We start from the raw sequence: 56799 nt of genomic DNA on the forward strand, positions 1-56799 counted from the left end.
CGAACCGGCCCACCGGGATGGGCCCGCCGAACTCATCGGCCATCGCCGTGATCACACACGGGATCTCTTCACCACGGGCGGCCCACGCGGTGGCGTAGGTGGAGTGCGTATGGACAACCCCACCGACCTCGGGCATGTTCCGGTACACGTAAGCGTGCGCGGCAGTGTCCGACGACGGCGACCCGTCCGACCCGGGCGTCTCCGGGATCACGACCCCGTCCAGATCACAGAGAATCATGTTCTCCGGCGCCAAGTCGGCGTAGTCCACACCGGACGGCTTGATCACAAACAGATCAGCGCCAGGCACCCGGCCCGAGACATTGCCGCCGGTCCAAACGACCAGGCCGTTGTTGGTCAGCACACCGTGCAGACGGGCGATATCTTCGCGCACACTCGCGATTGCCACCTCGAGCTCGGGTCCAAAGGAACTCATTAATGATTCCACTCTCTTTGTGTTGCGCTTCATGGCTTTCAGCCGGTGCAGGACGGGAGGTGGATCGATGCCCGCGGCTAAATGTTAGCGCACTATCAGCTGCGGATGTTAGCGCACTATCAAGATTCCCGGCCGGGCCATGCACCGCTCATGTTCACAAATAAGCCAGATTAGTGCGTAAATTTGGCGCGGTATCCGTGTGATTGAGTGATGTGGAAAAATGCCCGTAATAGTGCGCTCTCGCGCGGCCGGGTAGAGTATTCTTGACCAATGTCGACTACTCCTGTGCTTCCGGTGAGCGAGAGCCTGCGGCCGGCGAACCGCAGCGTGCGCATGATCGACGTGGCCAGGCTCGCCGGAGTGTCCCAGCAGACCGTGTCGCGGGTCGTGAACGGCCACAACAACGTCGGACCCGACGTGCGGGAGCGGGTCGAGCGGGCGATCACTCAGTTGCGGTACAACCGGAATTCGGCGGCGCGCGCACTGGCGACGAATCGCTCGATGAACCTCGGGGTGCTCAGCTATTCCCTGCCGGTGCACGGGTCGACCATGGTGCTGTTCGGTGTCGCCGAGGAGGCGCGCCGCAACGGTTACGCCACCAGCCTCGTCAGCATCTCCGACGTCGATTCGGACGGTATCCGGGCGGCCGTGGACACCCTGCTGGGCGACTCCGTGGATGGGATCGTCGTGCTGGCGCCGATGTCCGCCGCGGCCCCGGTGCTCAACGGTTTGGACGTGGACGTGCCCATCGTTCGTTTCGAACAGGGCGCGCCGGCCAGCTCACACGCCGTGACGATGGATGACGGACACGGGGCGCGGCTGGCCACCCGGCACCTGCTCGACCTCGGGCACGAAACCGTGTGGCACGTGGCGGGGCCGCGGGGCTGGATGGCCTCGGATGCTCGCCGCGCCGGCTGGCTGGCCGAGCTGGCCGCCGCCCAGCGCCCGGTGAACCCCGAGTTCTCCACGGCAGACTGGACAGTCGAATCCGGCTACCGTGCCGGACTGCTCATCGCCGACGACCCGTCCATCACCGCGGTTCTCGCCGCCAACGACTCCATGGCCCTCGGCATCATGAAGGGCCTGACCGAACGGGGCCTGTCGGTGCCCGGTGATGTGAGCGTCGTGGGCTTCGATGACATGAGCGAGGCAAGGTATTTCCAGCCCGGACTCACCACCATCCGGCTCGACTTCGATGGGGTCGGCCGGCTCGCGGTTGACCGCCTGCTGCAGCTGATGGGAAGCGAGGCCGGGGAGATGATTCCCGCGATCGCACCCGAGCTGATCGTGCGTGACAGCACCACGGCGCCGCGGGCCCGCGGCTGACGTCACCCTTCCATCGACAACGGGAGTTGCTACCGGCCGTTCCACTGCGAGGGCCGGCTGAATCCAGCCGGCAGCGCCGTCGCGTCGTCCCCACGCGCGCTGTTGACCTGCATCTGGGTCAGGTAGATCGCGTCACGGAGGTCGGCGCCGGAAAGATCCGCGTCGCGCATGTCCACGCCGAGAAGGTCGCAACGGCCCAGGCGCGCGGAACGCAGATCCGCGCCGATCATCAGGGAACCCCGAAGGGTCATGCCACGGAGGTCAGCCCCTGCCAGTGCGGCGCCCATGAGGTCACTACCGGGGCCGAGGCTGCGCCCGCCACGGGGAGGCTTCGTGCGGGAGCCCCTGGCTCCACGGGCGATGTCGCTCGCTTCGATGAGGAGCGGGCGGGCGCGATCGAATTCGGCGTCGACATCAAGGCCGGTGAGGGCATCGGGCTGCTGGTTGCTGAGCGCCAGTACCCGTTCGAACATGGCCAGGAGCGGGGCACCTGCTTTCGCGCTCTCGACGAGAGTGATGGCCTGATCGAGATACCAGAGAAGCTCGTGAAGACGGCGGACAATCGGGAACGTGCTGAACATGGCGTCGCGGGTAGCTGGATCGTCTCGCCACGACCGTCCCGCAAACGTCTGCCGCGACACCTTCTGACCCGCGCCGAAGCAGTCGAACACCGTGCAGCCCTTGAATCCGCGATGCCGCAGCTCCGAGTGCACCCGGCACGCGTCGCGTTCGTCCAGGTTGACGCATGGTTCGCCGGCCGGTTTGTCGATGGGGAAGTCCGCTGACGTGGCGAAAGCCAATGCCACGCAGCAGAGTCCGAAGCAATTGGCGCAGTCTGCCCCGAGGTCCTCGCGGCGACCGAGTTCGACTCGCGTGCGTTCAGCCATTTCCAGAGCCTGCTGCCGTCATACCGTGCCGAGCTCACCTAAGGCGGCCTGAAGGGTGCGGTCGACCCCGCGAGTCAGCATTCTTTGATAGGTCTCGTCGCCGGTGGCGGCCGCCGAGCGGATGACCTCCAGCTGTGTGAGCACGCGCCGACGGACGAGCTCGAGGACATCGTTTGTCGTGCCGTTCCAACCGTAGGCACGGAGAAACGCCTCCAAGCGAGTCCGGCGTTCGCCGAACGCAGTGAATCCTTCGTCCACAACGAGCTGACGCGCGTGGAGCGGCACCCAGGAGAAAGCGACCCAGGCGAGGTCCTCGGCACACGTGGTCGGGCCGGCCATGTCCCAGTCCACGAAACCCACCAGCCCGTCCTCATTCCAGACCGCATTGTAGGGCGCCGCATCGTTGTGGCCAATGATCAAGCCCGGTTTCCACGCCTTGTCCTCGCGCCACCCCGGTGGATGCCAGATGCTGCAAAAGGGCGTTCACGGCCGGTGTCCACCGGCCGGGAGTCCGACGAATCGTTCCATCGATCAGATGGGCGCCGCCGTCAAATCCGCCATCCAATTTTCCGCTCACGCGGCAAGCCTCCCATGACGACGCACTCTCCCGCAGCCGCCTTTTCCAGTTGGCGCTCGTGTCGCGTGCACACTGGTGCACGCAGGGCCCGGCCTGCTTGTGGCACGCCACCCGGATGCCTAGGCTCGGCACTGTGATGACATCTCGTGGGTCCTCCGGTCCCGCCATCGAGGCGATAGATCTGGTCAAGTGGTTCGGCAAAACCGTGGCGCTCGATGGGGTGAGCTTCACGGTTCCGCGTGGCAGCGTCTTCGGGGTGATCGGGCCGAACGGGGCAGGTAAGACCACGATCATGCGGGCACTGCTCGACCTGATCCGGCTCGCCTCCGGCCACGCGACGCTGCTGGGCACCGACTCCCGCAACGCCGGCCCCGAGCTGCGTCGCCGCATCGGCTTCCTGCCCGGCGAACTGATCCTGGAGGGTCGCGTCACCGGCCGGCGCCTGCTGCGCCACTACGCCAACATCTCCGGACCGGTGCACAGCGGCCGGGTCGACGACCTGGCCGGCCGGCTTGGGCTGGACCTGGATCGCACCGTGCGCACCCTCTCCAAGGGCAACAAGCAGAAACTCGGCATCGTGCAGGCGTTCATGCACCAGCCGGACCTGCTGGTGCTCGACGAACCGACAAGCGGCCTCGACCCGCTCATGCAGCAGGAGTTCCTGGCCCTGGTGAGCGAGGCCCGGGATGCCGGCCAGACTGTGTTCCTCTCCTCGCACGTGATCAGCGAGATCCAGCAGGCCGCCGACGAGGTCGCGATCCTGCGCGATGGCCGCATCATCACGGTGGCGGGGGTCGAGTCCCTGAGGGACACGGCGATCCGCCACATCCGGGTAAGCGCCAACGGTCTGAGCGCCGCGGAGCTGAACAGCCGGTTGGTTCCCCTGATCGGCATGGGCGAACTGGACTGCCGTGCGACCGCGACCGGCGCCGAGGCCACGGCCGTCTTCAGCGGCGCGATCTCGCCGTTCGTACAGGCGATCTCCACCCTCAGCCTCACCGACCTGGTGGTGGAGGAACCGGAACTCGAGGAATCGGTCCTGCGCCTCTACTCGCAACCGAAGGCGCGGCGATGACCGCGGCAGCGGCCCGGCCCGCCGCAGACCAGTCCGAGCTGGTGCGGCGCACCATGCTCCCGATCTTCACCAAGTCGCTCATCGACGGATGGCGCTCACTCGTGGGCTGGTCCGTCGGGTTCACTGCGGCGCTCAGCCTCTACCTTCCGATTTTTCCGAGCATGAGCGGCAACTCGCAAATGCAGGACCTCATCGACAGCCTGCCGACCGAGCTGACCCGCACCCTCAACTACCAACAGATCGACACCGGTGCCGGCTACACCCAATCCACCTTCTTCGGCCTGATGGGCTTCCTGCTCATCAGCATTGCCGCCATCAGCTGGGGAGCGGCAGCGATCGGTGGCGACGAGGAGTCAGGCCAGTTGGAGCTCACCCTCGCGCATGCCGTCACCCGGGTGGAGGTGGCCGCGCAACGATTTGCCGCGCTGGTTGTCAAGATTCTGGCGCTGGCGCTCGTGGCGTTCGCGGTGATCCTGTTCTGGAACGGCCCGGCCGAACTCGACATCGACCTGGCCAACCTGGCCGTGACCTGTCTGCTTTTCGGTGGCCTCGCGCTCGTATGCGGCAGCACAGCCCTGCTCTGCGGAGCCATTACCGGTCGCCGGATCTGGGGTATCGGCGGCGGCGCGGCCGTTGCCGTGGTCGGCTACGTGTTCAATGCGATCGCCAACCAGAGCGCCGACCTGGAGTGGCTGCACTGGCTTTCGCCCTACTACGCGGCGTTCGGTGACAATCCGCTGGCCAACGGCACGGATGCCTGGACTCTGGTGGGGTTCTACCTGGCCGCCCTGGTGCTGGGCGGGCTGGCCGCGCTCGCCCTGCGGCAGCGCGACGTGGGAGTCTAACGGCGCTGGCGACGCCGCTGTGAGTTCGCTGATTGTGCACTCCCGCGATATCGCCGCGCCGGGCCCGCGAGGTTTACTGGATCGATGGCTCAGACCGTCGCAGACCAGCTCATCGCCCAACTCGTCGACGCCGGGGTGCGCCGCATCTACGGCATCGTCGGGGACAGCCTCAACCCCGTCGTCGACGCCGTGCGCCGCACCGGCGGAGCCGCGAAGGGCGGCATCGACTGGGTGCACGTGCGCAATGAGGAGGCCGCGGCCTTCGCGGCCGGAGCCGAAGCCCAGCTCACCGGGCGCCTCGCCGTGTGCGCGGGCAGCTGCGGGCCGGGGAACCTGCACCTGATCAACGGGCTCTTCGACGCGCATCGCAGCGGAGCGCCGGTGCTGGCCATCGCCAGCCACATCCCTACCGGTCAGATCGGCAGCGGCTTCTTCCAGGAAACCCACCCCGACCGGCTCTTCACCGAGTGCTCGCATTACCGGGAACTGGTCTCCTCCGCCGAGCAGTCGCCGAAGGTGGTCAACGCGGCCATGCGGCACGCGGTGGCACTGGGTGGCGTCTCGGTGGTCACCCTGCCCGGCGATGTCGCCGAACTCGACGCCGAGGGCGCCATTCCGCGTTTTGTGCTGCCGGGGCGACCGACCGTGGTTCCCGCAGCGGATGACGTGCGCGCCCTGGCCGATGCGATCAACCGGGCCGGGACCGTCGCGATCTTCGCCGGGGCCGGTGTCGCCGGCGCCCACGACGCGGTGATCGCCTTCGCCGACCGCGTCGCCGCGCCGGTCGGGCACAGTCTGCGCGGCAAGGAGTGGATCCAGTACGACAACCCATTCGACGTGGGGATGACCGGGCTGCTCGGCTACGGGGCCGCGCACGCCGGCATCCACGACGCCGACCTGGTGCTGTTGCTCGGCACCGACTTCCCCTACGAGCAGTTCCTGCCCGACGGCGACAAGGTGATCATCGCCCAGGTCGACACCGACCCGTCCCACCTGGGCCGCCGGGCCAGCGTCACGCATCCGGTACACGGCGACGTGGCGGCCACGCTCACGGCCCTCACCGACCTGGTGACGAAGAAGACCAATCGGACCTTCCTCGAGCGCACCCTGAAGAAGCACGACAAACTGCTCAGCTCCGTCGTCGGCACCTACACGGATGTCGACCACGGCCGCCCCATCCACCCGGAGTTCGCCGCAGCCATGCTCGACGAGCTCGTTGCCGACGACGCCATCGTCACCGCCGACACCGGCATGGGCAACGTCTGGCAGGCCCGGTACCTCACCCCCAACGGGCGCCGACGGCTGATCGGCTCCTACCTGCACGGGTCGATGGCCAATGCGGTGCCGCAGGCCATCGGCGCCCAGAGCGCCTACCCCGACCGCCAGGTGGTCACCATCAGCGGCGACGGGGGACTGGCCATGCTGCTCGGCGAGCTCATCACCATCGCCGCGCAGCAGCTGCCGGTGAAGGTCGTGGTGTTCAACAACTCCACCCTGGGCCTGGTGAAACTGGAGATGTTCGTCGACGGGTACCCCGACTTCGGCGTCGACGTTCCCGCCGTCGACTACGCCGCCGTCGCCACCGCCCTCGGCTTCCATGCCGTGCGGGTTGAGGACCCCGCCGCGCTGCGATCCGCGCTGACGGCCGCCTTCGCCCACGACGGGCCCGCCCTGGTCGACATCGTCACCGAACCGCTGGCACTGTCCCTGCCGCCGAACGTGACCGCCAAGCAGGTCAAGGGCTTCGCGCTGGCCCTGTCGAAGACCGTGCTCAACGGCGGTGTGGGTGAGGCCGTGCAGATGGCGAGGTCCAACATCCGGCACCTGCCCGGGCTCTAACACCCGGCCGGCGCCCTGGCTCACCCGAAACGGGCGACGCCGCCGCACCGCGCGGGGGAGCACACTGTGCCTGACGCGAACCGATGCGGAAGGGACCCCATGTGGCGACGCCGATCCAGGACCCGACCACGTGCTGACCAGACACAGCCTGCCGGTGAAACGGACGGGGACGCAGCGGTGATTGCCAGCCCGCCGGTTTCGTCGCACCGCACCACCTCGATCCTGATCGGCCTGGGCGGTGCCACGGTCACGGTGTTCGGCTTGGCCGCCATCGCCGGCATCGCCGCGCCGATCCTCCTGGCGCTGGTGCTCACCATCTGCGCCCATCCGGTGCGCCGGGGCCTGGAACGGCGCGGCGTTCCCCGCGGACTGGCCACCGGCTCGGTCGTAGCCACGGTGTTCATCGTGCTGGCGGCCTTCGTGGCGTCCCTGGGCCTGGCCCTCGGCCAGTTCGCCGCGCTGCTGCCCCAGTTCGCCAGCCAGCTCAGCGACATCGGCACGAGCGTGGCCGACTGGCTCGCGAGCGCCGGCTTCGGGTCCACGCAGGTGCAGGCCGTCGAGGCCAGCTTCGACCCGAGCAACCTGGTCCCGGTGGTCTCGGGGATCTTCGGCAGCATCACCAACATCACGGTTGCCCTCGTGATCGTGCTCACCATGCTGATCCTGATGGCCGCGGACGCCGGCTACCTGCCCACCCTGCTGCGCCAGCTACAGCACTCCCGCCCCACCCTGGTGGAGGCGTTGACGAATTTCGCGTCCAGCGTGCGCCGGTACATGGTGGCCACCACGCTCCTCGGCATCGCGCAGGGGGTGTTGAACGCCATCGCGCTCGTGGCGCTCGGGGTGCCGGGCGCGTTCCTCTGGGGACTGCTGTCGTTCCTGTGCAGCTTCATCCCCAACGTGGGCTATTTCATCGCCATCATCCCGCCCACGGTGTTCGCGTTCCTCACCGGCGGCTGGGAGCTCGCGCTTCCCGTGATCGTGATCTACGCGATCGTCAACGCTGTCGTGCAGTCGATCGTGCAACCCCGGGTGGTCGGCAACGCGGTCGCCCTCAGCCAGTCGCTCACCTTCGCGTCGGTACTGTTCTGGGCCATCGTGCTCGGTGCCATCGGGGCGATCCTGGCGATCCCGCTCACCCTGCTGATCCGCACGATTTTGGTGGATGCCGACCCCGCCGCCGCCTGGTGGCGGCCCCTGATCGGCGACCTCGACGAAACCCGCACGCTGATGAAGGTCGAGGACGCCCGGCAACGCGCCCTGCGCAAGGCCGGCCGCGCGGCCAAGGCCGACCAGGGAAAGGCAACCAAGCGCGCGCCAGGTCCCGCCTGACAAGGCTGCTGGTCAGGGTCTTTTCTCAGGACCGGCTGGCAGAGTCGGTGATCCGTTGTGCTGCCAGGAGGTTCTCATGCCCGCTGATCCCGCCGTCCCCGCCGAAGCCGTCCCCGCCGGCGCCACCGCACCGCAATCGCACTACGACGTGCTCGTGATCGGAGCCGGCCCCGCCGGAACCGCCGCGGCCCTCAGGGCGGCCGAACTGGGGGCCAGGGTCGTCGTCGTCGAGTCCGACCGCACCGGCGGCACCTGCGTGAACACCGGCTGCGTGCCCACCAGGGCACTCGCCAAGGCGGCCAGGCTCATGCGGGAGGTACGCACAGCCGAGACCTACGGCATCGAGGCCGTCATCCAACGATTCGACTGGCGCACCACGGCCACCAGGGTCACCGAGTCCGTCGACAGGGTGCGGTCGATCAAGCGCGAGGCCGAGCGGTTCAGCGACGCGGGCATCGACCTCGTCCTCGAGGGACGGGCCCGGTTCGTCGACCCCCACACCGTGGAGCTCGAGACCGGCCGCCGGATCAGCGCAGACAACATCCTGATCTGCGTCGGCGGCCACTCACGCCGGCTGCCGATCCCCGGCGCCGAACTGGCGACGGTACCCGAACACGTGCTCGCCCTGCCCGCCCTGCCCGAACGCCTCGCGGTGATCGGCGGCGGCAACACCGGCGCCCAGTTGGTCACCATCTTCAGCTCGTTCGGCTCGAGGGTGACGCTGCTCGACGTGGCGCCGCGGATCCTGATGGCCTCGGACGCCGCCGTCTCCGCGGGAGTGAGCACGGCGTTCCGCGAGCAGGGCACCCGGGTCGACACCGGCATCGACACGGTCGTGTCGCTCGAGCGGCACCAGGACGGCTCGATCGTCCTCACTTGGCGCGCGGCCGGCGAATCGGTGTCAGAGCGGTTCGACGCCGTGATCATGGCCACGGGCTGGCCGGCGGATGTCGATGACCTGGGCCTCGCGAACGCCGGCGTGGCCACGGCGCGTTCGGCGATTCCCGTCGACCAGTACTTCCGCAGCGAGGTGTCGCACATCTTCGCCGTCGGCGACGCAAACGGCCGTGACATGCTCGTGCAGGCCGCCCAGTTCGAGGGTGAGGCCGCGGCCGAAAATGCGGTGCTCGGCACCAACCGCCGCACCCCGCACCACCTGCTTCCCGCCGGAGGGTTCACCGACCCCGACTACGCCGGGGTGGGGCTCACCGAGGAGCAGGCCCGCGCCCGTGACCCGCTCTGCGTGGTCGCTATGGTGCCGTACGCGAGCCTGGACCGGGCGGTGATCGACGACAGGGAGCGGGGGTTCCTGATGCTCATCTCCGACCGGCGCCGGGAGCTGATTCTGGGCGCGCACGCCGTGGGCGAGAACGCCATCGAGGTGGTGCAGTCGGTCACGACGGCCATCGCCGCCGGCGTGGACGTGGCGACCCTTGCCCACGTGCGGTTCGCCTACCCCACCTATAGCGCCATCATCGGCCTGGCCGCCCGCACCCTCCTGGCCGAGGCGCCGCCCGTCCGGCCCGAGCAGCAGCCCTGACGGGTCAGCTCTTCTTCTTTTTCTTGGCCTTCGCCTCCGCGGCCAGCTCGGTGACGCGCGCCGCGTGGTCGGGCACCGGGCGAGTGAGCTCGCGGGGCGGCCGCTCGTAGTCCGACGCCGGCGGCCGGTGCGGGATGTGCACGGGCGGCGGCTCCATCTGCTCGTAGGGCACCATCGAGAGGAAGTGGCTGATCATGTTCAGGCGCGCGGCCCGCTTGTCCTCGCTCTCGACCACCCACCATGGGGCCTCGGCGATGTCGGTGTGCACGAACATCTCGTCCTTTGCCTTGGAATAGTCCACCCATTTGGTGATCGAGAGCACATCGGTCTCGGACAGCTTCCAGCGCCGCATCCGGTCGTTGAGCCTGGACCTGAAGCGCAGTTCCTGCTCACGGTCGGACACCGAGAACCAGTACTTGAGCAGGATGATGCCGTCTTCGACGAGCATCCGTTCGAACAGCGGCGCCTGGTGCAGGAACCGGCGGTATTCGTCGGGCGTGCAGTAGCCCATCACCTTCTCGACGCCGGCGCGGTTGTACCAGGAACGGTCCATCAGCACGATCTCGCCCGCCGTGGGCAGGTGCTCGATGTATCGCTGGAAATACCACTGGCCGCGCTGACGGTCGGTGGGCACCGGCAGCGCGACGATGCGCGCGATGCGCGGATTGAGATACTGGGTGACCCGCTTGATGGCCGAGCCCTTGCCCGCGGCATCACGACCCTCGAAGATCACCACGATCCGGGCGCCGGACTCGCGGACCCACTCCTGCATGGTCACGAGGTCGGACTGCAGAGAGCGCAGCTCACCCTCGTAGAGCTTCTTGTCCATGCGTGGTGTGGAGGGTGCATCCTTCTTCGCCATGCGCGGTCCTTCCTGCTTCACGTGCGCTCAGCGTACTCGGTGGTGTGGCGGGCGCCGTAGTGTTTTGCGGCGCCCGGCCTAGGCTGGGGCGGACGGGGAGCCGGTGGCCCCCGGCATTCGCGGACGAGTGGAGACCCTGATGAACGACGGAACGCCTGCAGCCCCCTGGCAGCTCACGACCGCGCCCGGCACCTCGACGTACTCGATGTACCGCGAGGGCGACGAACTCGTCTGCCAGGTGGGCGCCACGACCCTGAAATACCAGGCCAGGGCTGTCGACGACCTGCACGCCTGGCTGGTCGAGCAGGGCGACTGGGTGCCGCTCGGCGCCAGCGACGAACAGAAGAGCGCGCCGGAGGGCAGCGTCGAAGCGTGGGGCCGGTCCACGGACAACCCGGTCGGCGGCTGGTACGGCCTGCGCAAGGGCTACCGCGGCCGCTTCGGCATGTACCTGCCCCCGCTGCTCGAGCACCTGGGCCTGGTCGAGCTCACGCACGAGAAGCGCAACAATTCGATGCGGGCACTCTGAGCTCATCCCCGTTGAGCTCATCCCCGCTGAGCTCATCTTCGCTGAGTCCGGCTAGGCTGGCCGGGTCGACCGCAAGAAAGGGGACCCGGATGCGCAGAGGCACGCTGATTCCGCCGCTGGCGTCTCCGACGGCCCGCCTATCGGTGGTGCTCGGCCTGAGCCTGGGCTCCGGGTTCGGCCTCGGCGCGCTTTCCCTCGGCGGCCGCGGCTTCGGCGAAGTGCTCGCCCTGGCGGCCCTGTTCACCCTGTGCGCCTCGGCCGTGGCCGTCACCGGCGCGGCCCAGCAGGTGCTCGCGATGCTGGTCATGGTGCTCACCGGCGCCCCCACCCCGGTCGCCAGGCCCTACCCCGAGCTGGCCTCGCAGGTCGGCCAGAGCGTGCCGGATGCGCCCGGCAAGCCCCAGCCGCGCGCCCCGGGCCGCGCCCTCCCGGTCGCCTAGGGAGTTCTTTCGCGCCGCGCCCGTGAGGGTGCCTCGCACCCCTGTCGCGACCATACGGTTCCCCTTTTCCGTATTCCGACCGGGAGTTCCCCATGGATATCTATGCCTTCGGCCCCATCGCGGCCGTGCTCGACGCGGCCTACGCCGTTCTGCACAACCTCACCCTGTTCCTCACCCCGTTCGCCGCGGCGAACGCGGCGGCCCTCGCCGTCATCGTGCTCACCCTCGTCCTGCGCGTGGCGCTCATCCCGGTGGGGGTGGCGCAGGCGCGGGCCCAACACATGCGCCAACGCCTCGCCCCACGCTTGACCGAGTTGCGCCGGCAGCACGGAGGCAACCCGGAGCGCCTGCAACGCGAGACGGCCGCCCTTTACGCCGCCGAGAACGCCTCCCCGCTGGCCGGTTGCCTGCCCCTGCTGGTGCAGGCGCCGATACTCTCGATCGTGTACGGCCTGTTCGTGCTGGGCACCATCAACGGGCACGACAACGCCCTGCTCGCCGGCGGCCTTTTCGGCAGCCCGCTGGGCAGCAGTATCCTGGCCGGCTGGGGCTCCGGGCCGACCCCCACGATGCTCCTGGTCGGCGGCGCGCTGCTCGTCGTGCTGCTCGTGGCCCAGCTGTTCAGCCGGCGGCTGATGCTCGCCCAGGGCGTCGCATCCGCCGCCACCGCGCCGGCCTCGGGTGCGGCGTCTGTGCCACCCGCCCCCGGTGCGCTCTCGCCCGCCGCCCAGGCGTCCATGACCGGTGTGCTCAGCTGGCTGCCGCTGATCAGCGTGGTCTTCGCGGCCTTTGTGCCGCTGGCCGCGGCGATCTACCTCACCGTGAGCGCGCTCTGGGGCGTCACCGAGCGTGCGCTGCTCTGGCGGATGCTGCGCCCGGCCCGGTAGCGCTCTCCGGCGCAATCCCTCGGGCGAGCGGGCAGTTGAGGCCACTTGGTACCCGCCTGACTGGCCTCAACTGTCGTCTCGCGAAAGGTGTCTCTCGCGAAAAGTCAGTTGGGGCCACGTGGGATGCCTCGGACTGGCCTCAACAGTCCTCTGGCGGAGGGTGGCTCGCGCACGCCAGCTGCCCGCGTCGCATCTCGGGCACGCAAAAGCGGCAGGCGCCCCGCGTGGGGGCGCCTGCCGCAGTCGGGGGCAGTGCGGGTCAGGCGACGCTGCTGGCGTGCGCCCGGGTGTTGGAGACGCTGGCGCCGGGCTGGCTCTTGGAGCAGAGCACGACGAGGATCACGGCGACGCCGACGACGATGTGCGGCAGCCAGGCGTTCGGCGCCTCGTCGCTGAAGCCGAACAGGAACGGCGACGCGATCAGGACGATCGACGCAAGGACGTCGAAGACGAGGTGGACCGGCATGCCGATGACCTTGACCAGGCCCAGCTCGTATCGGGTGAACAGGCTATAGAGGATCAGCCCGACGCCGAGGACGCGGGGGACGATGACCGCGGCGCCGCCGACCTCTTCGAACATGAAGATGGTGGGGGCGAGGATCAGGGCGATCGCAACGACATAGTCGAGGACCGCGTGGACCTTGGTGGGGATGAATCGCATGGGGAGCTCCTGAAGTTTTAACCGCAAGGCCCGTTGCCTCACAACACGTATTCGCCGCCCTCTCCCGGATGGTTTGGTCGCCCGGCGCACAAAAAAACGCGCCGCCGGGCGGCAGCCCTCAGGCTGCGCATCCGGCGACGCGTCACAAGTGGTGAACTAGGCGACTTCGGCGACGCTGGCGTTCAACACGTCGTCAAGGGTGACGAAGGCCTCTTCTTCGGTGGACTTCTGCGCGAGCGCGAGCTCCGAGACGAGAACCTGGCGGGCCTTGATGAGCATCCGCTTCTCGCCGGCGGAGACGCCGGAGATGCGGTCGCGGCGCCACAGGTCGCGAACGACCTCGCTGACACGGTAGACGCTGCCGCTGCCCATCTTCTCCGTGTTGGCCTTGTAACGACGCGACCAGTTGCTGGGCTCTTCCTCGACGTCGCTGCGGAGCACGTCGAAGACGGCCTCGACACCGGCGGCGTCGATGACATCGCGCACGCCAACGAGCTCGGCGTTGTCGATGGGCAGGTTGATGGCCAGGTCACTCTGGTGCACGGTGAGCGTGATGTAGCGCTTTTCGACACCCTTGATCGTGCGGGTCTCGACTGCGGTGATCGTTGCTGCGCCGTGGTGGGGATAGACGACGGTCTCGCCGACTTCGAAAATCATCTGATGCAGCCTCATAATTCGTTGAGCGTGGTTGGCGTATCACCCGGACGGCGACGCGGGGCGCCAGCCGTGCTCCGCCGCGGTGCTGCCACAGCCGATTCGACGCACCCAGGGCAACTCACTGGATACAACACGCGACTGAAAATGGCACAGCGGTTCGTTAAGGGTATTCGGAGAGTGTATCATTCCCGCCTCGCTGGCCCTATTCGGGTCCAGTCCGGCAGCCAGGCTACTTGCGGCGGTCCTCGGACTCGGACACCCGTTGCACAATCCAGGACGAGAGCGTGGCCGTGAGAACGCCCAGCACGGCCACGCCGCCGAGCATCAGGGCGGTGGCGACGATGCGTCCGCGCAGGGTGAGCGGAGTGAAATCGCCGTAGCCGACGGTGGTGATGGTCACGGCGGCCCACCAGATTGAGTCGCCGAAGGTGGTGATGTTGGCGTTGGGGTCCGCCCGCTCAGCGTCCAGCACCGCGAGGGCGGCGATGTAGGTGACCAGGATCGCGGTGCCGGCGAGGTACACCAGTACCCTGGCGCGGAAGGCCGTACCCGCGGAGTGCTGGAAGGCGGCGCTGCGCGCGACGACCCGCAGCAGGCGCAGCGGCCGCAGCAGCGGCAGCAGCACGAAAAGCAGGTTCAACGGATGGTGCACCACCCACTGCCACGGATGGTCGGCGAGGGAGATCTCCACGAGGTAGCTCACCGGGAAGAGCGCCCAGCTGACCAGGATCAGCACCCGCAGGAGGTCGGCCGTGGCGACATCGACGTCGGCGATCACCGTGAGCGAATAGGCGACCAGGAAGAGGATCGCGGCGATGGTGAGCGGCCAGTCGACGGTCTGCTGCCAGCGTGCCTGGCGCGGCCCGCCCCACGGGTCGATGCGGATGGCGGTCGCCGTCATGCGGGCATCCTGCCACCGGCGAAGGACCCGGCCAATGGCGGCCGGGCTCCGCCGTCGGGTCACTGCCGATCGTTTCACGCCGGCCGTGCCACGACGAGGGCACGGGTGATCCACTCGACCAGGTCGTAGGGCACCGGGTGCTTCAGCGGAAACCGCACCGTGTCCATGTCCGCGCGAAACGGCGCCAGGTCCACCTCGAGCTCGGCGTCCATCACTCCGATCGTGTACAGGGCCATGTGCTCCTTCCAGCCGGCGAAGTACACGAGCCGGCGCCCGTCCAGCCACGCCGGGGGCATCCGGTAGCTGAAGGTCTCGGAGGCGCCGCGTCTGCCGCTGTCCGCGGCCTACGACCCGACCTCGTTCAGGCACCTCGGGTCGGCGGGATGGCGGGACGCCGACGACAACAGTGTGCCGGATTCGCCGTAATACGCTGCGCGCGGAGCGTCGAACATGGTCTGCCTTCTGGCGATGCTGGAGGGCGTCGGCAACCTCACCACCTGCGCCCTCGAATCGGACGTCTCCCGCGGCGGCCTCCGCCTGTCCTGGCAGAGTGACGACGTCCTTCCGGTCGAAGAGAACGGCAGGACGGCGATGGTGATGGACATCACGGCGACCTGGATGAGGGACTCATCGATCGAGACCCGGGGCTCGGGCCGGGCGCTGGTCCCCTGGGCCCGGCGCCGGGGTGTGACAGGCTGGGTACAACAATGATGGGGGTTTCATTGGCTCAGAACGTGTACGACGACCCGTATGACCAGGCGCTGGCTGATCCTCGCTTCCTGGCGGCGGCGACCGCCGCCCACGCCGGCCGGTGGAGCCTGCTCGACGCGCTCTGGTGGGAGTGGCACCCCGAAGACCCGGCTCCGAGCGGGAGCCCGTCGCCCATCCACCGGCTGCGGGAGCTGCAACGCCGGGTCTTCGCAGCGGATGGCGACGCCGCCGGCGACCACGCGGTGGCCCAGGTCGTGCGGGAACTCGAGGCCGAGATCGTGGCCGAACGGGCGGCCGCCACGAAAGCGATCACCGCCGCGCACGCGGATCTCAGGCGTCGCACGGCCGGCCTGCCGCACGACGTCCCGGCGTACCCCACGGCACCTGCCGTCCCATCCATCGCCCCGGCTGTGGACGGCTCGCCCGAACCGACCATGCGAAACCGGAGCAGAGTGAAGAAAGTGCTGATCCCGGTAGTCGGTTCCGTAGCGGTTCTTGGAATACTGGGCCTGAAGTACAACATCGCCAACCACAGGGAAAGCAACCTCTGGCCTGTACTGCTTGTCGCTGTGATCGTGCTCACCCTGATCTATTTCGGTAGGGAGATGCGACGCTAGACCGGCTGTTTCTCTCGCAGATGGGCCCGCCGGGCTGAGCGGGCTACAGCCCCTGCTCGACCATGTCGATCACCCGGGTGATCAGGGTCTGCTTGACCGGGTCCGGCAGGGCCCGCAAGGGCCCGTCGATGAACAGCTCCGCCAGCCCGTGCACGGCAGACCAGGCCAGGAACTCCGCCGCCGGCCGGTGCTCGGTCGACAGCAGGCCCTCGGTCACGAGATCGTCCAGCGCGACGGTGAGCAGCTGGAACGGGGTTAGGCCGCGCTCGCCGGCGCGCGCGGAGCTGGTGGCACTCTCCAGGTCCGACGACGCCGAGAACGCGGTCTGGAATCGGCCTGGCTCCTCGAGGGCGAAGCGCAGGTAACCGGTGCCAACGGCGCGGAAACGCAATCGGGCCGCGTCCGTCGCATCCGTGGTGTGGATGCGCGCCTGATCGGCCTCGATCGCCCGCGCCACCAAGGCCTGGCAACTGGAGCAGACGGCGTCCAACAGCGCCTGCCGGTCGGCGAAATGCCGGTACGCGGCGCTGGGCGTCACCCCGGCCCGCCGGGTGGCCTCACGCAGCACGACGGCGGATGGCCCGCCCTCGCCGGCGAGGTCGACGCCGGCCTCGATGAGGGCGCGGCGCAGGTCCCCGTGGCGGTACGAGGCCCGCGCCGGAGAATCGCCGAGACCCGTTGTCATATCGCATCCATTTCGTTACGATAAAAGCTTACATGTGCACAACGTACACATATCAGTATAGCCATCCGACGGCAGGGGCATGGCATGACAATCATCGAAGCCTCCGGGCTCACCAAGATCTATAAATCCAAGACCGGACCGGTGCACGCGCTCGCCGGACTCGACCTGACCGTGCCGCGGGGCACGGTCAAGGCGATCCTCGGGCCCAACGGCGCCGGCAAGACCACGGTGGTCAAGATCCTGACCACCCTCATCCGGCCCGATACGGGCACCGCGATCGTCGACGGCATCAACGTGCTCGACGATCCGAAGGCCGTGCGCAGCATAATCGGGGTCTCCGGCCAGTACGCGGCAGTGGACGAGAACCTCACCGGCTTCGAGAACCTCGAGATGGTGGGCCGGCTCTACCACCTCGGCGGCGCGGCCTCCCGGCGGCGGGCGCAGGAGCTGATCGACCTGTTCGAGCTCACGGCGGCGGGCAACCGGCCGGTGAAGGGTTTCTCCGGCGGCATGCGGCGACGCATCGACCTGGCCGGCGCCCTGGTGTTCAACCCCAAGATCCTGTTCCTCGACGAACCGACCACCGGGCTCGACCCGCGCAGCCGGATAGCGCTGTGGGGCGTGATCAACAAGCTCGTCGACAACGGCACCACGGTGCTGCTCACCACCCAGTACCTCGAGGAGGCCGACCAGCTGGCCGACAGCATCGCGGTCATCGACTACGGCAAGGTCATCGCCGAGGGCACCTCCGACGAGCTGAAGGCGCAGATCGGCGGTCACCGGGTGGTGATCGCCCTGGTCGACGCGGCCGACGCCGACACCGCCCGCGAGGTGCTGGCCCGGTACGGCGCGGGCGAACCGCAGGTGTCCAGCGACGGCCGCGGCATCGACGTGGCCGTGACCGACGGCCCGCCGGCGCTGCAGCATGTGCTCGCCGACCTGCGCACCGCCGGCATCCAACTGCACGACGCCGGCATGCGCCGGCCCACCCTCGACGACGTGTTCCTCAAGCTCACCGGGCACAAGGCCGACATGGCGGTGGGCGAGAACGAAGACGACAAGATGGAGAAGGTGAAATGACCGCCACCGCCACCAGACCCGCCCCGGCGCCACCCACCTGGAACCCGCTGTCCCTGTGGTACTCGGACGGCTGGACGACCACTAAGCGCAACCTAATCAAGATCAAGCGCACCCCGGACATGCTGGTCTTCGCCGTGATTCAGCCGATCATGTTCGTGCTGCTGTTCAGCCAGGTCTACGCCGGCGCCATCGCGGTGCAGGGCACCGACTACGTGCAGTTCCTGATGGCGGGCATCTTCGCCCAGACCGTTGTGTTCGGCTCGACCTTCTCGGGATCGGCCATGGCCCAGGACCTGAAGGACGGCATCATCGACCGGTTCCGCAGCCTGCCGATGAGCTCCTCGGCGGTGCTGGTCGGCCGCACCAACGGTGACCTGGTGCTCAACACCATTTCGATGATCATCATGATGGCCACCGGCTTCCTGGTGGGCTGGCGGGTGAACTCGTCGGTGGGCGAGTTCTTCGCCGGCCTCGGGTTGCTGCTGCTATTCAGCTACGCGTTCAGCTGGGTGATGGCGCTGCTGGGAATGAGCGTGCGCTCGCCAGAGGTGATCAACAACGCGTCGTTCATCATCCTGTTCCCGATCACCTTCATCTCCAACGCGTTCGTGCCGATCGAGACCCTGCCGGACCCGTTGCGGATCTTCGCCGAACTCAACCCGGTGTCCGCGCTCGTGCAGGCCGCCCGCGAACTGTTCGGCAACGAGGGCAGCGCTCCGGTGCCGGATGTCTGGACGCTGCAGAATCCGGTGCTGACCGTTCTCATCGGAGTCGTTGTGCTGCTCGTGGTGTTCGTGCCATTGTGCATCCGTAAGTTCGCCTCGATCAGCTCCCGCTGACCGGGTCCACGCACGAGAAAAAAAGGGGCACCCATGCCGACCATCGATCTGGACTACCTGCACGGATTCAGCGGCTTCGCGGTACCCGACATCGAGGCCGCCCGCACCTTCTACCGCGACGTGGTCGGCCTGGAAGTCACCGACGGCGGAATGGGACTGCTGCGCCTGGTCCTGCCCGGGGGAGCCGACGTGATTGTGTACCCCAAGCCCGATCACGTGCCGGCCGGGTTCACCATCCTCAACCTCGCGGTGGCAGACATCAACCAGGCCGTGGACGTGCTGGCCGAACGCGGCGCGCAATTCCTCCGCTACGACGGGTTCGAGCAGGACGAGCGGGGGATCGCGAACGGCGACCCGCGGATCGCCTGGTTCACCGACCCGGCCGGCAACATCCTCTCCGTGCTGCAGAACTGAGCCGGTGGTGACCGATCGGGGAGCGGATACCGCGACAACACCGGGCACCGGCCCGAACCCCGCAGCGGCGACGCCGTACGACGTGAAGCGCGAGCTGCGAGCCCTGTACGCCCCGAAGAACCGGGACTGGGAAACGCTTGTGGTGCCGCCGCAACGCTTCCTCGCCGTCGACGGGTCGGGCGACCCGAACACGGCGACGGCCTACGTTGAAGCCGTCGAGGCGCTCTACGCGGTGGCGTACACGGTGAAGTTCACTAAGAAGCGCGGCGGCGGCCGCGACCTGGTGGTGGGCCCGCTTGAGGGGCTCTGGTACGCCGACGACGCATCCGTCTTCACAGCACGCGACAAGGCGGCGTGGAGCTGGACGATGTTGATCTCCGTGCCCGATTGGGTAGGCGACGCTGACGTCGACGACGCCATCGCGGCGGCGCGCACCAAGAAGAAGGCGCTACCCGCCCTCGACCGGGTGCGCATCGAGCGGCTCGACGAGGGGCTCTGCGCGCAACTGCTGCACGTGGGCTCGTACGACGACGAGGCCCCGGCGCTGGCCCGGCTGCACGGCGAGGTGCTGCCGGCCGAGGGCCTGCGCGAGCGGGACCGGCACCACGAGGTGTACCTCGGCGACCCCCGCAAGACCGCACCGGAGAAGCTCAAGACTGTGGTGCGGCAGCCGGTGTCGCGAGTGTGATTCCGCGAGTTGCCCACCTGTGGACGAGTTGCCCCGGTGTGCCGGGGCAACTCGCCCGCAGCGGGGCAACTCGGCGTCGGGTCAGCGACCGCCGCGGCGCTTGCCGGCCTGCGGGCTCGGCGAGTTGCGGGTGCGGCCGGCGCTCTGCGTCTTGCGCGGGGTGGCCGGCTTCGCGGCGGCCGCGGCGGCGCGCACGGCCTTGGCGGCGGCCTTGGCCTTCGCGGTCTTCTTTTCCTTCTTCACGGGCTCGTCGCCGGCCGCCACCGCGTTGGTGCGCGAGCTGTCGGGGGTGCGGCCGCGCACGATGCCGATGAACTCCTCCACGTCGGGGGTGGTGTCCACCGTGCGCCAGGCCAGCGCGATGCGGCTCTCGGCGGTGTCCTCCACCGGCCGGGACACGACATCCTTGCGGCTGTGCAGGCGGGCCACCGAGTGCGGCAGGATGACGATGCCCACGCCGGCGGCGACCTGTTCCATGGTCTCGTCCATGTCGCGCATCGGCGGAAGCGGTCGGCGGCTGCCGTCGCGCACTTCCACGGCCGCGTCGCGCCACTCGGGGACCTCGTCGGGATCCTGCAGCAGGTGCTCGTCGACCAGGTCGGCCACGACCACGCTGTCGGCGTCGGCCAGGAAGTGATCCTTGGCCACGACTACCACGGGGATCTCGTTGTACAGGTTGATCAGGCTCAGGCCTTCTTCGTTGATCGGCAGGCGCACCAGGCTCACGTCGGCGCGGCCGTCGCGCAGCACGGCCTCCTGGTCGGCGATGCTGGTGCGGAAGACCGAGAATTCGACCTCCGGGCGCCGCTCGGCCCAGATGCGGGTCCACTTGGTGGGGGTGACCCCGGCGACGAAGGCAATGGAAAAGGTCACCGGCATCCTCTCGTGTGCAAAATCAGTGGGTGGTGGCTGCGCGGGTGGCTGGGAAGAGCCGGCGACAGGCCGTTTTGGCGGCGTTCGGGCGCAGGACACCGAAACCATAGTGCTCTCAGGCTATACGCTGGAACTATGAGCGAGAAGAAGCCCCAGACCATGAAGCCGGCCACGGCTGCCCAGAAGCTCGGGATTCTGCTCGAAGCAGCACCCGAGGAGTTCCAGTCCACGCCGGTGGCCCGCACCGAACTGGCCGCCCTCGAGGCGAACCCGCCGGAGTGGCTCACCGAGCTGCGCGCCAACGGCCCGCACCCCAAGCAGGTCGTCGCTGCCAAGCTCGGCGTGTCGATCTCGGGCCTGGTGCGCGGTGAGGTCTCCGAGCCGCTGACCAGCGCCGAGATCCAGGCACTGCTGCAGCAGCCGCCGGCGTGGCTCGTCACCGAGCGCGCCACCCAGTTCGAGGTGCGCGAGGAGCAGATCCGCGTGAAGGACCGCGACGCCGAGAAGGCCCGCAAAAAGGCGCACGCCGAGCGCTTCGCAGCCCAGAACGAGAAGGCCGCCCGCAAGCGCTCGTAGCTCGCCGACTTTTCATCGAGTTGCCCCGCCCCGGACGAGTTGCTCCGTTGGGACGGGGCAATTCGTCCGTTCGGGGGCAAGTCGGCGTCGGGCCTCCGCGCCCGCGCCCCGCCGCGCCGGGCCGGCGCCGGTCAGGCGGTCGGCACCGCGGGGGTCGCCGGAGCCGCGTACTGCTGGCGCAGGAACTCGACGATCTCGCCGAGTTCGGCCTGCGAGATGGAGTGACCCATTCCCTCGTAGATGCCCTCGGTGAGCGTGGAATGCCCCGGCAACCACGCCTGGGTGCGGGCGACCGCCCCCTCGGGGATCACGGGGTCCAGAGTGCCGCGGCCCCAGAACACTGGCGGCGCCAGTTCAGCGAGCCGTGCGTCGCCCGGATGCGTGCCGCTGCCGATGAACCCGGACAGCTGCACCGCGAACGCGAACCGTTCCGGTGCGTGCCGCATCAGCTGCAGCGTCATGGCGCCGCCCTGCGAGAAGCCGAGCAGGCCGATGGAGGTGGGCTGCTCCGGCAGGGCGTCGAGCCACTCGATGATGCCGAGCGCGGCCGCGTCGAGAGCGTCGCCGACCGGGTCGCCTGGCACGCCGATGGGAAACCACGACCAGCCCTGGCCGGCTTGCAGCGGTGCGCGAAGCGCCGCAATCGTCGGCTGCAGCGGCAGGTGCGGGGCGAGCGAGAACAGGTCGCCTTCGGTCGACCCGTAGCCGTGCAGCACCAGCAGCAGCGGGCGCCCCACCCGGTCGGGGGCGGCGGCCGACCACAGCACGGCAGTCGGGTCGATCGGCTCGGGGCGGATGCTGTTGGCCATAGTCGGTTCCTCACATTCAGGTCGATGCAGGGCAGCGTCGACTCCCTCAATCCTTCCACGCCCGTGCGGGCTCCCGAGGTCTGGTGGTATCTCGCGAACTGAGAGCTAAGCCCCACAAACGCGCCAGGGGTGGTGCTTAACTCACGGCTCGCGAGGGCCGAGCGCGCGGACTCGCGGACCCCGGTGATGCATCCGCGGCTCTCGTGAGTGAGAATGAACTATGAGCGTGCGCACCCCTGACCCCGATCCGGACTGGACGCCTGGCGGGGACGACGCACCGCCGGCCAACACGAACCCGGGTTGGCTGAGCGATGTCGAGCTCGCCGAGATCCGCCAGCGGCTGCCGCTGCTGTATGTCGAGGCCGTGCCGGTGCGTGTTGACGGGCTGGGCCAGGTCGTCGAGGTGGGCGTGCTGCTGCGCGCCACCCCCGAGGGCAAGATGACCCGCACCCTGGTCTCCGGCCGGGTGCTCTACGGCGAGACCCTGCGCGACGCGCTGTTCCGGCACCTCGAGAAGGACCTCGGCCCGATGGCGTTCCCGCAGCTGCCGCCGAGCCCGGTGCCGTATTCGGTCGCCGAGTACTTCCCGATGCCCGGCATCACCGCGTTCACGGATGACCGCCAGCACGCCGTGTCGCTGGCCTACGTCGTACCCGTCACCGGAACCTGCGACCCCCGCCAGGACGCCCTCGAGCTCACCTGGATGACCCCGGAGGAGGCGGCCACCGACGCTGTCTCGGCCGAGATGGAAGGCGGCCGCGGCGGCCTGCTGCGCATGGCCCTGGCTTCGGTCGGCGCCCTGCGCTGACCGCGGTGTGCGGGCATCCGCGCGTTCATTTCGCATCCGCGCGCTCACCCGCATCCGCGCTCACCCGCTCACCGGCATCCGCGAGCTGTGACTTAAGCACCTCCGCGCGCCGAATCCTGGGGCTTTTCTCACAGCTCGCGAGAGATGCGCGTGCGCCCCTTCCGCGAGCTGTGAGTTGAGCACCTTCGCGGGCGAGTTTTTGGGGCTTTTCTCTCAGTTCGCGAGGGGGGACAGGCTCAGGGTGTCGAGGAACAGGCGCGCGAAGCGCGGGGCGTCCACGTCCAGCGCCACCTCCACGACCTCCCAGCTGCCGGCCGTGCCGTGCAGGATGTCTTCGCCCACCCGGCGGCGCTGGTCCACGATGGTCTGGCCCCGGCCGTACCCGGTGAGCTCCACCCGCACGGGCATCAGCCGGGTGGTCAGCGCATCCGGGTCGACCAGAGCGCAGAGCGCTCCCGCGTCACCGATCAACCCGGTGTACTCGGCCGCGCTGTTCTCGCTGCGGGCCACCCGGTTCGCCAGCAGCGCTCCCACCACCCGTCCGTAGCCGGAGTCGCCGGTCTCCAGCGCGGTGGCCACGTCGCGGTCCACGCTCACCTGGTTGAAGACATCCAACCCGTACATGAAGGTGGGGATGCCCGCGTCGAGCACGATCGCGGCCGCCTCGGGGTCGTGCCACACATTGAACTCGGCCACGGCGGTGGCGTTGCCCACGCTGGCCGAGCCACCCATGAACACGATCCGTTCGATGTTCTCGGCGAGGTCGGGGTACTGGCGCAGCAGCAGCGCCAGGTTGGTCTGCGGGGCCAGGGCCACCACGGTCACCGGGCGTTGGCTCTCGGTGATGAGCCGGCGCATAAGCTCCACGGCGTTGACCGGGGCGGGCGTGCGCTCGCACGGCGGCAGATGCACGGTGCCCAGCCCGCCCTCGCCGTGCACGTGCGACGCGCTGCGGGCAGGTGAGATCAGCGGGCGGCGGGCGCCGGCGGCCACGGGGATGTCGGGGGCGCCGGCGACGTCGAGGATCCGCAGGGTGTTCTCCACGACCCGCTCGAGCGAGGCGTTGCCGGCGACACAGCTGATGCCGAGCACCTCGATGTCGGGGTGGGCGACGGCGAACAGGATGGCGAGGGCGTCATCGACGCCGGTGTCGACGTCGAGGAGAACGGGGATCGTGGGCATCCGTCGATTTTACGGTGTCGGGCGTCGCGGCCGGGGGCGCAAAAGCCCGACCCCGCTGGGCGGGATCGGGCTCGGCTCGGGGCCGGGGTGAACGAGCGAGGCTAGCGCTCGAGGCGCACCTCGCGGAACGGTTCGCCGAGGACCTCTTCGGTGCGCTCCTGGCCGTCGGGCAGGTAGCCGTTGCGGGCGTAGAACCGGTGCGCGCGGGGGTTGTCCGCGGCGACCCAGAGGTAGGTGGGGCCGGGATCGACGACGGCGTCGAAGAGTGCCTGGCCGATGCCGGAACCCTGGTGGGCCTGCAACAGGTAGACGAAGTAAAGCTCGTGCTCGGTGGGCCGGCCGGCGTCGCGGCCGGGGCCGCTGCCGGCGAAACCGACGATCTCGCCGTCGAGTTCGGCCACGACGTGGCGGTAGCCGGGGCCCTGCACCGAGAAACGGCGCCACATTTGGGCGAGGCGTTCTGGGTGCAGTTGCGACAGCGCAGCCTGGCTCAGGATGTGGTCATAGGATTCGTGCCAGCAAGTCGCGTGGATGCGGCCCAGGCTGTCGGCATCCGTCTCGGTGACGGGCCGAACAACAACGGTGGTGTTCATACCTCGACCATAACCCCGCCCGCCGACCCCGCCTGACCACGCCGAGCTATGCGGGTCAGGCGCCCCTATGCGCCTGGCGCGCCACCCGCGCAGCGGCGCCTGACCCGCCTTGCGGCCCGCGGCGCCTCCGGAAGGACGAAACGGGCCGGCTCCTGGAGGAGCCGGCCCGTTTCGGGTGGTGCTGAGCGGATGCTGCGGGTTGACTAGCCCTGCGCGCGGCGCGGAGCCGAGCGGCGGGCGCCGCCGCCGGTGGAACCGGAGCCGCGCACCAGTCCGCCGACCTGCAGGCCGCCGGAACGGCCGGAACCGCCGGTGCCCGAACCCGAACCGCCCGTGCGGGGCGCGTGGCTGCGGCCGGACGAGGCCGGACGCTCGGTGCGGTCGCGACGAGCGCCACCGGCGGCAACGGCATCGCCGCTGCGGCCGCCACGGCCACCGGCGTCGCGCGAACCGCGGCCGCCGTTGTCACGGTCGTCACGGTTGACGCGCTTACGCTGGGCGTTGGCGCCCTGCGAGCGGCCGCCCTGCGACTGGCCCTGCTGCTGCTCGACACGCGGCACCGGCTTGACGTATGCGGCCACGTCACCGGTGAGGGTGATCACGGCGGGCGACGACGCGTTGACACGCTGCGGGGTCACCGTGATGGCGGCCTTGCGCAGCAGCTGGTCGGTGTCGCGCTTCTGTGCGGGCAGCACGATGGTGACGACGTCACCGGCGCTGCCGGCACGGGCGGTGCGGCCCGAACGGTGCAGGTACGCCTTGTGCTCTGCGGGCGGGTCCACGTGGATGACGAGTTCGATGTCATCGACGTGCACGCCACGGGCGGCAACGTCGGTGGCGACGAGCACCTTCACGTCGCCGGCGCTGAACGCGGCGAGGTTGCGGTCACGGGCCACCTGCGACAGGTTGCCGTGCAGGTCCACGGAGGGGATGCCCGCATCGGTGAGCGCCTTGGCCAGCTTCTTAGCGTGGTGCTTGGTGCGCATGAACAGGATGCGGCGGCCGGTTCCCGAAGCGAGCTTCTCGATGAGTTCCTTCTTCGATTCGGCGGTGTCGACCTCGAACACGTGGTGGGTCATCGCGGAGACGTGGCTGGTGGCCTCGTCAACGGAGTGCAGAACCTCGTTGTGCAGGAACCGGCGCACGATCTTGTCCACGCCGTTGTCGAGCGTGGCGGAGAACAGCAGGCGCTGGCCGCTGGACGGGGTCTTGTCCAGGATGCGCGTGACGACGGGCAGGAAGCCCAGGTCGGCCATGTGGTCGGCCTCGTCGAGCACGGTGATCTCGACGGAGTCGAGGTTCACGAAGCCCTGCTTCATGAGGTCCTCGAGGCGGCCGGGGCAGGCCACGACGATGTCGACGCCGGCCTTGAGCGCGGCGACCTGACGGTTCTGCGAGACGCCGCCGAAGATGGTGGTGGTGTTCAGGCCGTAGGCCTCGGCGAGGGGGGTGAGCGCTGCGGTGATCTGGGTGGCCAGCTCGCGGGTCGGCGCGAGGATCAGGCCGAGCGGGCGGCCCGGGCGGCGCTTGCCGCCGGCGAGCTTGCCGCCGAGGCGGGACACCATCGGGATGGAGAAGGCCAGGGTCTTGCCCGAGCCGGTCTTGCCGCGGCCGAGGACGTCGCGGCCCTTGAGGGTGTCGGGCAGGGTGTCGACCTGGATCGGGAACGGGCTGTCGATGCCCTGCGAGGTGAGCACGGCAACGAGGGGAGCGGGCACGCCAAGCGCGCCAAAGGAAGTTTCAGACAAAGTGGTGCCTTTCAGGGCATCAGTCTCCTCGCTCGAACCGGTGACGCACAAAGCGACGGCCGGAGCCAGGAGGATTCACATGGCGAAGGTGCCGATGGGCACATCCGTTCGCCGTAAGAAAGTGTCATTCGAAAAATCGAGTGGGCTGCGATCTCGTACGAGTCATACTCGGGCGAGGCGGCCATCGATAAGAAGAGGGCGTTCTACGACGCAGTGAGCGCAACTACGCACTCACAAGTACCCCTACTCTAGCGGATGCTGTCAAGCGCGCAGCCAGAATCCAGCCTTAATTAGCGGCGACCGGGACTTTCGACTCTAGTTTCTGGGCAGGTACAGTTCGCCGACCGGCACCTCGATGGTGACGATGTTGCCGGCCTGCGGCAGCGGGCAGGCCCACATCGGGTCGTACGCGCAGGACGGGTTGTAGGCGAAGTTGAAGTCCAGGATCAGGCTGTCGTCGCCGGTGCCCGGGCCGAGGTCGGCGCCCTTGATGGTGTCCAGCAGGTAACGGCCGCCGCCGTAGGTGCCGCCGGACTTGCCGGCCAGGGCGTCTTTCAGCGGCAGGAACAGGCCGCCGCCGTAACTGGCGAGCCGCCAGACGTCGAGGGAGCCGATGTAGGGCAGCCGCACGGAGCCGACGAGGTCGAACGGCACGACACCGTCGGTGCCGGTCTCCACCTTGATGCGGTGCGGTTCCGGGGCACGGTGCACCTCCACCTCGAAGCGCCAGTCCGGGTCGTACGCGGCGACGGTGAGGCCGGTGAACGCGGCCCGGTCGTCCGGCAGCAGCGGCGATGCCGGATGCCCGGCGAAGAGTTCGTCGCGTCCGGAGCGCCAGAGTTCGTGGCCGGCGGACGGGTTGCGCGCGCTCAGTTGGCGCACGCCGCCGTAGAGCCCGAAGACACGCCGGCGCCAGTCGGCGATCTGCAGGGCTCCGATGGTTGTGCTCATAGTGTCAGGCTAGCCCGTCGTCCCCGTCGGGGCCCTCGGCCGCGCCCGCAGCCACGAATGCGGGATCGTCTGCTCCTAGGTCGTACTGCCAGGTGGGCGCCAGGGCCTTCAGCCGAAGCATCCGCAGTTGCCAGAACGCCCACAGGCCGGGCCACACCGCGAGGGTCGCCGGGCCGGCGGAGAAGATCAGCTGGTCGCGGTAGAGGGTCTTGCCGGTGCCAGCGGGGTCGGCGGAGATGGCCATGCTGTGGTCCCAGTGCGTGACGGCTTTCATCGCGCCGGAGACGCCGTTGCCGGTGTCGTGCACGATGCGCACGCCCGTCTTGGTGGTGCGCATCTCGAGCCGGATCATCTGCTCGCCCAGCGGCACCAGGCCCAGACCGCTCATGGTCACCGGATGCTCGCCCGGCGTCCAGCGGGTGGGGAAGCCATCTTTTTCGAGGGAGGCGATGCTCATCAGCGGACCGCTGACCTCGCGGAACACCGTGGGGCTGGCCAGGGCCCGCCAGGCGGCATCCGGGGTGCAGTCGAGGATTTCTTTCAGCAGTACGCGCATGCCCTCAGTCTGTGCTGTCGGAACGATACAGTACAACTAGTACGTGGCGATTCGGTACTGGCTCGGGGTGGTGCAGCAGGAGTATGTGCAGCGCAGCGTCGCCATGGGCCTGGCGCAGATGAACCACGCCGCCCGCGAGATCCTCGAGAGCATGAACGAGTCCGACGGGCTCGTCTACTACTCGCCCAAGACCGAGTTCGAGGGGGAACGGCTGCGACAGTTCACCGCGATCGGCTACGTGAGCGACAACGTGGTGGTGCAGGTGGGCGACTCCGGCAGCGAGTACCGGCCCTGGCGGCGGCGGGTGCAGTACGACCCGGCTGCCGAGCCCGCGTCGATCCGGCCGTTGCTGAAGGTGCTCGACCTCACCCGCGACGACCGCGACTGGGGCCTGAAGCTGCGCCGGGGCCTGCTGGAGATCAGCCGGCACGACTTCGAGCTGATCCGCGCGCAAATGCGCCGGCCCAGCGCCGACGACCGCCGCCGCTCCTAACGCCGAGTTGCCCCCTTCCGGACGAGCTGCCCCGGCGTATCGGGGCACCTCGTCCGCAGCGGGGCAACTCGCGCCAGACCGGCCAGCTTCGGTCAATAGGATGGCGGCATGACCGATGCTCTGTGGTGGCTGCCCTCCGTCGTGGTCCTCGGCATCGTCGTGGGTGTGATCGCGCTGCTGGTGACCGCATCCCGGCGCAAGGCCCGTGGTATCCGGGCGGCCGAGAAAGCCGAAATCACCCAGCGGGCGCGCGCCGCGGCGATCAGCCTGGTGCGGGCGGATGACCTCATCGAGGCCGCCACGGACGAGCTCGGTTTCGCCATCGCTCAGTTCGGCGAGCGAGCCACCGCCGACTTCGCCGACGCTCTCACCGTGTCCAAACGCCAACTGCGCGAGGCGTTCGCGCTCAAGCAGAAGCTCGACGACGGCGAGCCGGACACCGACAGCCAGATTCGCCAGTGGACCGAGCAGATCACCCGCCTCGCCGACGAGGCCACCGCCCGCCTCGACGCGCAGACCCGCGACTTCGACACCAAACGGGTCGTCGAGCAGAACGCTCCGCTGCAACTCGAACGACTGCGCCGTCGCCTCGACCGGGCCACCGACCGGCTGGCCGGCGGCGCCGCCACCCTCGACCGCCTCGCCACCAGCTACTCCGCGTCGGCGCTCGCCTCGATCAGTGGCAACGTCGAACGCGCTCGCACCGCCATCGACGCGGGCCGCCGGGCCGCGGATGCCGCCGACGCGCGCCTGGCCGCCGGGGCCACGGAGCCCGTCGGCGAGCAGGTCAGCGCCGCAGAGCAGGCCCTGTTCACCGCGACCGCGCTGCTGGACGCCATCGAAACCGGTGAAGACGAGCTGCACGTGTGTTTCGCCAGCCTGGGCACGGCCCTCGCCGCGGCCGAGACCGAACTCGCCGAGGCGCGCGCCCTGCGCGACGGGCACGAGGAGTCCGACGCCAGCGCCGACCTCAACCGGGTGATCGCCACCGCCGACACCGTGGTCGCCGAGCTGCGCCGCCCGGGCCGGGTGAGCGACCCGTCCGCCGACGTCGCCCGATTGCGCGAGGCCCTCGACGGCCTCGACGTCACCCGCTCCGAGGCCCGCAACCGGCAGTTGCGCCTCGACAACGCCCGCGAGGCGTACGTGGGCGCCCGGCTGGCCGCACGCAGCCAGATCGGCATCACCCGCGACTTCATCACCGCCAACCGCGGCCGGGTCGGCGCCGACGCCCGCACCCGCCTGGCCGAGGCCGAACGCCAGCTCGCCCTCGCGGAGGCCGAAGCCGACCCGGTCACCGCGCTCGACGCCGCCCGCCGGGCCATGACCCACACGACCGACGCCGACGCCCTCGCCCACTACGACGCCCGCTGAGCCGCCCGCCTGTCTCCGCCGAGTTGCCCACCTGCGGTCGAGATGCCCCGGTGCGCGAGGGCAGCTCGTCCGCACCGGGGCATCTCGGGTGAACGTGCGCACCCCGCCCGGTATCCTGAGCGGGTGAGCGACGCCGAGCCCCAGATCAAGTACCAGGTCCGATTCGACTGGGGAGTTGCCGGGTTTCAGGCTCTCGCCGCCGAGGCCGACGTGGTCGTGCTGGCCGACGCCCTTCCCGCAGTGGATGCCACGCGCGGTTTTCCCACGGCGCTGGGCGCGCACACCGTGATCGTCGCCGACCTCGCCACGAGCACCCTGGTGGCCGACTGGGCACTGGCCCGACAGGCCGAGAAGGGTGACTGTTTCTCGGTGGCGGTCGTCGCGGTGGGGGAGCGTCGCGCCGACGGCACCATCCGCTTCGCCATGGAAGACCTGCTCGTGGCCGGCGCCGTGATCGACGCTCTCGCCGAACGCGGCATCGACCACTGCTCGCCCGAAGCCGCCGCCGCAGCCGCGAGCTACGTGGGCCTTAAACGCGCCGTGAAGCACCTCGTCACGGCCTCCGAAACCGGCCAGGCCCTCGGCGACGACGGCCGGGCCGCAGCCGTCGTCGCCGCGCTGGCCCCGGCAACGGATGGCGCGGTGGCCGTCGTCACCGACTTCACCTTCGCCGCCTGAGCTACTGCCGCTCCAGGGCCGCGACGGCCAGGGGTGTCAGGGTCAGTGACTTGACGACCGTACGCCGACATCCCCGCGAACCAGGTAGCGGATGTTCCGGCCACCCCGACCCCCGTCCGATCGGGTAACACCAGGCGGCGCGCGAAGGGTCAGCGGGCGGCGGCGGCGGCCCGGCGGCGGGCGGCCGGGGTGATCTCGCGCCGAGTCCAGGTGATCACGTGCGCGGCGGTGAAGCCGCGCCCGCACAGGCCGCAGGCCAGCGGACGGGTGGGCTGCCGGTACCGGTAGTGGGTGTGGCCGGCGGTGCAGGTGCCCACCCAGGGCGCCAGGTCGTCGGCGATCTCGCCGTCGTGGGTGCGTTTGCCGTCGTAACCGAGCCCGAGGGCCACGCCTCGCCAGACAGGGCCGTGCCCGGCCCGGGCGCCGGCCAGGGCGTGCGCCACCTCGTGCAGCAGGATCTGGTGGATCTCGTCATCGCCGTACCGGGCGGCCAGATACCTTGACACGGTGATCTTCTTGGCGGTGAAGTTGCACAGCCCGGCGCGCTTCTTGGCGTTGTCGAAGTCGAAGGACCAGCTCGGGTCAAGGTGCAGGGTGATCAGCGCGTCGGCCCAGCGGCGCACCCGCAGGAGGTCGGACATCAGGGCCCCACCTGCACCTGGTAGAGACGGTCGTCGCCGGGGGCGGGGGTGCCGCGGCCATCCGTATTGTTGCTCACGAACCACAGTGTGCCATCCGGGCCGGACACCAAATCGCGCAGCCGCCCGAAGCTGTTCACAAACCAGTCGTCGACGGTGCCTGTGGAGGGATCGATGCGCCAGAGCCGCTCGCCGCGCAGCGCGGCCAGAAACAGCGTGTCGTTCACGATGGCCAGCCCGCTCGGACTCGCCTCGTCGGTGGACCATTGCTGCACGGGGTCGATGAAGCCGGCCCCGCCGCCGGCGCCCTCCACCTCCGGCCAGCCGTAGTTGCCGCCGGCGGTGATCAGGTTGAGCTCGTCCCAGGTGTTCTGGCCGAATTCGCTGGCCCAGAGCTGCCCGGACGAGTCCCAGGCGATGCCCTGCGGATTGCGGTGCCCGTAGGAGTAGACGAGGCTGCCGAACGGGTTGTCGGCCGGGGCCTCTCCGGTGGGGGTCATGCGCAGGATCTTGCCGCCCAGCGACCCGAGGTCCTGAGCATTGTCGGACTCGCCCGCGTCGCCCGCGGTGGCGTAGAGCAGGCCGTCCGGCCCGAACCCGATGCGCCCGCCGTTGTGGTTGCCGGCCGCGGGGATGCCGCTGAGCACTGGCTCCGGGTCGCCCAGGCCGAGGTTGCCCGCGGTGCCGGTCAGCGGCATCCGCACGATGCGGTTGTCGGATGCGGCGGTGAAGTACGCGTAGACCCAGCCGGCATCGGGGGTGGCCGGGTTTGCCTCGGCGTCGCCGGCGGCCAGGATAGCCAGGCCGAGCAACCCGCCCTCGCCCGTCGGTTCGACCCCGTCGATGGTGCCGGCGTCGCGCAGGCTGCCGTCCGGCAGTAACTCGCGCACTAGAGCGGTGTCGCGTTCGCTGATCAGGGTGGCGCCGCTGGGCAACCGCAAGATCGACCATGGGGCGTCAAGCCCCTCCGCGATCACGACGGGCTCACCCAGCGGGCGAACCGGCACGGGCGACGCATCCGTTGCCGGTGTGGTCGCGGCCGGCGCGGGCCGCGCCGGGGTGCTGGTGCTGGCGGTGGGCAGGGGAGCGGTCGCCGTGCAGGCGCACAACAGCGTCACCATGCCCGCGGCGACCACGCCGCCCCAAACCCGTCTGTGATGCATATCTCCTGCAGAATGCCACGAAAGTGTTGGAATTGGTCATATCCGTGCTGGGGCCCCAAGCAGAGGGTGCCGGGGCTCGTCACCGGGGCGTCGCGCCGACCCGTAGCGATGCCGCGCTGGCGCCGCCGGATGCCGCTGCGCGGGCTGGGCGCCGTTATGCGGGTGGCGCGCCACCCGCATAACGGCGCCTGACCCGCACAACGCCACCTTGCCCCCCAGCTGCGTGCCGGGGATCGCGCCGAGGTCTCAGCGCAGGGCGCGGCGCTCTCCGATGAAGGACTCCACGACGGCCACGGCGATCAGGGCGCTCTCGAGCTCGTCGGGCGAGGCGCCGGACCTGTCGCGCAGGAACACCGCGGCGGTGAAGTCGGCCAGGGCGCCCTCGAGGTCGTCCTGTTCGAAGTGAACCTTGCCGCGGGTCTCCCGGGCGAACGCGGCGGTGAGGTTCCACTCGTGCGTCTCCGACTCGAGCACGCACTGGGTCAGTTCCGACGCGGCCTCCTCGAGCTTGGCCTGGAACTGCATCACCTGGGCACGGCGGATGCGGCACAGCACGAAGTCCTGCCGGTCGCCGGTGAACCGGGCCTGGCGCAACGCCTGGTTGGCGATCTCGAATGCCTCGTCGAGGCGGTCGAGCAGGCGCAGCAGGGTGACCTTCTCATTGAGTGCCGAGAGGCTGCGGAGTTGGCCGAGGTCGTCGAGACGTTCTGCGGCGGCAGGGAGGTCGACTTTTTCCCGGAGGGAAACGGCGTCGTAGCCAGTGATGATGGTCAGGATGATGTCCTTGACAGGGCGGCCGAGGGGAGCCGCGGGGGAGGTCGGGTTCCCCTCCAGAGTAACCCCGGCGGCGAGGCGCTGACGCCCGCTTGGGGGTGTGCCGCGAGCTTTCCGGTCCCGGCGGCCCGTTCCCGGCCCCCGGTGAGCGGATGCGCGCTGCGGCCGCCGGGCGTGTTGCGCCGCATCCCGCAGCGCCTCAGTCCGTACAACTGTTGCCAATGCGGACTTCTGCGTCCGGTGCGCCGGGACCAATCGTCCGCACCGGGAAACAGTTGCCCCAGGGAGGAGCTCAAATTGCCTCGGGGAGGAGCTCTCAGTTGCCGATCTGGAACACCGTGCGGCCGGGCAGCGGCGACGGCGTGGCCGTGGCATCCGTGGACACCGACGCGGCGGACATGAACTGGGCCAGCTCGGCGCCCTCGACCACCTTGGCCGGATGCGGTCCGCCGGCCAGCAGCCGCGGCGCCCAGTGCAGGTCGAGCGGGGTGTGCGCGGCGACGAAGACGATGTTGCCGAACCGGCGTCCCTTGAGCACCTGCGTCTCGGCCAGGCCGATGACGTGCCCGAACACCGCCGACAGTGTGGCGGCCTGGGTGCGGGCGAACGCGAGGCCCGGCCCATCCGCCACGTTCACGGCGAGCACGCCGCGCGGCGAGAGTAAGGGAGCGGCCAGCTCGTAGAACTCCCGGCTGGTCACGTGCGCGGGGGTGCGGGCGCCGGAGAAGATGTCGACGACCACGAGGTCCACCGCACCGTGTAGCCCGGCGGGCAGCTTGCCGAGCACCTCGCGAGCGTCGCCGTGCCGCACGCGCAGGTTGGCGCGTTTGTCCCAGGGCAGTTCGGCGCGGACGAAGTCGATGAGGTCGCTCTCGATCTCCACCACCTGCTGCCGGGATCCGGGCCGGGTTGCCTCCACATACCGGGGCAGGGTGAGCGCGCCGGCACCCAGGTGCACGGCGGTGATGGCCTCGCCCGGGTCGCCGATCAGGTCGATGACGTGCCCGATGCGCTGGATGTACTCGAAGAACAGCTCGTCGGGGTTGTCGATGTTCACGTGCGACTGCGGCGTGCCGTCCACCACCAGCTGGTAGCTGCCCGGCGTGAACCGGTCAGGCTCGATGACGGCCTGGTGCCCGCTCAGTTTCAGCGTGATCGTCGGATGTTCGTGCTCGCCCCTGCTCATCCCCCCAGTCTGACAGCCCCACCGCCCGCCCCGCCTCACGGCCGCTGAGCCCGGCGCATCCGTTCGCCGGCTTGCGCCAACAGCACCCATCGCAGGCGTGGAGGGGGCACTCTGCGGCGAGTCACCGACAGCCGCGCCATCGACTTGCGCCGAAAGTCCCCTTGGTGCGCGTTGAAGGGGCGAACTGAAGCAATTCGCGAAACTGCCGGCCCGCAGTCAACGATGCGGCCGCCCTTTGGGCGGCCAGGCTCCCGCCGAGAAGCCACTTGGGGCCTGTGCATCCGCTCGCAACGGGCCCGAACTGCCCACTCGGCGACGGGCTGTGCGACGAGTGGTCACGTGGGGCCCGCGTCCGCGCGCGCAACGGGCCGCACCTGTCCCCTCGAGACGATTCGAGAATGCGACTATGGGTCGGCTCGCGTGGTTTCGACAAGCTCAACCAGCGGATGCGTGGTTTCGACAGGCTCAACCAGCGGATGCCTGGTTTCGACAGGCTCAACCAGCGGAGAGGAGCTCAACCAGCGGAGGAGGACTCAACCAGCGCAGGACGAACCCATTCCGACACACGCGCCCAATGAACGCACGAGGCCACCGGATGAGGCACAATGGAGCAATTCAACACCCCGCCCCGCCGCTCCAGCCGGCCGGAAAAACCGGGTTATACCTGAGAATTTGGCCAAGGTCAACATTCCAGTAGACACGGGCGCAATAACGGCATATAGTTGACCTTTGCGCTCCCAGATTTAACTCTGCCTTCATATTGCGGTCGGCTTTGCGTGCTCAAGCCACCTTGCAGCACATTTCTGAGCCGGATGTCCTCATATCGCGGATGGACATCCCCGCCCAGGATCTGCGGAGTCCATACCAAATTACTAACAGTGATTAGACCTGACGGGGTCCACGGAGGTTACTTCCTTGGCTGCTGCGCGCAACGCAACCACCAATTCACCCAAGAACGGACGAGCCGCTGGCCGTCTTTCGTTCGCAAAGATTTCTGACAACCTCACGGTTCCCGATCTGCTGGCTTTGCAGACCGAGAGCTTTGACTGGCTCGTCGGCAACGACATCTGGAAAGCACGCCTCGCCGAGGCCCAGGCCGCCGGTCGTAACGACCTGAACGCTCGCACCGGCCTCGACGAGATCTTCGAGGAGATCTCTCCGATCGAGGACCTTAGCGAAACGATGCAGCTGTCCTTCACCAACCCGGAGCTCGAGCCGGAGAAGTACACCATCGACGAGTGCAAGGAAAAGGGCAAGACCTACTCCGCACCGTTGTATGTGAACGCTGAGTTCATGAACCACCTCACCGGTGAGATCAAGACCCAGACCGTGTTCATGGGCGACTTCCCGCTGATGACCCCGAAGGGCACCTTCGTGATCAACGGCACCGAGCGTGTCGTCGTGTCGCAGCTGGTGCGTTCGCCCGGTGTGTACTTCAACCGCGAACAGGAGAAGACCTCCGACAAGGACATCTACTCCGCCCGCGTCATCCCGAGCCGTGGTGCCTGGCTCGAATTCGAGATCGACAAGCGCGACCAGGTCGGCGTTCGCATCGACCGCAAGCGCAAGCAGTCCGTCACGGTGTTCCTCAAGGCCCTCGGACTCACCTCCGAAGAGATCCTCGAGGAGTTCAAGGGCTTCGCGTCCATCGAGCTCACCCTTGAGAAGGACAACATCCTCACCAAGGAAGAAGCCCTCAAGGACATCTACCGCAAGCTCCGCCCGGGAGAACAGGTTGCCGCCGAGGCCGCGCGTGCGCTGCTGGACAACTTCTTCTTCAACTCCAAGCGCTACGACCTGGCCAAGGTTGGTCGTTACAAGATCAACCGCAAGCTGGGCCTGGAGGCGCCGCTCACCGACTCCGTGCTCACGCTCCAGGACATCCTGGCCACGATCAAGTACCTGGTTGCCCTGCACGACAACCAGACCACGATCCGCGGCACCCGCGACGGCGTCGAGACCGACATCCGCATCGACATCGACGACATCGACCACTTCGGTAACCGTCGTATCCGCGCCGTCGGCGAGCTCATCCAGAACCAGGTTCGCACCGGCCTGTCCCGCATGGAGCGCGTCGTTCGCGAGCGCATGACCACGCAGGACATCGAAGCGATCACCCCGCAGACCCTGATCAACGTGCGCCCCGTCGTCGCCGCGATCAAGGAGTTCTTCGGTACCAGCCAGCTGTCGCAGTTCATGGACCAGAACAACCCGCTCGCAGGACTGACGCACAAGCGTCGCCTGTCCGCGCTGGGCCCGGGTGGTCTGTCCCGTGACCGTGCCGGTGTCGAGGTGCGAGACGTTCACCCGTCGCACTACGGCCGCATGTGCCCGATTGAAACCCCGGAAGGCCCGAACATCGGCCTGATCGGTTCGCTCGCCTCGTTCGCGCGGATCAACGCCTTCGGTTTCATCGAGACCCCGTACCGTCGCGTCATCGACGGTGTCGTCTCCACGACGATCGACTACCTCACCGCAAGTGAGGAAGACGAGTACATCGTCGCGCAGGCCAACGCCCCGCTGACCAAGGCCGCCCGCTTCGCCGAGACCCGTGTTCTCGCGCGTAAGAAGGGTGGAGAGGTTGACCTCTTCCCCGCAGAAGACATCGGCTACATGGATGTCTCGCCGCGCCAGATGGTGTCCGTCGCGACCTCGCTCATCCCCTTCCTCGAGCACGACGATGCTAACCGCGCACTCATGGGTGCCAACATGCAGCGCCAGGCTGTGCCGCTGCTGCTCAGCGACAGCCCGCTGGTCGGAACCGGTATGGAGGGCTTCGCGGCCATCGACGCCGGTGATGTGCTCACCGCGCAGAAGGCCGGTGTGGTCATGGAGGTGTCGGCTGACGTCGTCACCATCCAGCTCGACGAGGGCGGAACCCAGGACTACTACCTGCGCAAGTTCAGCCGCTCCAACCAGGGCACCAGCTACAACCACCGCGTCATCGTCAACGCCGGCGAGCGTATCGAGGCCGGCGAGGTCATCGCCGATGGTCCCGCTACCGACAACGGTGAGCTCGCACTCGGAAAGAACCTCCTCGTGGCATTCATGTCATGGGAGGGTCACAACTTCGAGGACGCCATCATCCTGAGCCAGAACCTGGTGAAGGACGACGTTCTCTCCTCGATTCACATCGAAGAGTACGAAGTGGATGCGCGCGACACCAAGCTGGGCAAGGAAGAGATCACTCGCGACCTGCCCAACGTCTCCCCGGACCTGCTTGCAGACCTGGACGAGCGTGGCATCATCCGCATCGGCGCCGAGGTTCGCCCCGGCGACATCCTCGTGGGCAAGGTCACGCCGAAGGGCGAGACCGAGCTTTCCGCCGAGGAGCGCCTGCTGCGTGCGATCTTCAACGAGAAGAGCCGCGAAGTTCGCGACACGAGCCTCAAGGTTCCCCACGGTGAGCGTGGCACCATCATCGGTGTCAAGGTCTTCGACTCGCAGGATGGCGACGACGAGCTCGGCTCGGGCGTCAACCAGCGTGTTGTCGTCTTCATCGCCCAGAAGCGCAAGATCACCGAGGGTGACAAGCTCGCCGGTCGTCACGGCAACAAGGGTGTCATCTCCAAGATCCTGCCGGTCGAGGACATGCCGTTCCTCGCTGACGGAACCCCGGTTGACATCATCCTCAACCCGCTGGGTATCCCCGGTCGCATGAACTTCGGTCAGGTGCTGGAGACCCACCTCGGGTGGATCGCCAAGCAGGGCTGGCAGGTTGAGGGCAAGCCCAAGTGGGCCGGCCGTCTTCCCGAAGCCGCGCACAGCGCCGCCCCGAACACCAAGGTTGCGACCCCGGTATTCGACGGCGCGCTCGAGGAGGAAATCGCCGGCCTGCTCGACTCGACGACTCTGACTCGCGACGGCGACCGCCTGATCGACTCGACCGGAAAGACGCAGCTGTTCGACGGCCGCTCCGGCGAGCCGTACCCGATGCCCATCGCGGTCGGATACATGTACATCCTGAAGCTGCACCACCTTGTCGACGACAAGATCCACGCACGCTCGACGGGTCCGTACTCCATGATCACGCAGCAGCCGCTGGGTGGTAAGGCGCAGTTCGGTGGACAGCGTTTCGGTGAGATGGAGGTGTGGGCGCTCGAAGCATATGGAGCCGCTTACGCCCTGCAGGAACTCCTGACCATCAAGTCGGACGACATCCTCGGCCGCGTCAAGGTGTACGAAGCCATCGTCAAGGGCGAGAACATTCAGGAACCCGGTATCCCCGAGAGCTTCAAGGTTCTGATCAAGGAAATGCAGTCGCTGTGCCTGAACGTCGAGGTGCTCTCGGCCGATGGAACCGCAGTCAGCCTGCGCGACACGGATGACGAGGTCTTCCGCGCAGCGGAGGAACTGGGCATCAACATTTCCACCCGGTTTGAGTCGTCTTCAATTGACGACATCTAAGCCTGGCCACTGACGAATACTCGAAAACTTTCCAAGGAGAGAAATTGCTCGACGTAACAACATTTGACGAGCTTCGCATTGGCCTGGCCACCGCTGACGACATCCGTCGTTGGTCGCACGGTGAGGTCAAGAAGCCCGAAACCATCAACTACCGCACGCTCAAGCCGGAAAAGGATGGTCTCTTCGGAGAGCAGATCTTCGGACCGTCCCGCGACTGGGAGTGCTCGTGCGGCAAGTACAAGCGAGTGCGCTTCAAAGGCATCGTCTGTGAGCGCTGTGGTGTAGAGGTCACGAAGTCGTCGGTGCGCCGTGAGCGCATGGGCCACATCGAGCTCGCCGCCCCGGTCACCCACATCTGGTACTTCAAGGGTGTGCCCTCGCGTCTCGGTTACCTGCTGGACATGGCTCCGAAGGACCTCGAAAAGGTCATCTACTTCGCCGCCTACATGGTCATCGAGGTCGACGAAGACGGTCGCCACCAGGACATGCCTGGACTGGAGAACGAACTGCGCCTCGAGATCAAGACCCTCGAAGGTTCACGCGACTCCCGCATCGCCGACCGCCTGCAGCGCCTCGAAACCGACCTCGCAGCGCTGGAGGCCGAAGGCGCCAAGAGCGACCAGAAGAAGCGCACCAAGGACGCCGCCGAGAAGGAGATGTCCCAGGTCCGCAAGGCCCTGGACGAGCAGATCGCTCACCTCGAGCGTGTGTGGGAAGACTTCCGCACCCTCAAGGTCGGCGACCTCAAGCCCGAGGACTCCGTGTTCCACGAGCTCCAGGACCGCTTCGGCATGTACTTCGAGGCCTTCATGGGCGCCGAGGCCATCAAGAAGCGCCTCGAGGCCTTCGACCTGGTCACCGAGAGCGAAAACCTGCACCTGCAGATCGCCGAGGGCAAGGGTCAGAAGAAGATCCGCGCTATCAAGCGTCTGCGCGTCGTCAACGCCTTCATCATGACCGGCAACTCGCCGGCCGCGATGGTGCTCGACGTCGTGCCGGTCATCCCGCCGGAACTGCGCCCGATGGTGCAGCTCGACGGTGGCCGTTTCGCGACCTCCGACCTCAACGACCTCTACCGTCGTGTGATCAACCGCAACAACCGTCTGCGTCGTCTGCTTGACCTCGGTGCCCCCGAGATCATCGTGAACAACGAGAAGCGGATGCTGCAGGAGGCCGTTGACGCGCTCTTCGACAACGGTCGTCGTGGCCGTCCCGTCACGGGTACCGGTAACCGCGCCCTCAAGTCCCTGAGCGACATGCTCAAGGGTAAGCAGGGTCGGTTCCGTCAGAACCTGCTCGGCAAGCGCGTCGACTACTCCGGCCGTTCGGTCATCATCGTCGGCCCGCAGCTGAAGCTGCACCAGTGTGGTCTGCCCAAGCAGATGGCTCTGGAGCTCTTCAAGCCGTTCGTGATCAAGCGCCTGATCGACCTGAGCCACGCTCAGAACATCAAGGCCGCCAAGCGCATGGTCGAGCGCAGCCGCCCGCAGGTTTGGGACGTGCTCGAGGAGATCATCCGTGAGCGCCCGGTTCTGCTGAACCGTGCACCCACGCTGCACCGCCTCGGTATCCAGGCCTTCGAACCTCAGCTCGTGGAGGGTAAGGCCATCCAGCTGCACCCCCTCGTCTGTGCGGCGTTCAACGCCGACTTCGACGGTGACCAGATGGCTGTGCACCTGCCACTGTCCATGGAGGCCCAGGCCGAAGCGCGCATCCTGATGCTCGCCTCGAACAACATCCTGAAGCCGTCTGACGGTCGCCCGGTGACCCTGCCCACCCAGGACATGATCATCGGTCTGCACCACCTGACCACGCTCAAGGAAGGCGTCACCGGCGAAGGCCGCGCGTTCACCTCTGTCTCCGAGGCCATCCTGGCCCACGACCAGAAGTCGCTCGACCTGAACGCCAAGGTGCGCATCCGCATCAGCGACCTGTACTTCACCGAGGGCACCCAGCCCGACGGTGTCGAGCTGGTCGCCGGTCAGGCCGTGGGAACCGTACTGGTGAACACCACGCTGGGCCGCGCCATCTTCAACGAGGCGCTGCCGGCGGACTATCCGTACTTCGAGAAGGTTGCCGACAAGGGCACCCTCTCGGCCATCGTGAACGACCTGGCAGAGCGGTACCCGAAGGTGGAAGTGGCGGCAACGCTGGACCGCATCAAGGACGCCGGCTTCTACTGGGCCACTCGCTCCGGTGTGACCGTCGCGCTCAGCGACATCCTGACGCCTCCGAACAAGAAGGAGATCGTCGGTACCTACGAGAAGATGGCCGCGAAGGTTCAGTCGCAGTTCGAGAAGGGTCTCACGACCGACCTCGAGCGTCGTCAGGAGCTCATCCAGATCTGGACCAAGGCGACCGAAGACGTCGCCGCGGCCATGCAGGCGAACTTCCCGGCCGACAACACGATCAACCGGATGGTCACCTCTGGTGCTCGTGGTAACTGGCTGCAGGTGCGAAACATCGCCGGTATGCGTGGTCTGGTTAACAACCCGAAGGGTGAGATCATCCCTCGCCCGATTATCTCGAGCTACCGCGAAGGCCTGTCCGTCGCCGAGTACTTCATTGCTACTCACGGTGCTCGTAAGGGTCTGGCCGACACCGCTCTGCGTACCGCAGACTCCGGGTACCTCACGCGTCGTCTCGTCGACGTCTCGCAGGATGTCATCATCCGCGAAGACGACTGCGGTACGACCAAGGGTCTCGAACTGCCGATCGCTACGGTCGACGCCGCCGGAACGCTTGTTCGCCACCCCAACGTGGAGAACGCGGTCTACGCCCGCAGCCTGGCCGCCCCCGCGGTCAACGCCAAGGGTGAGGTCGTCGCTGACGCCGGAGACGACGTCGGTGACGTGATGATCGAGAAGCTGGTTGCCGCCGGTGTCGAGAACATCAAGGTGCGCTCGGTGCTGACCTGCGAGTCTGCTGTCGGTGTGTGTGCGGTCTGCTACGGCCGTTCGCTCGCCACCGGCCTGCTCGTGGACATCGGAGAGGCCGTCGGCATCATCGCCGCACAGTCGATCGGTGAGCCCGGCACGCAGCTGACCATGCGTACCTTCCACACCGGTGGTTCCGCATCCGCAGACGACATCACCCAGGGTCTGCCCCGGGTGCAGGAGCTCTTCGAGGCGCGTACCCCCAAGGGTGCATCGCCGATCGTCGACGTTGCCGGCCGCATCACCATCGAGGACACGGATCGTAGCCGCAAGGTGATCCTGACTCCCGACAACGGTGACGAAGCCATCGCCTACCCGGTGCTCAAGCGCGCGACCCTCCTCGTTGAGGATGGCCAGCACGTGGAGCTCGGGACGCAGATCATCATCGGCGCCGTCGACCCGAAGGAAGTTCTTCGTGTCAAGGGTGTCCGCGCGGTGCAGAAGCACCTCGTTGGTGGCGTGCAGGATGTCTACCGTTCGCAGGGCGTGCCGATTCACGACAAGCACATCGAGGTCATCGTTCGTCAGATGCTTCGCAAGGTGACTGTTGTTGAGCACGGCGACACCGGCCTGCTGCCGGGCGAGCTCGTTGACCGGTTGAAGTACAACGACCTCAACCGCACCGCGCTCACCGAGGGCAAGAAGACGGCTTCGGCTCGTCAGGAAGTCATGGGTATCACCAAGGCTTCGCTGGCTACCGAGTCGTGGCTGTCGGCCGCTTCCTTCCAGGAGACCACCCGGGTTCTGACCCAGGCGGCCATGGAAGGCAAGAGCGACCCGCTGATGGGCCTGAAGGAGAACGTGATCATCGGTAAGTTGATCCCGGCCGGCACCGGTCTTCCCCGCTACCGCGACGTCAACGTCGAGGCAACGGATGAGGCCAAGGCTGAGCGTTACCCGAACCGCATCTTCACCGATGATGCAGCGTTCACCGAGGGTGACCTGAGCTTCGTCGACTTCGACAGCTTCTCGTCGGACGACTTCACCCCCGGTACGTACAACTAACCGAGTGTGATTCCCGGATGGCCCCCTGCTCACGCAGGGGGCCATTCCCCGTTAGCGCCCCTTCGCCGCTGATCGTGCCCACACGCTGATCGAGCCTGTCGAGATCCCGCTCGACGACCTCAGATTGCACGCATGTTCACCAGTTTCGACCGTCTCACCCCGTGACCGGCGCCATCCCACAGATACGCTGGGCCCCATGAAGACCAGCTTCTTCTCCAAAACACGCGGTGCGTCATGAATCGTGACGAGTCCCTCCGGCAGATGTACGCCGGCGGACGCCCGAACCGGCGGGCGCGGTTCTTGAACCGAATCAGCGCACTGGTGTTCTCTCTCGGCATCGTCGGCCATGGCGCTGTGAGCCTCGAGACGGTCAATCCGAAGTCGCGCACGCTGCTCACCCTGCCGCTCGTGGTCGCCCGCTACGAAGGCGGTGAGTACGTGGTCTCGATGCTGGGCCAGGGGTCGCGATGGGTGCGTAATGTGCGGGCCGCGAATGGGAAAGCCGTCATCCACGCCGGACGCAGGCGACAGGTGCTGCTCGAGGAGGTTCGCGCGGATGCTCGCCCTCCGATTCTCAAGGCCTTTCTGGCGCAAGCACCGGGCGCCCGGCCGCACTTTCCGGTCGATCGGTCGGAGCCGGTCGCGGCATTCGAGACCATCGCAGCTGATTTCCCCGTGTTCAAGGTCCGGGATGTCCGGTAGGGACCAGCCATGAATGCGGACATTGTGTCTGAAGCGGTCGACCAACGACGAGCGCATACCGGGGCGAGAACCTGGTTGGGTCTGTCGATCGCCGCTGCTGCCCTGGCCTTCGTCGGCAGCGTGGTTGGACTCTCCGTCGACGGAATCTACGACAGTCTGACCTCGGCCTTTCTGTTCCAGGCGCTCGCACAGGACATCATCAATGCTGTCGTGGTCGCGCCGTTGGTAGTACTCTGCGCCGTTCTGGCTCTGCGCGGGTCGTATCGCGCGGGCCTGCTCTGCCTGGGGGCGGTCGCGTTCACCGTCTACAGTTACGTGATCTACACCTTCTCAATACCGTTCGGTCCGATCTTCCCGGTGTGGGTCGGGGTGCTCGGCCTGAGCCTCTTCGCCCTGATCGGCGGGTTGGTGTCCTTCACCCGGGCGGGGGCGGTTGAGCGCTTTGCGCACAATCGTGCCACTGTGGTGGCGGCGTGGACTCTGCTGGTGGTGGCCGGGTTGTTCGGCCTGCTCTGGCTTTCGGAGGATCTGCCCGCTCTGCTCGCTGGCGTGAGGCCTCAAAGCGTCATCGACATGGCCCTGCCAACCAATCCCGTCCACATCCTCGACTATGCGTTTTTTCTCCCGGCAGCAGTGTGGGCCGGTGTTGGGCTACTTCACCGACGGGCCTTCGCTCACCCGATCACAGCGGCCTTCCTCGTATTTCTCCTCCTGACCTGCCTGCCGATTCTGATCACGCCGTTCGTGCAGATGGCCCTTCGCGCGCCGGCGTCGTGGGGGGTCATGATTCCGATCGGTACCATGGCGGCGGTCATCGTTGGCGTGCTGAGTTGGTTCCTGGGAACGCTTCGAACGGAGCGCCCTTGAGCCACACGCCACAGAAGCACCGTGTCCGACGAATCGTGTTCATCACGATCGGGGCGGTCGCCGGCGTGCTCGGGCTGGGTCTCGGTGCGATCCTGATTGTCGGTGGAGTGTTCGTTCCCGCGACCTACCTCCAGCCGTGGAACGTGACGTACTACCAGCAGTCGACCGACGCTCGAATGCAGGTTGTCGCCCATGCGGTCCTGGCGCCGAGCGGACACAATATGCAGCCGTGGAACGTTGTGCTCGACACGGCCGATGCGAGCGTTCTCTACCTTTACGCAGACCCGAGCCGACTCACTCCGGCAGTCGATCCGGATTCACGGCAGACCGTGGTTTCGCAGGGAGCCTTTCTCGCCTACCTCCGGGTCGCTGCCGAGGAGCTGGGGTACTCGGCCTCGTTCGAGTTGTTCCCGGACGGGAGCTATGACGAGACCGACCTGAAGAAGTCGATGAGTCAGCGGCCGGTTGCTCGGGTCACCCTGGCGAAGGACCCATCCGTGGCCACCGAGGACTACTCGTCCCTGTTCATTTCCGACACGAATCGTGCCCCGTACACGGCGGCGCCCCTGACCAGGGCGCAGACGGAAGCGCTGACGGCCCTCGCCGACAACTCTGCGGCACGTCTGTCCATACTCAGCGACAAGCAGGACATGACCACACTCGGCGCTTTCGGCGTCGAGGGAACCCTGATCGAAACTCAGTACCCGGCTGCCACCGCGGAGAGCGCAGCAGTGTTCCATGGTACGGAGCAAGCCAAGAACGAGGCGCGTTCGGGATTCGCCGTGGAGGGCCAGGGAACCACGGGATTCAAGAAATACTTTCTCCAGGGTCTCATCACGGCTTTTCCCGCCCTGAACGACGACACTGCCGGAGCCAGGAATGCGATCGCCCTGACGGATGCCGGCGTGCACAACACGGCCGCATACGGACTCATCAGTACGCCGGCAAACACCCGCACGGAGCAGGTCGAGGCCGGGATCCTGTATGCGCAGTTCTCCCTCCACGCCCGCACCCTCGGCCTGGTCATGCAACCGTTGAGCCAGGTCCTGCAGGAATACCCGACGATGGCCGTGCCCTATGCGGCAATCCATGCTGAGTACGCACCTGAGGGGCAAACGATCCAGATGCTCGTCCGCGTCGGCACCCCCACGATCGAGTATCCGGTGTCGATGAGGCGCGATGTGACGTCCCTCTTGCGCACGCCCTGATTCGTGGGACCTGAGTCGAAACTCCACAGCGAGCGGCGGACCGGTAGAATTCTCAGGACGACCGGCGCTCCTGCCTATCGGGAGCAGAGGCACATGATGCGGTTGGCCAGTCACGTCGGGGCGGCCGTCATCGGGGCCGTCGGAGTGGTCGTGCTCATCGGCTGGTACGTCGGCTTCGGAACGATCCCCGGGGCCATCGTCGGACTCTGGGCGGTCAAGCCGATGACCGCCGTGGCCTGCATTCTGGTCTCAGCTGCCGTGATGATGCTGGGCCGGCGCCGAGTCACCCTGGTCCTGGGTCTCGCCATTACCGCGATCGGTGCGCTCACCCTGGCCGAGTTCGTCTTCGGGGTACCGCTCGGCATCGACGAGCTCGGAATCGACTTCGACGGCCAATCCGCGCGTATGGCGCCGGCCACGGCGGTATCGCTGGTGCTGCTCGGGGCATCCATCATTGCCAGTCGGCTCACCCGAGCCAGCGTGATGCTCGCACTCGCTCTCAGCGCGCTCACGATCAGCCTGATCGCGGCTCTCGGCTACGCCTACGGGGTCTCCACTCTCTACGCCATCGGCGGATTCACAAGCATGGCCCTGCCCACGGCGCTCGGGCTGGCGATCTTGTCGCTGTCGATCCTGCTGCAGCGTCCCGCCAACGGTCTGATCGCGCTGTTGCGGGACCCGGGCAGCGCGGGGCACCTGCTTCGCCCGGTCATTCCAGTTCTGTTCCTCGGCCCGTTCGTGCTGGGGCTTCTCGACCTGGCGGGCCGGGGCCTGGGCTGGTACGACACGCTGTTCGGTGTCACCATTATGATCGCGACCATGACAGTGCTCGGCACGGGGCTGGCCTGGATCGCGGCCCGTCGGCTGCGCACTCTTGATCGCCAGCGCGACGCCGCCATGCACGCCCTCGCCGACGCCAACCAGACCCTCGAGGTGACTGTCGACTCCCGCACCCGGCAGCTCGCGGAGACGGCCGACAAACTGCACACGCTGATTAAGATCGCACCGGTGGGCATCGTGCAGCTGGATGCCGCGGGCGGGCTCATCTCTGCCAACGACCAGTGGCTCGCACTCACCGGGCTCACGAAGCACCAGTCGCGGCGCGACGGCTGGGCCACGGCAATGCATCCCGAAGACGCCGACCGGGTTCGCCACGAATGGCAACAGTACGTCGCCGCCGGGGAGCCCTACGAGACGACCTTGCGAGTGCGCACTCCCGCCGGGCAGGTCAACTGGGTGCAGGTGAGCACCGCCCCGATGACCGACGCGATGGGTGTGACCGGGCACCTGGCCAGCGTCACCGACGTGACCGCGCTGCGCGCTGCCGAAAACGCGGCGGCGGCGGCGAGTGCCCTCTTCGAGGCTGCCTTCGCGTCGTCGCCGCTCGGAACGGCCATTGTGTCGCTCCATGGAACGGTACTCGCGGCGAACAAGCGGCTCTTGGGCCTTGCCGGGCCGTTGAGCCCGGTGGTGAGCGAGCCCATCGAGGCGATCTTCATGCCGGCGAACGCCAGTGATGGCGCAGCGTCCGCGGCCGGCGGCGTTGACGGTCCCACTGGCCGCCGCATGGACCGTCGGATGCGACGCGAGGACGGCGAGGAAACCTGGGTCAAGGTCAGCATCGCCGAGATTCACGAGGGCGAGCAGGCCGGCGGGTTCCTGTACCAGCTCGAGGACATCACCGCGCGGCGCCTGGCCGAAGCCCGGGTCGAGCACCTGGCTTTCCACGACCCGCTGACGAACCTGCCCAATCGCCTGCTGCTGCTCGACCGGCTGAACCAGGCTCTCCTCCAGGCGTCGCGTCGCGGTACGGCAATCGCCGTGCTGTTCATCGACCTCGACAAATTCAAATTCGTCAACGACAGCCTCGGCCATCACGCCGGCGACGCCGTCCTGATCCAGGTGGGAGCGCGGCTGCGCCAGCACGCCAGGGCGACCGATACGGTGTCCCGCATCGGCGGGGACGAATTCGTGGTCATCTGCCCGGATGTGGGCAGCAGCGGGGACGTGCACAAGATCGCCGCAACCCTCCAGATGGCAATCGCCGAGCCGATCCTGCTCGGCGAGCAGAGTGCATCCGTTGACGCCAGCATCGGTATCGCCTTCGGTCTCGGGTATGACGACGCCGAGTCGCTGCTGCGCAACGCGGATCAGGCGATGTACCTGGCGAAGGGGCGGGGCCGTGCCCGCTACGAAGTCTTCGACGACGACCTGCGCTACCGCATTCACCAGCGGCTCGACACTGAGCTGGCTCTGCGCGATGCCGTGGCCCTGGGCCAGATCGAGACGTGGTACCAGCCGATCGTGGACCTGCAGGAACACCGAGTCGTGGCCACCGAGGCCCTCGCGCGCTGGCGGCGGCCCGAGCGCGGGCTGGTCTCCCCGGCGGAGTTCATCGCGATTGCCGAAGAGGTCGGTCTGATCAAGGGGATCGGAACAACGGTGCTGAGCCAGGCCTGCCACGCGGCGACCGCCCTGGAGCGTGGCATGGCCGTCAGCGTCAACGTGTCGGCCCGGCAGTTCGTGCAGGATGACTTCGGTGCGGTCGTCCAGCGCGCGCTCAAAGACTCGGGTCTACCCCCCGACCAGCTCTGGCTGGAGCTCACCGAGAGCGCAGTGCTCGAGGCGATCGACTCGACCGCCCGGACCTTCCAGGAGCTGCGAGCCCTCGGCGTGCGGCTCGCCATCGACGATTTCGGCACCGGCTACTCGTCGTTCACACACCTGCGCGCGTTCACCGTTGACCTGCTGAAGATCGACCTGTCGTTCATTCGCGACCTCGAACGGTCTGACCATGATCGGGCGATCGTGGAGGGCATCCTCCGACTGGCGGACTCTTTGAAGCTGGATGTGGTGGCCGAGGGCATCGAGACCACCAAGCAGCGAGACCTCCTGCAGGGGATGGGCTGCCGTTACGGCCAGGGTTACCTCTTTTCGAAGCCGGCGCCCAGTGCGTCCCCCGCGGTCCTCTTTCGCACCTGACCCGCGACCTCGAGATCCCGCGGTCGGCCAGTAGCGCTGCGCAGCCGTCGGACTATGCTGTGCGATAACCGCGAGGAAGTCACTCATGGGCGCTGCGCCAACACCGGCACCCCCTCCGGCGAAACGCCGGCTGTGGGTGATCATCGGGGTGCTCGCTGCCGTACTCGCAGTCTCGGCAATCCTCGTCGGAGTGTTCTGGCCACGCGGAGGCGTCAACCCGGTCGCCACCGAAGCGGCCCGGCCCACGCCGTCCGCGACCGTAGCGCCCACCACACCGGTCCCCGGCACCGGAGCCGGTGCAACCCCCGCCCCGGGCAGTTCGGCAGCCCCTGGCACGCCGCAGCCGGCATCCTGCGACGACTTGTACAGCGCCGAGATGGTTGCCGCGTTCGGCAGAATGGAACTCAACCCGGCGTGGCTGGACGAGCTCGACAACGACATGAAGATCGGCGAGGATGACCCCGTGCAGCAGGGGGTCATCGATGCGAATGACTCCCTCCTGTGCCAGTGGGGGATGCCCGAGGGGCCGTCCGGAGCCGGCGTCTCCACCGTCGTGGTGTGGGTGGACGCCGAAGACAGCGCCACGATCCAGGCCCATCTGGCCGACCGTGGCGACAGTTGCTCCGAACAACAGGGCGGGCTGCGTTGCACCACGGAGGGCTCGAACGACGAGGGCTACTTCGGCGAGTCGCACTTCCTGCGCGACGGAATCTGGGTGGCGACGGAGTACTCGAATGCCGGTCCTGAGGGATACACGCTCGACATCGTGAACAACCTCTGGCCAGAGGGCTGACCTACGTCGTTGGTCGAGATTGTCGAGGCACGTCACCAGGTTTCGACAAGCTCAACCAGCGAGGAGCCACCGTGTGACAGACAGTGCGGACTAGGTCGCGCAACAAGGAGTCATGAACACACGGTGGCTCGCAACCCATGATGCCCCGCATCGGGCCCGGGGGCAAACACCCAGCTAGGCTGGGGGAAATTCTCTGAGGGGGTCACCGCCATGGGTGCTGCAACGTTGCCGACTGGTTCACCGTCTCGCCGCCCGCTGTGGTTCGCCCTCGGCGCGGTCGGCGTGCTGTTGGTTGTGGCCCTGATCGTGGTGCTCGTGGTCTGGCGTGGGGGAGCGGGCACGCCGTCTGGCAGCGACACCCTGCCGGGCACTCGCCCCACGCCGTCCGCGACGGCCGAGCCGCTCGCCGTTGCCAGCGCCGCCCCCACCGCGAGCGCGCCAGCCGGCCCGCACCCGGCGACCTGTGAGGCGATTTACAGCCCGGCCATGATGGCGACCTTCAGCGAGACCCGCTCGCTCAACCCGTCCTGGTCCTCCGATCCGCAGGCCGCAATGCAGGCCGGAACTCAAGACTCCGAGCTGGCCAGCATGATTCAAAGCGCCGAACACCTCACGTGCATCTGGGGCAGCGAGGGCGGCGGCTCCGACAGCGGACTCACCACCAACGTGGTCTTCGTCACCCCCGAACAGTCCGAGGCGGCCCACCAGCGCCTGAACGCTCTCGGCCAGAGCTGCTACGAAGAGCTCGGCGGCATCCGGTGTGTCATGGAGTCGACCACCGAGGGCGAAGGCACCTCCGGAGAGTCGCACTTTCTGCGCGACGGCATCTGGCTGGCCACCCACTACGTGAACGCGGGCCCGGATGGCTACACTCACGACATGGTCGGAACGGTCTGGGCCGGCGCCTAACCAGCACCTGCCTCGCCCGGTCCGGGCTATGCTGTGCGCAAAATCCTCCGGGAGGATCGCGCTCAGGGAGGCCGCATGTCCGATCACGGAACACCGACGATCACGCCCGGCCGCCAGTGGGTGCTGCTGATCCTGGGCGGCATCGTGACCGTATTCGTCGTGGCGGCCGCGGTGTGGGTAGTCTCCATGCCCTGGCCGGCGAGCACCCCCGAGGTCAGCCCGGCCGGCCGGCCGGCACCCGCCGCGCCGCCGGCTGCGGTCCCGGTCGCCGCGCCCACCGCCTCGCTCGCGCCAGGCACGCCCAAACCGGCCTCGTGCGAGGAGATCTACAGCCCCGCGATGGTCGGCGCGTTCGCCGACCAGGTGCTCAACCCGGCCTGGACCACCGAGCCCGCCGCCGACGTGCGCGACGGCGCCGACGACCCCGAGCTGCTCGCGATCATCAATGCCAGCGAGCACCTCAGCTGCCGATGGGTCAGTGCCGCCGGGGCGTCCGGCAGCGGTGTGTCCACGAACGTCGTGTGGGTGACCGCGGAACAGACCGCCGCCGTCGACGCGCGCCTCCGCGCTCTGGGCATGGAATGCTACGAAGAGCTCGAGGGGCTCCGCTGCATCACCGAGACCTCCACCGACACCGACAACTTCGGCCAGTCGCATTTCCTGCGAGGCGGCATCTGGCTGGCCACCGTGTGGGTGAATGCCGGCCCTGATGGCTACACCCACGACATGGTCGGCACCATCTGGGCCGGCGCCTGACCAGCTGAACGCCCGCCGCCCACGCCCAAAGCCTCTGGATTGCCCGTATCTGGCGCCCCAGCCACTAAGGTACAGATAGGCCTCGACCCCCTGGTTCGCACCGGGAGGGCTGGCCAATGCCCTGGCCCCCGAAGGTGGTTCTCGCCACCCGAATCGGTCCGGGATAGCGTGATTCGTCATCTCATTCGGGCGCTGGTTCACCAGCTGCGTGCGCTCCGTTTCCTCGCAGCTAAAGCCCGGATGGGGAGGTTCTCATGGCGACTCTCACTGAGATTCTGATCCTGCACGGCCTACTGCCGATCGAGGTTCTGGACACCCTCCTGGCGGGCGACCCGGCCGACGAGTCCGCGGTGCGCGCCCTCGTTGACAAGGGCGTCATCACCGAGGTGCAGTTCGCCAAGGCCCGGGCCGCGCAGGCAAACCTTCCCTTCGTCGAACTCGCCGACTACCCCGTCGACCGCCTGGCCGTTGCGCTCGTGCCGGTCGGGGTCTGCCGGCGGCACGAGGTGTTGCCGGTGCTCATCGACGGCAACCGCCTGGTGCTGGCCATGGTCGACCCCGGAAACGTCTTCGCCGTCGACGATGTGCGCGAGGCGTCCGGGATGCGTGTCGCCCAGGTCGTCGCCGAGCGCTCCGATCTGCTCGCCGCCATCAGCCGTTACCACCGGGCCGATGGCGAACTCAGCGACCTCACCTCCACCCTCGAAGAAGAGAACGCCGCTGCTGCTGCCGAAAGCGCCTCCTTCGGCGTCTCCGATGCGGGAGACGACGATGCCCCGATCGTACGGTTCGTGAACCTGCTCGTCAGCCAGGCCATCCAGGACCTCGCGTCCGACATCCACATCGAACCCGGCGAGCACAGCCTGCGGGTGCGCTACCGCATCGACGGGGTGCTGCACGAGATGCAGACCGCACCCAAGAGCATCCAAAACGGTGTCATTTCCAGGCTCAAGATCATGAGCGACATCGACATTGCCGAACGCCGCAAACCCCAGGACGGCCGTATGACGGTGCGGCACGCGGGCCGGCAAATCGACCTGCGCGTGGCGACGCTGCCCACGGTGTGGGGCGAAAAGGTCGTCATGCGAATTCTCGACAACTCCAGCACGACCCTTGATGTGCGGGCGTTGGCGCTGCTCGAGCGTAACTTCGAGGCCTACAAGACCGCATACTCCAAGCCCTACGGCATGATCCTGATCACCGGCCCCACCGGCTCGGGCAAGTCCACAACCTTGTACACCACCCTCGGTGCGGTCGCCCGCCCCGAGATCAACGTGATCACCGTCGAAGACCCGGTGGAGTACCGCATGGCGGGCATCAACCAGGTTCAGGTCAACGTGAAGGCCGGCCTTACCTTCGCCAACGCGCTGCGTTCCATCCTGCGCAGCGACCCGGATGTGGTGCTGCTGGGTGAGATCCGCGACCACGAGACCGCGCAGATCGCCATCGAGGCCTCGCTCACCGGCCACCTTGTCTTGTCAACCCTGCACACCAACGACGCACCGAGCGCGATCACCCGGCTCACCGAAATGGGCATCGAACCATTCCTGGTCGGCTCCGCCCTCGACTGTGTGGTCGCCCAACGACTGGCCCGGCGTCTGTGCGACAAGTGCAAGGCGCCGTCCGTGTTGACCGCCGAAGGCCTGACCCGGTTGCGCTTCGCGTTCGACCCGGAGCTGCCGTTGCCGACGATCTACGAGCCCGTCGGCTGCACCCACTGCTCAAAAACCGGCTACCGCGGCCGACTTGCCGTGCATGAAGTCATGACGGTGACCGAGGAGATCGAGCGGCTCGCCGTCGCTCGCGCATCCAGTGCTGAGATCGCCCGCGTCGCGCGCGACCAGGGCATGATCACCCTCCGCGAAGACGGCTGGGCGAAAGCCCGCCTGGGTTTGACATCGATCGAAGAAATCTTGCGAGTGGTCGCGTAGTGCAAAAGGGGACACCAACATGAGCCAGCCCATCTACGACATTCCGGTGACCCCGCCGCAGCGTCCGAACGGCGACGAGGAAGCCAGCGCCGACCCGGCGGCCCCCGCCACCGAGCCGGAGCCGTGGTATCTCCAGGACCCGTCAGATTCCCCTGCCGCCGGCTCAGCGCCCTTCGTCTCCAAGTACGACCTGCCAGCGGAAGTCGTGACAGTGTCGCCGACACACGCTGAACCGACCCGGTCGGGCGAGGACACCCGGCCTGACCTCACCCGCTCGGCGCTGGACGGGGCGGAGCAGGTCCGGGTGCTCCGGCCTCGGTCGGAGGGCGCCGACCCCGTTCGCCCTCGGCGCGCCCAGCGCACGGAGGAGCCCGCGGGCGTCGATCAGGACCTTCTGGATGCCCTACAGGAGGTGCTCGACCTCAACGGCTCCGACCTGCATATCACTGTGGGCGCCCCGCCCAACCTCCGCGTGAACGGCAGCCTGCGCCCGCTCGACAATTCGACTCGCTGGATGTTCGACAAGGTATCGAGCGCCCTGCTCAGCATTCTCACCCCTGCGCAGCACATGGAGTTCGAGCGGGAATTGGAGCTCGACTTCGCGTATACCGCCAACGGCGCCCGCTTCCGGGTCAACTACTACCAGCAGCGTGGCTCGATCGGCGCCGCATTCCGGCTCATCCCGCGGGACATCAAGCCGCTCAAGGAGCTGGGTATGCCCGAGTCGGTGGCCCGCTTCGCTGCGATGCCGCGCGGGCTGGTGCTCGTCACCGGTCCGACCGGGTCGGGCAAGTCCACCACCCTGGCCGCGCTTGTCGACGAGGTGAACCGCACCCGCGCCGACCACATCGTCACCGTGGAAGATCCGATCGAGTTTCTGCACAAGCACCGGATGTCCCTGGTGAACCAGCGTGAGGTCGGTAGCGACACCAAGAGCTTCGCCGCAGCCCTGAAACACGTCCTCCGGCAAGACCCCGACGTGATCCTGATCGGCGAGCTGCGTGACCTCGAGACCATCTCCGTTGCAATCACCGCGGCGGAGACGGGCCACCTCGTCTTCGCGACCCTGCACACCCAGAGTGCTCCACAGACCATCGACCGCATGATCGACGTCTTCCCGCCCCATCAGCAGGCCCAGGTGCGCTCCCAGCTGGCCGCGACGCTGCAGGGCGTTATCTGCCAGACCCTGGTGAAGCGAGTCGATGACGGCCGCGTGGTGGCCACTGAGGTCATGTTCGCCACTTCCGCAATCGCCAACCTCATCCGTGAGGGCAAGACCTACCAAATCCCGTCAGCCATGCAGGCCGGCCGTGGCCTGGGCATGCACACCATGGACCAGCACCTGGCTGAACTCGTTGATGCAGGCCTCATCAGCCGCGAATCTGCGGAAGAGAAGGCACAGGACCTCGAGGGTCTCGCGCAACTCATCAGACGGGTCGATCCGGCGGCGACCGGTACTGCCGGTTCCCCGATGTCGACGGACAATATTGACTTCGGCGACTCCTACTCCGCTGGTCGTGGCTTCTGATGGCGGCAAACCTGACGTTCGCGTATAAGGCTCGCGATTCGACAGGCAAGGCCACTAAGGGTCGCATGGATGCCGCATCCGAAGGATCCGCCTTGGCGCGCCTGCGCACGATGGGCCTAGCACCTATCACGCTTGCTGAGGTCGCGGCCGGGACGGGTCTACGGACCGAAATCCGCTTGCCGGGGTTGAACAAACGTATAGGGCTTAAAGACCTCGCCATCATGAGTCGCCAGATGGCAACAATGACTTCGGCTGGCCTGTCACTCCTGCGAACACTAAATATTCTTTCCGAGCAGACCGAAAACAAGCAGCTAGCCACAATTCTCGGAACCATTCGCACCGACGTGGAAACAGGGATCTCCCTCTCGGAGGCGATGGACAAACACGCCATAGTGTTCCCGCCCATCATGATCAACTTGGTTAGGGCGGGCGAGACCGGCGGCTTCCTCGAAAAATCACTCGACTCAGTGGCGGGCAACTTTGAGTCTGAAGCGAAGCTGCGAGACACGATCAGGTCGGCCCTGGCTTATCCGGTGATTGTGCTCATCATGACGGTTGTCGCCGTTATCGGGATGCTCCTCTTCATCGTTCCCATCTTTGAAAAGATGTTCGTGGGGCTCGGAGGCGAACTCCCACTTCCGACTCAGATTCTGGTGGTGCTGTCGAAGATCATGGTGTGGCTCGCACCATTGCTCGTCGTGCTCGGTGTCGCGTTCTCCGTTTGGTGGAGCAAGAACAAGAACACTGAGAGGGTGCGAAAAGTCGTTGACCCTGTCAAGTTGAAACTCCCGGTCTTCGGAATTCTCATGACGAAATTGGCGATTGCACGTTTCAGTCGCAACTTCTCGACCATGATCGGAGCCGGTGTGCCGATTTTGCAGTCGCTCAGTATCGTTGGAGAAACTTCCGGCAACTGGGTTGTGGAGTCCGCGCTCCGGAAGGTGCAGGAATCGGTGCGTCAAGGCAAGTCAATTGCCGGGCCGCTCTCCTTGGAGCCAGTCTTTCCTGCCATGGTGACCCAGATGATCGCTGTAGGGGAAGACGCGGGTGCCCTAGAACAAATGTTGGCGAAGATCGCTGATTTCTATGACCAGGAAGTGCAAGCGACTTCAGAGCAACTCACCGCACTGATCGAACCGCTCATGATCGCCTTCATCGGGGTCGTGGTGGGCGGCATGATTGTCGCCCTCTACATGCCGATGTTCAGCATCTTCCAGTACATCAGATAGCGCTAGACGGCCCGACTCGGAATGGCCCCCGAACTGGGGGCACTAACATTTGCTTGTACCCCTCAACGGGGCATACCACAAGGCCGCGCGACCCATATGCTCAAATCAGGCAACTCAGTCGCGTTTCCCAGAACTCATCCAGAAAAGGACCCAACATGATCCGCAGCATCTCGGAGGCGCTTGCCCACAAGCGTGCAGAACTCGGCCAGAAGGAAAAGGGCTTTACGCTCATCGAGCTCCTCGTGGTCGTCATCATCATCGGAATTTTGGCTGCCGTCGCCATTCCGATCTTCCTGGGTCAGCAGGACCAAGCTAAGGATGCCGGCGTCAAGTCCGACCTGGCAAACGCCAAGGTGGCTTACGTTAGCCAGCTGGTCGACGCTCCTGCCGCGATCCCGACGGGCGCACAGCTTACTGCCAAGGGTTTTGTCCAGTCGCCGAACAGCTCATCACTGAGCGTAACGGCCGCCTCGGCTACCGCCGCGGGCACTTTCTGCATTCAGCTGACGAGCGCGAGCTCGGGTTCTCCGACCTTTGGAATCACTAACACAACAGGGGTAGCAAAAGGCACCTGTGCCGCTGGCGTGTTTACCGCCTCCTAGCTAGCAACCGGTCCAGGCGGGGGCGTCGTCGTTTGACGGCGCCCTCGCTCCTATTCAAGGTGACTTCGATTCGATTGAGGGGTGGACGGTGGAGATCCAGCATGAGGCTGCCCCGCGACCTACCGAATCGGGTTTCGGGATGATCGAGATAGTCATTTCCATGTTCCTTCTTGCTCTCCTCGCTGTCGCCTTCCTCCCGCTCCTTGTGCAAGGGGTGAAGCAGTCGTCCGCGAACTCGACGCTTGCGGCGGCGACCCAACTGGTCAACAACGAAATGGAACTCGCTAGATCTCGTTTGACTTGCAGCAGCCTCACGCCGACGAGCTATTCGGTTGCGGATCCGCGCGGGGTAACCCTGAACGTCGTACGCACAGGTATGGCGGCGGGATCCTGTCCTACACAAACGGTACCGCCAGCTTCGCCCACCTATCCCATTACAGTTCCAATGACGGTGACTGTGACCCGGGCGGACACCGGCGCTGTCGTTTCATCCGCAAGAACCATTATCTCCGTGGCCTTGAGCTGACATCATGCCGGGTATCAAAAGCAACTCCGACGACGGCTTCACGCTCATCGAGCTGATTGTCTACAGCGCGCTTCTCATGCTTGTGCTCAGCGTCATTGGTGGGCTCTTCATAAGCGGCCTCAACACCGCAACTGCTGTGCGTACCGTTACAAATGCGTCAACCGCGGGACAGATCGTTGCTGACTCAGTGG

Annotated in this window: 55 protein-coding genes (1 of these 55 only partly in view); 35 read left to right on the forward strand and 20 right to left on the reverse strand. The window is 67.3% G+C overall.

Annotated elements, in window-relative coordinates:
* On the reverse strand, positions 1–433 hold a 433-nt coding region (locus E3O42_RS16500; protein WP_174844286.1), incomplete at its 3' end, for a class II aldolase/adducin family protein.
* 270 nt (positions 434–703) lie between these two features.
* Between E3O42_RS16500 and E3O42_RS16505 the strand changes: the two genes are divergently transcribed.
* Positions 704–1759, forward strand: a complete 1056-nt coding sequence (locus E3O42_RS16505) for a LacI family DNA-binding transcriptional regulator (RefSeq protein WP_241984889.1) — start codon at positions 704–706, stop codon at positions 1757–1759.
* Positions 1760–1788: 29 nt separating this feature from the next.
* On the opposite strand, the gene E3O42_RS16510 is transcribed toward E3O42_RS16505, so the two are convergent.
* Together E3O42_RS16510 and E3O42_RS18325 are read right to left on the reverse strand one after the other, a co-directional pair.
* Positions 1789–2646: a pentapeptide repeat-containing protein gene (locus E3O42_RS16510; protein WP_134455095.1), complete on the reverse strand. Its 858-nt coding sequence runs from the start codon at positions 2644–2646 to the stop codon at positions 1789–1791.
* Positions 2647–2664: 18 nt separating this feature from the next.
* Positions 2665–3066: a phosphotransferase gene (locus tag E3O42_RS18325; RefSeq protein ID WP_198414171.1), complete on the reverse strand. Its 402-nt coding sequence runs from the start codon at positions 3064–3066 to the stop codon at positions 2665–2667.
* 293 nt (positions 3067–3359) lie between these two features.
* Here E3O42_RS18325 and E3O42_RS16520 point away from each other — a divergent pair, with 293 nt between their 5' ends.
* From E3O42_RS16520 to E3O42_RS16540, 5 genes are all read left to right on the forward strand, one after another.
* Positions 3360–4298 (forward strand): ABC transporter ATP-binding protein, encoded by a 939-nt coding sequence (locus E3O42_RS16520; RefSeq protein WP_134455284.1) that lies wholly within the window; start codon positions 3360–3362, stop codon positions 4296–4298.
* A complete protein-coding gene (locus E3O42_RS16525; RefSeq protein WP_241984890.1) occupies positions 4295–5143 on the forward strand; it encodes an ABC transporter permease subunit in 849 nt (282 codons plus the stop codon). The genes E3O42_RS16520 and E3O42_RS16525 overlap by 4 nt, the downstream gene beginning before the upstream one ends.
* 84 nt (positions 5144–5227) lie before the next feature.
* Positions 5228–6982 carry a pyruvate dehydrogenase gene (locus E3O42_RS16530; RefSeq protein WP_134455097.1) on the forward strand — a complete coding sequence of 585 codons (1755 nt, stop codon included), beginning with the start codon at positions 5228–5230 and terminating at the stop codon, positions 6980–6982.
* A gap of 177 nt (positions 6983–7159) precedes the next feature.
* Positions 7160–8314, forward strand: coding sequence for an AI-2E family transporter (locus E3O42_RS16535; RefSeq protein ID WP_241984891.1), 1155 nt, complete (start codon positions 7160–7162; stop codon positions 8312–8314).
* Positions 8315–8390: 76 nt separating this feature from the next.
* Positions 8391–9854 carry a dihydrolipoyl dehydrogenase family protein gene (locus E3O42_RS16540; RefSeq protein ID WP_134455101.1) on the forward strand — a complete coding sequence of 488 codons (1464 nt, stop codon included), beginning with the start codon at positions 8391–8393 and terminating at the stop codon, positions 9852–9854.
* Positions 9855–9858: 4 nt separating this feature from the next.
* Here E3O42_RS16540 and ppk2 read toward each other — a convergent pair whose 3' ends face one another.
* On the reverse strand, positions 9859–10716 hold the full coding sequence (ppk2, locus tag E3O42_RS16545; protein ID WP_134455103.1) for a polyphosphate kinase 2: 858 nt from the start codon (positions 10714–10716) through the stop codon (positions 9859–9861).
* A 139-nt stretch (positions 10717–10855) separates the two neighbouring features.
* Between ppk2 and E3O42_RS16550 the strand changes: the two genes are divergently transcribed.
* The 3 genes from E3O42_RS16550 (at position 10856) to E3O42_RS16560 (ending at position 12572) form a co-directional block, all read left to right on the forward strand.
* Positions 10856–11245: a DUF6855 family protein gene (locus E3O42_RS16550; RefSeq protein WP_134455105.1), complete on the forward strand. Its 390-nt coding sequence runs from the start codon at positions 10856–10858 to the stop codon at positions 11243–11245.
* Between the two features lie 89 nt (positions 11246–11334).
* On the forward strand, positions 11335–11685 hold the full coding sequence (locus tag E3O42_RS16555; RefSeq protein ID WP_134455107.1) for a DUF6412 domain-containing protein: 351 nt from the start codon (positions 11335–11337) through the stop codon (positions 11683–11685).
* A gap of 92 nt (positions 11686–11777) precedes the next feature.
* Positions 11778–12572 carry a YidC/Oxa1 family membrane protein insertase gene (locus E3O42_RS16560; RefSeq protein ID WP_134455108.1) on the forward strand — a complete coding sequence of 265 codons (795 nt, stop codon included), beginning with the start codon at positions 11778–11780 and terminating at the stop codon, positions 12570–12572.
* Positions 12573–12831: 259 nt separating this feature from the next.
* On the opposite strand, the gene E3O42_RS16565 is transcribed toward E3O42_RS16560, so the two are convergent.
* From E3O42_RS16565 to E3O42_RS16580, 4 genes are all read right to left on the reverse strand, one after another.
* The gene (locus tag E3O42_RS16565; protein WP_134455110.1) at positions 12832–13233 is read right to left on the reverse strand and encodes an SPW repeat domain-containing protein; all 402 of its coding nucleotides are present in this window, start codon (positions 13231–13233) and stop codon (positions 12832–12834) included.
* Between the two features lie 156 nt (positions 13234–13389).
* Positions 13390–13890: a CarD family transcriptional regulator gene (locus E3O42_RS16570; RefSeq protein WP_066597804.1), complete on the reverse strand. Its 501-nt coding sequence runs from the start codon at positions 13888–13890 to the stop codon at positions 13390–13392.
* A 229-nt stretch (positions 13891–14119) separates the two neighbouring features.
* The gene (locus E3O42_RS16575) at positions 14120–14791 is read right to left on the reverse strand and encodes a potassium channel family protein (protein WP_134455112.1); all 672 of its coding nucleotides are present in this window, start codon (positions 14789–14791) and stop codon (positions 14120–14122) included.
* Between the two features lie 74 nt (positions 14792–14865).
* Positions 14866–15087, reverse strand: a complete 222-nt coding sequence (locus E3O42_RS16580) for a hypothetical protein (protein WP_134455114.1) — start codon at positions 15085–15087, stop codon at positions 14866–14868.
* Positions 15088–15241: 154 nt separating this feature from the next.
* On the opposite strand from E3O42_RS16580, the gene E3O42_RS16585 reads away from it, so the two are divergent.
* Both E3O42_RS16585 and E3O42_RS16590 read left to right on the forward strand, forming a co-directional pair.
* Positions 15242–15502, forward strand: coding sequence for a hypothetical protein (locus tag E3O42_RS16585; RefSeq protein WP_134455116.1), 261 nt, complete (start codon positions 15242–15244; stop codon positions 15500–15502).
* An 11-nt stretch (positions 15503–15513) separates the two neighbouring features.
* Positions 15514–16119, forward strand: coding sequence for a hypothetical protein (locus tag E3O42_RS16590; RefSeq protein ID WP_134455118.1), 606 nt, complete (start codon positions 15514–15516; stop codon positions 16117–16119).
* Between the two features lie 43 nt (positions 16120–16162).
* Here E3O42_RS16590 and E3O42_RS16595 read toward each other — a convergent pair whose 3' ends face one another.
* Positions 16163–16804 (reverse strand): TetR/AcrR family transcriptional regulator, encoded by a 642-nt coding sequence (locus E3O42_RS16595; protein WP_134455120.1) that lies wholly within the window; start codon positions 16802–16804, stop codon positions 16163–16165.
* An 84-nt stretch (positions 16805–16888) separates the two neighbouring features.
* Between E3O42_RS16595 and E3O42_RS16600 the strand changes: the two genes are divergently transcribed.
* Genes E3O42_RS16600 through E3O42_RS16615 form a run of 4 tightly spaced genes read left to right on the forward strand, consistent with a single transcriptional unit; the run spans position 16889 to position 19825 of the window.
* Positions 16889–17884, forward strand: coding sequence for an ATP-binding cassette domain-containing protein (locus E3O42_RS16600; RefSeq protein ID WP_134455122.1), 996 nt, complete (start codon positions 16889–16891; stop codon positions 17882–17884).
* A complete protein-coding gene (locus E3O42_RS16605) occupies positions 17881–18723 on the forward strand; it encodes an ABC transporter permease (protein ID WP_134455124.1) in 843 nt (280 codons plus the stop codon). Before E3O42_RS16600 ends, E3O42_RS16605 begins: the two co-directional genes overlap by 4 nt.
* Before the next feature lie 33 nt (positions 18724–18756).
* Positions 18757–19137, forward strand: coding sequence for a VOC family protein (locus tag E3O42_RS16610; RefSeq protein ID WP_134455126.1), 381 nt, complete (start codon positions 18757–18759; stop codon positions 19135–19137).
* A gap of 7 nt (positions 19138–19144) precedes the next feature.
* On the forward strand, positions 19145–19825 hold the full coding sequence (locus tag E3O42_RS16615) for a GyrI-like domain-containing protein (RefSeq protein WP_134455128.1): 681 nt from the start codon (positions 19145–19147) through the stop codon (positions 19823–19825).
* Positions 19826–19906: 81 nt separating this feature from the next.
* On the opposite strand, the gene E3O42_RS16620 is transcribed toward E3O42_RS16615, so the two are convergent.
* The gene (locus tag E3O42_RS16620) at positions 19907–20698 is read right to left on the reverse strand and encodes a LysR family substrate-binding domain-containing protein (RefSeq protein WP_166788029.1); all 792 of its coding nucleotides are present in this window, start codon (positions 20696–20698) and stop codon (positions 19907–19909) included.
* Between the two features lie 135 nt (positions 20699–20833).
* On the opposite strand from E3O42_RS16620, the gene E3O42_RS16625 reads away from it, so the two are divergent.
* Complete coding sequence (locus tag E3O42_RS16625) at positions 20834–21274, forward strand: DUF5997 family protein (RefSeq protein ID WP_134455131.1); 441 nt, start codon at positions 20834–20836, stop codon at positions 21272–21274.
* 131 nt (positions 21275–21405) lie between these two features.
* On the opposite strand, the gene E3O42_RS16630 is transcribed toward E3O42_RS16625, so the two are convergent.
* A complete protein-coding gene (locus tag E3O42_RS16630) occupies positions 21406–22083 on the reverse strand; it encodes an alpha/beta hydrolase (RefSeq protein WP_134455133.1) in 678 nt (225 codons plus the stop codon).
* 220 nt (positions 22084–22303) lie between these two features.
* On the opposite strand from E3O42_RS16630, the gene E3O42_RS16635 reads away from it, so the two are divergent.
* Positions 22304–22891, forward strand: a complete 588-nt coding sequence (locus E3O42_RS16635) for an NUDIX hydrolase family protein (protein ID WP_134455135.1) — start codon at positions 22304–22306, stop codon at positions 22889–22891.
* Positions 22892–23104: 213 nt separating this feature from the next.
* On the opposite strand, the gene E3O42_RS16640 is transcribed toward E3O42_RS16635, so the two are convergent.
* The 5 genes from E3O42_RS16640 to E3O42_RS16660 all read right to left on the reverse strand — a co-directional run bounded on the left by E3O42_RS16640 (position 23105) and on the right by E3O42_RS16660 (position 27921).
* The gene (locus E3O42_RS16640; protein ID WP_134455137.1) at positions 23105–24073 is read right to left on the reverse strand and encodes a nucleoside hydrolase; all 969 of its coding nucleotides are present in this window, start codon (positions 24071–24073) and stop codon (positions 23105–23107) included.
* A gap of 101 nt (positions 24074–24174) precedes the next feature.
* Positions 24175–24666: a GNAT family N-acetyltransferase gene (locus E3O42_RS16645; protein WP_134455139.1), complete on the reverse strand. Its 492-nt coding sequence runs from the start codon at positions 24664–24666 to the stop codon at positions 24175–24177.
* Positions 24667–24869: 203 nt separating this feature from the next.
* Positions 24870–26414: a DEAD/DEAH box helicase gene (locus E3O42_RS16650; protein ID WP_134455141.1), complete on the reverse strand. Its 1545-nt coding sequence runs from the start codon at positions 26412–26414 to the stop codon at positions 24870–24872.
* Positions 26415–26729: 315 nt separating this feature from the next.
* Positions 26730–27365, reverse strand: a complete 636-nt coding sequence (locus tag E3O42_RS16655) for a DUF1684 domain-containing protein (protein ID WP_134455142.1) — start codon at positions 27363–27365, stop codon at positions 26730–26732.
* Positions 27366–27369: 4 nt separating this feature from the next.
* Complete coding sequence (locus tag E3O42_RS16660; RefSeq protein ID WP_174844287.1) at positions 27370–27921, reverse strand: hypothetical protein; 552 nt, start codon at positions 27919–27921, stop codon at positions 27370–27372.
* A gap of 43 nt (positions 27922–27964) precedes the next feature.
* Between E3O42_RS16660 and E3O42_RS16665 the strand changes: the two genes are divergently transcribed.
* From E3O42_RS16665 to E3O42_RS16675, 3 genes are all read left to right on the forward strand, one after another.
* Positions 27965–28414, forward strand: coding sequence for an EVE domain-containing protein (locus tag E3O42_RS16665; protein ID WP_241984892.1), 450 nt, complete (start codon positions 27965–27967; stop codon positions 28412–28414).
* A gap of 108 nt (positions 28415–28522) precedes the next feature.
* The gene (locus E3O42_RS16670; RefSeq protein ID WP_134455144.1) at positions 28523–29788 is read left to right on the forward strand and encodes a hypothetical protein; all 1266 of its coding nucleotides are present in this window, start codon (positions 28523–28525) and stop codon (positions 29786–29788) included.
* Positions 29789–29911: 123 nt separating this feature from the next.
* Positions 29912–30466, forward strand: coding sequence for a 2-phosphosulfolactate phosphatase (locus E3O42_RS16675; RefSeq protein ID WP_241984893.1), 555 nt, complete (start codon positions 29912–29914; stop codon positions 30464–30466).
* Positions 30467–30615: 149 nt separating this feature from the next.
* Here the strand turns inward: E3O42_RS16675 and E3O42_RS16680 are convergent, their stop codons facing one another.
* The 4 genes from E3O42_RS16680 to E3O42_RS16695 all read right to left on the reverse strand — a co-directional run bounded on the left by E3O42_RS16680 (position 30616) and on the right by E3O42_RS16695 (position 34227).
* Positions 30616–31107: a SprT-like domain-containing protein gene (locus tag E3O42_RS16680; RefSeq protein WP_134455148.1), complete on the reverse strand. Its 492-nt coding sequence runs from the start codon at positions 31105–31107 to the stop codon at positions 30616–30618.
* Positions 31107–32267 carry a PQQ-dependent sugar dehydrogenase gene (locus E3O42_RS16685; protein WP_241984894.1) on the reverse strand — a complete coding sequence of 387 codons (1161 nt, stop codon included), beginning with the start codon at positions 32265–32267 and terminating at the stop codon, positions 31107–31109. Before E3O42_RS16685 ends, E3O42_RS16680 begins: the two co-directional genes overlap by 1 nt.
* Positions 32268–32513: 246 nt before the next feature.
* Positions 32514–33263, reverse strand: coding sequence for a hypothetical protein (locus tag E3O42_RS16690; protein ID WP_241984895.1), 750 nt, complete (start codon positions 33261–33263; stop codon positions 32514–32516).
* A gap of 94 nt (positions 33264–33357) precedes the next feature.
* Positions 33358–34227 carry a spermidine synthase gene (locus E3O42_RS16695; protein WP_134455150.1) on the reverse strand — a complete coding sequence of 290 codons (870 nt, stop codon included), beginning with the start codon at positions 34225–34227 and terminating at the stop codon, positions 33358–33360.
* 915 nt (positions 34228–35142) lie between these two features.
* Here E3O42_RS16695 and rpoB point away from each other — a divergent pair.
* The 15 genes from rpoB to E3O42_RS16770 form a co-directional block, all read left to right on the forward strand.
* The gene (rpoB, locus tag E3O42_RS16700) at positions 35143–38634 is read left to right on the forward strand and encodes a DNA-directed RNA polymerase subunit beta (protein WP_134455151.1); all 3492 of its coding nucleotides are present in this window, start codon (positions 35143–35145) and stop codon (positions 38632–38634) included.
* Positions 38635–38678: 44 nt separating this feature from the next.
* Positions 38679–42575 (forward strand): DNA-directed RNA polymerase subunit beta', encoded by a 3897-nt coding sequence (locus E3O42_RS16705; protein ID WP_134455153.1) that lies wholly within the window; start codon positions 38679–38681, stop codon positions 42573–42575.
* 234 nt (positions 42576–42809) lie between these two features.
* On the forward strand, positions 42810–43277 hold the full coding sequence (locus E3O42_RS16710) for a nitroreductase family deazaflavin-dependent oxidoreductase (protein ID WP_198414172.1): 468 nt from the start codon (positions 42810–42812) through the stop codon (positions 43275–43277).
* Between the two features lie 9 nt (positions 43278–43286).
* Positions 43287–44144, forward strand: coding sequence for a hypothetical protein (locus E3O42_RS16715; RefSeq protein ID WP_134455155.1), 858 nt, complete (start codon positions 43287–43289; stop codon positions 44142–44144).
* A complete protein-coding gene (locus tag E3O42_RS16720; RefSeq protein WP_134455157.1) occupies positions 44141–45352 on the forward strand; it encodes an Acg family FMN-binding oxidoreductase in 1212 nt (403 codons plus the stop codon). Before E3O42_RS16715 ends, E3O42_RS16720 begins: the two co-directional genes overlap by 4 nt.
* Positions 45353–45445: 93 nt before the next feature.
* Complete coding sequence (locus E3O42_RS16725) at positions 45446–48334, forward strand: putative bifunctional diguanylate cyclase/phosphodiesterase (protein ID WP_134455159.1); 2889 nt, start codon at positions 45446–45448, stop codon at positions 48332–48334.
* Between the two features lie 85 nt (positions 48335–48419).
* A complete protein-coding gene (locus tag E3O42_RS16730) occupies positions 48420–49127 on the forward strand; it encodes a hypothetical protein (RefSeq protein ID WP_134455160.1) in 708 nt (235 codons plus the stop codon).
* 210 nt (positions 49128–49337) lie between these two features.
* A complete protein-coding gene (locus E3O42_RS16735) occupies positions 49338–50036 on the forward strand; it encodes a hypothetical protein (RefSeq protein ID WP_134455162.1) in 699 nt (232 codons plus the stop codon).
* A gap of 75 nt (positions 50037–50111) precedes the next feature.
* Complete coding sequence (locus E3O42_RS16740; protein WP_134455163.1) at positions 50112–50792, forward strand: hypothetical protein; 681 nt, start codon at positions 50112–50114, stop codon at positions 50790–50792.
* A gap of 254 nt (positions 50793–51046) precedes the next feature.
* The gene (locus E3O42_RS16745; RefSeq protein WP_134455165.1) at positions 51047–52723 is read left to right on the forward strand and encodes a GspE/PulE family protein; all 1677 of its coding nucleotides are present in this window, start codon (positions 51047–51049) and stop codon (positions 52721–52723) included.
* 19 nt (positions 52724–52742) lie between these two features.
* Positions 52743–54251 (forward strand): type IV pilus twitching motility protein PilT, encoded by a 1509-nt coding sequence (locus E3O42_RS16750; protein ID WP_134455167.1) that lies wholly within the window; start codon positions 52743–52745, stop codon positions 54249–54251.
* Positions 54251–55480 (forward strand): type II secretion system F family protein, encoded by a 1230-nt coding sequence (locus E3O42_RS16755; protein WP_134455169.1) that lies wholly within the window; start codon positions 54251–54253, stop codon positions 55478–55480. The genes E3O42_RS16750 and E3O42_RS16755 overlap by 1 nt, the downstream gene beginning before the upstream one ends.
* 155 nt (positions 55481–55635) lie before the next feature.
* A complete protein-coding gene (locus E3O42_RS16760) occupies positions 55636–56082 on the forward strand; it encodes a type IV pilin protein (protein WP_134455171.1) in 447 nt (148 codons plus the stop codon).
* A gap of 139 nt (positions 56083–56221) precedes the next feature.
* The gene (locus E3O42_RS16765; protein ID WP_134455173.1) at positions 56222–56608 is read left to right on the forward strand and encodes a hypothetical protein; all 387 of its coding nucleotides are present in this window, start codon (positions 56222–56224) and stop codon (positions 56606–56608) included.
* 4 nt (positions 56609–56612) lie between these two features.
* Positions 56613–56799: the 5' portion of a PilW family protein gene (locus E3O42_RS16770; protein WP_134455175.1), read on the forward strand. 380 nt of this gene lie beyond the right edge of the window; 187 of the gene's 567 nt are visible here — the first part of the coding sequence; it begins with the start codon at positions 56613–56615; its stop codon lies off the right edge, out of view.

Origin of the sequence: Cryobacterium adonitolivorans, from assembly GCF_004402695.1 — a bacterium.
Taxonomy (GTDB): Bacteria; Actinomycetota; Actinomycetes; order Actinomycetales; family Microbacteriaceae; genus Cryobacterium; species Cryobacterium adonitolivorans.

Coding starts and splice junctions, on each gene's coding strand:
- E3O42_RS16645 (WP_134455139.1), bottom strand. CDS start 24,666: ATGAACACCACCGTTGTTGTTCGGCCCGTCACCGAGACGGATGCCGAC.
- E3O42_RS16740 (WP_134455163.1), top strand. CDS start 50,112: ATGTCCGATCACGGAACACCGACGATCACGCCCGGCCGCCAGTGGGTG.
- E3O42_RS16745 (WP_134455165.1), top strand. CDS start 51,047: ATGGCGACTCTCACTGAGATTCTGATCCTGCACGGCCTACTGCCGATC.
- E3O42_RS16575 (WP_134455112.1), bottom strand. CDS start 14,791: ATGACGGCGACCGCCATCCGCATCGACCCGTGGGGCGGGCCGCGCCAG.
- E3O42_RS16625 (WP_134455131.1), top strand. CDS start 20,834: ATGAGCGAGAAGAAGCCCCAGACCATGAAGCCGGCCACGGCTGCCCAG.
- ppk2 (WP_134455103.1), bottom strand. CDS start 10,716: ATGGCGAAGAAGGATGCACCCTCCACACCACGCATGGACAAGAAGCTC.
- E3O42_RS16725 (WP_134455159.1), top strand. CDS start 45,446: ATGATGCGGTTGGCCAGTCACGTCGGGGCGGCCGTCATCGGGGCCGTC.
- E3O42_RS16695 (WP_134455150.1), bottom strand. CDS start 34,227: ATGAGCAGGGGCGAGCACGAACATCCGACGATCACGCTGAAACTGAGC.
- E3O42_RS16680 (WP_134455148.1), bottom strand. CDS start 31,107: ATGTCCGACCTCCTGCGGGTGCGCCGCTGGGCCGACGCGCTGATCACC.
- E3O42_RS16610 (WP_134455126.1), top strand. CDS start 18,757: ATGCCGACCATCGATCTGGACTACCTGCACGGATTCAGCGGCTTCGCG.
- E3O42_RS16670 (WP_134455144.1), top strand. CDS start 28,523: ATGACCGATGCTCTGTGGTGGCTGCCCTCCGTCGTGGTCCTCGGCATC.
- E3O42_RS16530 (WP_134455097.1), top strand. CDS start 5,228: ATGGCTCAGACCGTCGCAGACCAGCTCATCGCCCAACTCGTCGACGCC.
- E3O42_RS16710 (WP_198414172.1), top strand. CDS start 42,810: ATGAATCGTGACGAGTCCCTCCGGCAGATGTACGCCGGCGGACGCCCG.
- E3O42_RS16550 (WP_134455105.1), top strand. CDS start 10,856: ATGAACGACGGAACGCCTGCAGCCCCCTGGCAGCTCACGACCGCGCCC.
- E3O42_RS16630 (WP_134455133.1), bottom strand. CDS start 22,083: ATGGCCAACAGCATCCGCCCCGAGCCGATCGACCCGACTGCCGTGCTG.
- E3O42_RS16760 (WP_134455171.1), top strand. CDS start 55,636: ATGATCCGCAGCATCTCGGAGGCGCTTGCCCACAAGCGTGCAGAACTC.
- E3O42_RS16715 (WP_134455155.1), top strand. CDS start 43,287: ATGAATGCGGACATTGTGTCTGAAGCGGTCGACCAACGACGAGCGCAT.
- E3O42_RS16765 (WP_134455173.1), top strand. CDS start 56,222: ATGATCGAGATAGTCATTTCCATGTTCCTTCTTGCTCTCCTCGCTGTC.
- E3O42_RS16565 (WP_134455110.1), bottom strand. CDS start 13,233: ATGCGATTCATCCCCACCAAGGTCCACGCGGTCCTCGACTATGTCGTT.
- E3O42_RS16750 (WP_134455167.1), top strand. CDS start 52,743: ATGAGCCAGCCCATCTACGACATTCCGGTGACCCCGCCGCAGCGTCCG.
- E3O42_RS16635 (WP_134455135.1), top strand. CDS start 22,304: ATGAGCGTGCGCACCCCTGACCCCGATCCGGACTGGACGCCTGGCGGG.
- E3O42_RS16660 (WP_174844287.1), bottom strand. CDS start 27,921: ATGCGCGTACTGCTGAAAGAAATCCTCGACTGCACCCCGGATGCCGCC.
- E3O42_RS16655 (WP_134455142.1), bottom strand. CDS start 27,365: ATGAGCACAACCATCGGAGCCCTGCAGATCGCCGACTGGCGCCGGCGT.
- E3O42_RS16730 (WP_134455160.1), top strand. CDS start 48,420: ATGGGCGCTGCGCCAACACCGGCACCCCCTCCGGCGAAACGCCGGCTG.
- E3O42_RS16560 (WP_134455108.1), top strand. CDS start 11,778: ATGGATATCTATGCCTTCGGCCCCATCGCGGCCGTGCTCGACGCGGCC.
- E3O42_RS16525 (WP_241984890.1), top strand. CDS start 4,295: ATGACCGCGGCAGCGGCCCGGCCCGCCGCAGACCAGTCCGAGCTGGTG.
- E3O42_RS16580 (WP_134455114.1), bottom strand. CDS start 15,087: ATGCCCCCGGCGTGGCTGGACGGGCGCCGGCTCGTGTACTTCGCCGGC.
- E3O42_RS16685 (WP_241984894.1), bottom strand. CDS start 32,267: ATGCATCACAGACGGGTTTGGGGCGGCGTGGTCGCCGCGGGCATGGTG.
- E3O42_RS16585 (WP_134455116.1), top strand. CDS start 15,242: ATGGTCTGCCTTCTGGCGATGCTGGAGGGCGTCGGCAACCTCACCACC.
- E3O42_RS16735 (WP_134455162.1), top strand. CDS start 49,338: ATGGGTGCTGCAACGTTGCCGACTGGTTCACCGTCTCGCCGCCCGCTG.
- E3O42_RS16640 (WP_134455137.1), bottom strand. CDS start 24,073: ATGCCCACGATCCCCGTTCTCCTCGACGTCGACACCGGCGTCGATGAC.
- E3O42_RS16605 (WP_134455124.1), top strand. CDS start 17,881: ATGACCGCCACCGCCACCAGACCCGCCCCGGCGCCACCCACCTGGAAC.
- E3O42_RS16510 (WP_134455095.1), bottom strand. CDS start 2,646: ATGGCTGAACGCACGCGAGTCGAACTCGGTCGCCGCGAGGACCTCGGG.
- E3O42_RS16600 (WP_134455122.1), top strand. CDS start 16,889: ATGACAATCATCGAAGCCTCCGGGCTCACCAAGATCTATAAATCCAAG.
- E3O42_RS16540 (WP_134455101.1), top strand. CDS start 8,391: ATGCCCGCTGATCCCGCCGTCCCCGCCGAAGCCGTCCCCGCCGGCGCC.
- E3O42_RS16505 (WP_241984889.1), top strand. CDS start 704: ATGTCGACTACTCCTGTGCTTCCGGTGAGCGAGAGCCTGCGGCCGGCG.
- E3O42_RS16555 (WP_134455107.1), top strand. CDS start 11,335: ATGCGCAGAGGCACGCTGATTCCGCCGCTGGCGTCTCCGACGGCCCGC.
- E3O42_RS16595 (WP_134455120.1), bottom strand. CDS start 16,804: ATGACAACGGGTCTCGGCGATTCTCCGGCGCGGGCCTCGTACCGCCAC.
- E3O42_RS16570 (WP_066597804.1), bottom strand. CDS start 13,890: ATGATTTTCGAAGTCGGCGAGACCGTCGTCTATCCCCACCACGGCGCA.
- E3O42_RS16755 (WP_134455169.1), top strand. CDS start 54,251: ATGGCGGCAAACCTGACGTTCGCGTATAAGGCTCGCGATTCGACAGGC.
- E3O42_RS16520 (WP_134455284.1), top strand. CDS start 3,360: ATGACATCTCGTGGGTCCTCCGGTCCCGCCATCGAGGCGATAGATCTG.